Source organism: Vibrio fluminensis (genome assembly GCF_015278125.1).
In the GTDB taxonomy this organism is placed as follows: domain Bacteria; phylum Pseudomonadota; class Gammaproteobacteria; order Enterobacterales; family Vibrionaceae; genus Vibrio; species Vibrio fluminensis.
The window spans coordinates 1-47,229 of sequence record NZ_JADILO010000041.1 but is presented as its reverse complement, the minus strand read 5'-3'; the positions used below and the strand labels follow the sequence as shown (position 1 = coordinate 47,229).

43 protein-coding genes are annotated in these 47,229 nt (G+C 45.2%); 10 read left to right on the top strand and 33 right to left on the bottom strand.

Translation table 11 applies throughout. From position 1 onward, the window contains the following. Positions 1–340: 340 nt before the first annotated feature. From IRQ95_RS20160 to IRQ95_RS20110, 11 genes are all read right to left on the bottom strand, one after another. Complete coding sequence (locus IRQ95_RS20160) at positions 341–1,747, bottom strand: YfcC family protein (protein ID WP_194439308.1); 1,407 nt, start codon at positions 1,745–1,747, stop codon at positions 341–343. Between the two features lie 48 nt (positions 1,748–1,795). Then, the gene (locus IRQ95_RS20155) at positions 1,796–2,905 is read right to left on the bottom strand and encodes an NAD/NADP-dependent octopine/nopaline dehydrogenase family protein (protein WP_194439305.1); all 1,110 of its coding nucleotides are present in this window, start codon (positions 2,903–2,905) and stop codon (positions 1,796–1,798) included. Positions 2,906–3,108: 203 nt separating this feature from the next. Then, positions 3,109–4,032, bottom strand: coding sequence for a LysR family transcriptional regulator (locus tag IRQ95_RS20150; RefSeq protein WP_075647769.1), 924 nt, complete (start codon positions 4,030–4,032; stop codon positions 3,109–3,111). A gap of 122 nt (positions 4,033–4,154) precedes the next feature. Then, positions 4,155–4,469, bottom strand: a complete 315-nt coding sequence (locus IRQ95_RS20145) for a cupin domain-containing protein (protein ID WP_194439304.1) — start codon at positions 4,467–4,469, stop codon at positions 4,155–4,157. Between the two features lie 36 nt (positions 4,470–4,505). Further along, positions 4,506–5,147, bottom strand: a complete 642-nt coding sequence (locus IRQ95_RS20140; RefSeq protein WP_194439301.1) for an HAD family hydrolase — start codon at positions 5,145–5,147, stop codon at positions 4,506–4,508. A gap of 7 nt (positions 5,148–5,154) precedes the next feature. Further along, positions 5,155–5,505: a hypothetical protein gene (locus IRQ95_RS20135; RefSeq protein ID WP_194439299.1), complete on the bottom strand. Its 351-nt coding sequence runs from the start codon at positions 5,503–5,505 to the stop codon at positions 5,155–5,157. Positions 5,506–5,519: 14 nt separating this feature from the next. Continuing rightward, complete coding sequence (locus IRQ95_RS20130; RefSeq protein WP_194439297.1) at positions 5,520–5,843, bottom strand: MazG nucleotide pyrophosphohydrolase domain-containing protein; 324 nt, start codon at positions 5,841–5,843, stop codon at positions 5,520–5,522. Positions 5,844–6,037: 194 nt separating this feature from the next. Then, positions 6,038–6,844 carry an arylamine N-acetyltransferase family protein gene (locus IRQ95_RS20125; RefSeq protein ID WP_194439295.1) on the bottom strand — a complete coding sequence of 269 codons (807 nt, stop codon included), beginning with the start codon at positions 6,842–6,844 and terminating at the stop codon, positions 6,038–6,040. 37 nt (positions 6,845–6,881) lie between these two features. Further along, positions 6,882–7,400, bottom strand: coding sequence for a flavodoxin family protein (locus IRQ95_RS20120; protein ID WP_194439292.1), 519 nt, complete (start codon positions 7,398–7,400; stop codon positions 6,882–6,884). Between the two features lie 145 nt (positions 7,401–7,545). Continuing rightward, positions 7,546–8,172, bottom strand: a complete 627-nt coding sequence (locus IRQ95_RS20115) for an HAD family hydrolase (protein WP_194439289.1) — start codon at positions 8,170–8,172, stop codon at positions 7,546–7,548. A 21-nt stretch (positions 8,173–8,193) separates the two neighbouring features. Then, positions 8,194–8,814: a class I SAM-dependent methyltransferase gene (locus tag IRQ95_RS20110; protein ID WP_228481518.1), complete on the bottom strand. Its 621-nt coding sequence runs from the start codon at positions 8,812–8,814 to the stop codon at positions 8,194–8,196. Between the two features lie 202 nt (positions 8,815–9,016). Between IRQ95_RS20110 and IRQ95_RS20105 the strand changes: the two genes are divergently transcribed. After that, positions 9,017–9,724 (top strand): lipoate--protein ligase family protein, encoded by a 708-nt coding sequence (locus IRQ95_RS20105; protein WP_194439314.1) that lies wholly within the window; start codon positions 9,017–9,019, stop codon positions 9,722–9,724. A 58-nt stretch (positions 9,725–9,782) separates the two neighbouring features. Here IRQ95_RS20105 and IRQ95_RS20100 read toward each other — a convergent pair whose 3' ends face one another. The 6 genes from IRQ95_RS20100 to IRQ95_RS20075 all read right to left on the bottom strand — a co-directional run bounded on the left by IRQ95_RS20100 (position 9,783) and on the right by IRQ95_RS20075 (position 16,874). Further along, positions 9,783–11,036, bottom strand: coding sequence for a quaternary amine ABC transporter ATP-binding protein (locus tag IRQ95_RS20100; RefSeq protein ID WP_194439287.1), 1,254 nt, complete (start codon positions 11,034–11,036; stop codon positions 9,783–9,785). Next, entirely contained in the window at positions 11,029–11,928 is a 900-nt protein-coding gene (locus IRQ95_RS20095; protein WP_075648502.1) for an ABC transporter permease, read from the bottom strand. Before IRQ95_RS20095 ends, IRQ95_RS20100 begins: the two co-directional genes overlap by 8 nt. A gap of 87 nt (positions 11,929–12,015) precedes the next feature. Next, entirely contained in the window at positions 12,016–13,005 is a 990-nt protein-coding gene (locus IRQ95_RS20090) for an ABC transporter substrate-binding protein (protein WP_194439283.1), read from the bottom strand. A gap of 388 nt (positions 13,006–13,393) precedes the next feature. Next, a complete protein-coding gene (locus IRQ95_RS20085; protein ID WP_194439282.1) occupies positions 13,394–15,142 on the bottom strand; it encodes an SgrR family transcriptional regulator in 1,749 nt (582 codons plus the stop codon). A gap of 253 nt (positions 15,143–15,395) precedes the next feature. Next, positions 15,396–16,010, bottom strand: a complete 615-nt coding sequence (locus IRQ95_RS20080) for a DedA family protein (RefSeq protein WP_194439279.1) — start codon at positions 16,008–16,010, stop codon at positions 15,396–15,398. A 342-nt stretch (positions 16,011–16,352) separates the two neighbouring features. Further along, entirely contained in the window at positions 16,353–16,874 is a 522-nt protein-coding gene (locus tag IRQ95_RS20075) for an NADPH-dependent FMN reductase (protein ID WP_194439277.1), read from the bottom strand. Between the two features lie 110 nt (positions 16,875–16,984). Here IRQ95_RS20075 and IRQ95_RS20070 point away from each other — a divergent pair, with 110 nt between their 5' ends. Both IRQ95_RS20070 and IRQ95_RS20065 read left to right on the top strand, forming a co-directional pair. Beyond that, on the top strand, positions 16,985–17,887 hold the full coding sequence (locus IRQ95_RS20070; RefSeq protein WP_075648494.1) for a LysR family transcriptional regulator: 903 nt from the start codon (positions 16,985–16,987) through the stop codon (positions 17,885–17,887). 65 nt (positions 17,888–17,952) lie between these two features. Further along, positions 17,953–18,855 (top strand): LysR family transcriptional regulator, encoded by a 903-nt coding sequence (locus IRQ95_RS20065; RefSeq protein WP_194439275.1) that lies wholly within the window; start codon positions 17,953–17,955, stop codon positions 18,853–18,855. Positions 18,856–18,946: 91 nt separating this feature from the next. Here IRQ95_RS20065 and IRQ95_RS20060 read toward each other — a convergent pair whose 3' ends face one another. Then, complete coding sequence (locus tag IRQ95_RS20060; protein WP_194439273.1) at positions 18,947–20,368, bottom strand: PTS transporter subunit EIIC; 1,422 nt, start codon at positions 20,366–20,368, stop codon at positions 18,947–18,949. Between the two features lie 256 nt (positions 20,369–20,624). Between IRQ95_RS20060 and IRQ95_RS20055 the strand changes: the two genes are divergently transcribed. After that, a complete protein-coding gene (locus IRQ95_RS20055; RefSeq protein ID WP_194439271.1) occupies positions 20,625–21,824 on the top strand; it encodes an enolase C-terminal domain-like protein in 1,200 nt (399 codons plus the stop codon). A 52-nt stretch (positions 21,825–21,876) separates the two neighbouring features. On the opposite strand, the gene IRQ95_RS20050 is transcribed toward IRQ95_RS20055, so the two are convergent. The 6 genes from IRQ95_RS20050 to IRQ95_RS20025 form a co-directional block, all read right to left on the bottom strand. Then, a complete protein-coding gene (locus IRQ95_RS20050) occupies positions 21,877–22,590 on the bottom strand; it encodes a GntR family transcriptional regulator (RefSeq protein ID WP_194439269.1) in 714 nt (237 codons plus the stop codon). Between the two features lie 237 nt (positions 22,591–22,827). Next, the gene (locus IRQ95_RS20045; RefSeq protein WP_114765039.1) at positions 22,828–23,700 is read right to left on the bottom strand and encodes a B12-binding domain-containing radical SAM protein; all 873 of its coding nucleotides are present in this window, start codon (positions 23,698–23,700) and stop codon (positions 22,828–22,830) included. 269 nt (positions 23,701–23,969) lie between these two features. Then, positions 23,970–24,776, bottom strand: a complete 807-nt coding sequence (locus tag IRQ95_RS20040; protein ID WP_194439267.1) for an SDR family NAD(P)-dependent oxidoreductase — start codon at positions 24,774–24,776, stop codon at positions 23,970–23,972. Between the two features lie 32 nt (positions 24,777–24,808). Further along, positions 24,809–25,114 carry a DUF1330 domain-containing protein gene (locus IRQ95_RS20035; RefSeq protein ID WP_194439265.1) on the bottom strand — a complete coding sequence of 102 codons (306 nt, stop codon included), beginning with the start codon at positions 25,112–25,114 and terminating at the stop codon, positions 24,809–24,811. Positions 25,115–25,315: 201 nt separating this feature from the next. Continuing rightward, positions 25,316–27,235 (bottom strand): PTS fructose transporter subunit IIABC, encoded by a 1,920-nt coding sequence (locus IRQ95_RS20030; RefSeq protein ID WP_194439263.1) that lies wholly within the window; start codon positions 27,233–27,235, stop codon positions 25,316–25,318. A 373-nt stretch (positions 27,236–27,608) separates the two neighbouring features. Further along, complete coding sequence (locus tag IRQ95_RS20025; protein WP_194439261.1) at positions 27,609–28,295, bottom strand: GntR family transcriptional regulator; 687 nt, start codon at positions 28,293–28,295, stop codon at positions 27,609–27,611. Between the two features lie 262 nt (positions 28,296–28,557). Between IRQ95_RS20025 and IRQ95_RS20020 the strand changes: the two genes are divergently transcribed. Further along, on the top strand, positions 28,558–30,849 hold the full coding sequence (locus IRQ95_RS20020; protein WP_194439259.1) for a pyruvate formate lyase family protein: 2,292 nt from the start codon (positions 28,558–28,560) through the stop codon (positions 30,847–30,849). An 87-nt stretch (positions 30,850–30,936) separates the two neighbouring features. Beyond that, positions 30,937–31,890, top strand: a complete 954-nt coding sequence (locus tag IRQ95_RS20015; protein ID WP_228481517.1) for a glycyl-radical enzyme activating protein — start codon at positions 30,937–30,939, stop codon at positions 31,888–31,890. Positions 31,891–32,344: 454 nt separating this feature from the next. Here IRQ95_RS20015 and IRQ95_RS20010 read toward each other — a convergent pair whose 3' ends face one another. Further along, entirely contained in the window at positions 32,345–33,424 is a 1,080-nt protein-coding gene (locus IRQ95_RS20010; protein WP_194439257.1) for a hypothetical protein, read from the bottom strand. A gap of 696 nt (positions 33,425–34,120) precedes the next feature. Between IRQ95_RS20010 and IRQ95_RS20005 the strand changes: the two genes are divergently transcribed. Then, complete coding sequence (locus tag IRQ95_RS20005; protein ID WP_075648461.1) at positions 34,121–34,870, top strand: 5'-methylthioadenosine/adenosylhomocysteine nucleosidase; 750 nt, start codon at positions 34,121–34,123, stop codon at positions 34,868–34,870. Between the two features lie 146 nt (positions 34,871–35,016). Here the strand turns inward: IRQ95_RS20005 and IRQ95_RS20000 are convergent, their stop codons facing one another. Both IRQ95_RS20000 and gad read right to left on the bottom strand, forming a co-directional pair. After that, entirely contained in the window at positions 35,017–36,744 is a 1,728-nt protein-coding gene (locus tag IRQ95_RS20000; RefSeq protein ID WP_194439255.1) for an aspartate:alanine exchanger family transporter, read from the bottom strand. 62 nt (positions 36,745–36,806) lie between these two features. After that, entirely contained in the window at positions 36,807–38,201 is a 1,395-nt protein-coding gene (gad, locus tag IRQ95_RS19995; protein ID WP_075648456.1) for a glutamate decarboxylase, read from the bottom strand. Between the two features lie 266 nt (positions 38,202–38,467). Between gad and IRQ95_RS19990 the strand changes: the two genes are divergently transcribed. Then, positions 38,468–39,481, top strand: coding sequence for an HlyD family secretion protein (locus IRQ95_RS19990; protein WP_194439254.1), 1,014 nt, complete (start codon positions 38,468–38,470; stop codon positions 39,479–39,481). Positions 39,482–39,486: 5 nt separating this feature from the next. Next, positions 39,487–41,034: an MFS transporter gene (locus IRQ95_RS19985; RefSeq protein WP_194439252.1), complete on the top strand. Its 1,548-nt coding sequence runs from the start codon at positions 39,487–39,489 to the stop codon at positions 41,032–41,034. A 112-nt stretch (positions 41,035–41,146) separates the two neighbouring features. Here IRQ95_RS19985 and IRQ95_RS19980 read toward each other — a convergent pair whose 3' ends face one another. The 3 genes from IRQ95_RS19980 to IRQ95_RS19970 form a co-directional block, all read right to left on the bottom strand. Further along, positions 41,147–41,749: a TetR/AcrR family transcriptional regulator gene (locus IRQ95_RS19980; protein ID WP_194439250.1), complete on the bottom strand. Its 603-nt coding sequence runs from the start codon at positions 41,747–41,749 to the stop codon at positions 41,147–41,149. A 230-nt stretch (positions 41,750–41,979) separates the two neighbouring features. Then, positions 41,980–43,503, bottom strand: coding sequence for a DHA2 family efflux MFS transporter permease subunit (locus IRQ95_RS19975; protein WP_228481519.1), 1,524 nt, complete (start codon positions 43,501–43,503; stop codon positions 41,980–41,982). A 21-nt stretch (positions 43,504–43,524) separates the two neighbouring features. Continuing rightward, positions 43,525–44,580: an HlyD family secretion protein gene (locus tag IRQ95_RS19970; protein ID WP_194439245.1), complete on the bottom strand. Its 1,056-nt coding sequence runs from the start codon at positions 44,578–44,580 to the stop codon at positions 43,525–43,527. Positions 44,581–44,889: 309 nt separating this feature from the next. Between IRQ95_RS19970 and IRQ95_RS19965 the strand changes: the two genes are divergently transcribed. Continuing rightward, positions 44,890–45,429: a TetR/AcrR family transcriptional regulator gene (locus IRQ95_RS19965; RefSeq protein WP_194439243.1), complete on the top strand. Its 540-nt coding sequence runs from the start codon at positions 44,890–44,892 to the stop codon at positions 45,427–45,429. A 60-nt stretch (positions 45,430–45,489) separates the two neighbouring features. Here IRQ95_RS19965 and IRQ95_RS19960 read toward each other — a convergent pair whose 3' ends face one another. The 3 genes from IRQ95_RS19960 to IRQ95_RS19950 are packed head-to-tail and all read right to left on the bottom strand — an operon-like array spanning position 45,490 to position 46,901. Then, positions 45,490–46,062 (bottom strand): NAD(P)H-dependent oxidoreductase, encoded by a 573-nt coding sequence (locus IRQ95_RS19960; protein ID WP_194439240.1) that lies wholly within the window; start codon positions 46,060–46,062, stop codon positions 45,490–45,492. 45 nt (positions 46,063–46,107) lie between these two features. Continuing rightward, positions 46,108–46,467 carry a MerR family transcriptional regulator gene (locus tag IRQ95_RS19955; protein WP_194439239.1) on the bottom strand — a complete coding sequence of 120 codons (360 nt, stop codon included), beginning with the start codon at positions 46,465–46,467 and terminating at the stop codon, positions 46,108–46,110. Between the two features lie 2 nt (positions 46,468–46,469). Continuing rightward, on the bottom strand, positions 46,470–46,901 hold the full coding sequence (locus IRQ95_RS19950; RefSeq protein WP_194439236.1) for a GNAT family N-acetyltransferase: 432 nt from the start codon (positions 46,899–46,901) through the stop codon (positions 46,470–46,472). Positions 46,902–47,229 lie beyond the last annotated feature (328 nt).

Below are 47,229 nucleotides of genomic sequence, written 5' to 3'. Positions count from 1 at the left end.
CAGCAACCGCTTGTTGTGCTAGCGGGATACGAGCTTGGTTAGCTGCTAAAGATGCTGCGCGGAAGATTTTGTCTACTTGCTCTTGAGAGTAAGTAGCAAATTCAGCTTGAGCCGCTTTTACGCGTTCTACTAGCGCATCGAGTTCAGATAGATTACTTACGTACATAATTTTTATCCTAAATTGCCAATTATTATATTTGATTAATTCATTGAGGCTTAAAATAGCGATTTGATAAAGTGGCAGCGTAATAAGTCCCACGCCAACTAACGTGTTAAGGAACGGCAGTCATTACGCTGCGAATTGAGTATTAAGTTTGAATGCTGTCTTATTTAATATTGGTTAGCTAAACATAACGCCAACACTTAGGAACAGCATGATCATCACGGTGATGATACCAATCAGTGGACCGATAAAACGAAGCCATGAAGAGTAGGCGACACGACCAATCGCAAGACCACCCATCACTACCCCAGAGGTAGGCGTGACAAGGTTTGGCAGACCAGATGCTGACTGGAAAGCAGTCACAACTAGCTCACGGCTTACACCTGCAAAGTCGGCTAGTGGCGCTAAGATTGGCATTGATAGTACCGCCAGTCCTGATGACGACGGCACAACCACACATAGCACCGCTTCAATCCAATATATCGCGTTGACAAAGGCGATAGGGTTTAAGCCTGCCAATATATCTTCCGCATAATTGAGAATGGTGTGGGTAATATTGCCGTTATCCATTACCACCACTAGGCCTCGAGCGATGGCGATAATAAATGCCACGCCAAGTAAGTCTCGTGCACCATTAATAAAGCTATCGGTGATCTCGACTTCCGTCATGCGAGCGACAAAGCCAACGACGATACTTGCACCGAGAAACAGCGCTGACAATTCAGCCATCCACCAACCTGCACTTGATACGCCCCACATCATTAACGCAAAGGTGAAACCAAAGATCATCAAGACGATTTTGCGTGTGGTAGTCAGTTCAGGAACCGTTTGATCTTTCGCGTGTAAGAAGTGACGTAAGTTGTCTTCATATTGATGGGCGACGATAGAACGTTTTGGATCCTGCTTTACTTTTGCTGCATAGCGCATCACGTAAATGACACAGATTAACCAACCGACTACTAGAATTGCTAGGCGTAGAGCAAAGCCATCCATAAAGTTGATTTCAGCAGCGTTAGAGGCAATAACCGTTGCGAACGGGTTGATGGTTGAACCTAAACAGCCAATGCCTGCACCAATCATAATTATGGCCACACCCACGACACTGTCGTAGCCAGCGGCAATCATCACCGGGATGAGTAGCGCATAAAACGGGATAGTTTCTTCAGCCGTGCCGTAAACCGTGCCACCTAGTGCGAATAAGCCCATTAGAATTGGAATCATCCACTTTTCACGACCAGCAAGGCGCTTCATCGTACCGCCGATGCCAGCATCAATAGCGCCCGTGTCTGTCACGACTGCAAGGAAACCACCAATAACCAGAACGAATAGGGCAACATCGACCGCTCGAGCCGCATAGCTCAACGGGTCATAGAAGCCTTGGATCGGCGCCATGATAATGTCAAATAGGCCTTGAGGGTTGGTTTCAATGGTTTGATAAGAACCGACCAGAGGAACCATTTTGCCCAAAGTTTCATTCATTACCATTTGGTATTGGCCTGCAGGGATAACCCAAGTAAGACCAGCCATCACAACGGTAAGAAGCATCAAAATCGTATAAGCGGAAGGAAATTTTATTTTGTTCATTATTTCATCCTATAGCAGGCTTAATGCCTTACTAAGCAGCTACGCAAGTTATGCAACACAATCCATTATTTCTTCAATGCTTAAGTTACTAAGCCCCATTTTTTTCAGTGTTCGACCATTCTCAAAGTAGTTAGTGTCGTTGTAGGCATTATCGATATGCAGGCAGCTAGTGATCATTGGCGTTTCAACCTGCGCAAGCTTAGCCAGTTCAAAGCATGGCACCAGAAGATAGGCGGCATCTTCAGTGATATAGCGGTTGCTGGCTGAATTTGGTGCACTATTGAGCTTGCCATGTGTTTCGGAAGTACGGTTGACTTCATAAACGCTGGTGCAATCCATGTCATACAGTTCGTTCATCGCGATGAGTTCTGGCTTTAGTGCTAAACCAAAAGCAGAGCCAACCGCAATGCGCTCGTTTTCCATGACAGCCGCAGCTTTGGCGGTTGAAACTGAACAGCAGTCTTTGTAGTAATTAAATTGACCGTCAAAGTTTTCTAGTAAACCCATATTAAGAGTTGTCAGTAGAGGGTGCCCGCCAAAGTTAATGTTTTCGAGACCTGCCTCAATAACATTGCTCAGAGGTTTGAGTGGAAGTGGCATCACAGGTTGTAGGGCATCAATCGCTTGCTGAGTGCGATTAGCGGGTAGCGCCGCGACAGGTAGATGTGTTTTCATACCAAGAATCGCCAGTTGAGCAGGACCAACAATTCGCGTTGCCCAAGGAATAGAGATAGCGTCAACGAAGGTAATATCGAGATTTTCGTAGCCTTGTTCAAATTTGATGTTATTGAGCACAAGAGAGCCATAGTTACCCGGCATCAACATGATAATTTGCCCATCGCGCAAGTGCGGCAGCATGTCGAGGAATAGTTGTTCTTGGGCAAAGGCAGGCACCGGCAAAACGATAAGATCCGCATAAGCGACGGTTTCTGCGATATCACGACTTAGTTTGTCGATAGGCTGAAAACCCGCGTACTCGAGAGAAACATCGTTAAAACTTGCTAATGCTTCAATACCGCCGCGTTGTTCGATATCCGCCAATGGATGATCAAACCCTTTTGAGCCGTAAAGACACACGTCCGCGCCATGCAAAGAGAAGTGATATGCAGCCGTTAAACCAGCGTTACCTGAACCAATCACAGAAACTCGAGTAGACATAAATTTTTCCTTAATAGTGTTAAATTTCTCGAGCACAGATTAAGGTCAGTACGATCTCTACGACCAATGCCAAAGCTTTTGTCAGCTATGCAAAAAAGTTATGGTTAAACTATGTCATGAGTTTAACCATAGGATATGTAAGGAAAATAACCATTCTTATTTTTGCAGTCACTCTGTCGAAAAGTGTGATTTTCAACAAATGTCTAGTGATTTGCTTTGAGCAGTTGGCCGACTTTTAGCTCAATTCCCAGTTCATCAGCCAGCAATAAAAACTGTTCGATAAAACGTTCGGCATGACGATTTATCGGTTTAAGCGCTGGGTAAAGAATGTCGAATTCGAAGGGCAAGCTAAATGCCAAAGGACGCATGACGAGAAGAGGATTTGCACTGTCTAACACCGCAGTGAATGGATCGGTAAGCGCGATGCCGACACCTTGTTCCACCAGCGCAGAAGCAGTGCTGGCAAGTGAAACTTCAATTTGTTCATTAATACCTAAGTCATAACGCCTAAGCAGAGTATCGATACGATTTTGTGGGCTATCTTTTTCATGGCGAATGATCACTTGATTCGCAATATCGTGAATATCAATCACTGCCAGCTGTGCGAGAGGGGAAGAGGCGGGCAGAAGGCACACACACTCGCATTCAATATGTTGATAGTTAACACCGGAGAAGCCCTGACCCACGAATGAAAAACCGATATCAATCGCTTGGCTTTGCGCATGGCGTAATACATCTTCGGAGCGGTAGGTTTTTAAGCCTACTTTGAGCTTAGGGGTTTGCTGTAGGAATCTGCCGAGAACTTTGGGTAGATAGGCGTTGGAGAGGAGTGGCATTGCGGCGATGTTGATTGAGCCGAACTGATTGGTTTTTATTAGCTTGGCCGCTTGCTCTAACCCCAATAATGAATCAAAGACTTTTTCCACCTCAATGTAAAATGCTTGCCCATCACTGCTTAAAATTAGGCGGTTGCCTTGACGAGTAAATAACTTAAAACCAATTTGTTCTTCGAGATTCGATAACAGACGGCTTACGGCTGGCTGGCTTAAATGCAGTCTGTTGGCCGCGGACGTCATGGTTTGACATTCAACAATCGCTTTAAAAGCACTTAATTGGGAGAACTTCACAACATACCCTATATTTCAAATGAGACAGTGCTAACGCGCTCCTACCGAAGGAGCGTTTATTGGCCAGCATAATATATCTGTTTGATATAGTTGGGTTAGAGCTATTAATTGAATATTTGCGGTTAGGGGTAAAATACCGCGAGCCAAACGGTTGGTTCTTTTTCTGATGTAGCTTTAACGCGATGTTTTTGCTGCGCAGGAATCGTAAGGTAGTCACCTTGTTTTAGTTCGAAGGTCTCGCCATTATCATATTCAACAATACCGAAGCCAGTCAGCACCATCACCCACTCATTTTCCTTTTGGTCATACCATCCTTGTTCTGGAGAGCTTTGACCATAAGAGACGATACGCTCAATGCGAACCTGCTCCGTTTTGACAATATCACTGAACTGTTCGTGATCGAGAAATGGCGGAATATGGGAAAATAGGTTGTTCATAGCGCCTCTTATTGGTTGGTTGCTCTTGCCAGTTGTCTACTTAGCTAGCAGCTCTCGTATCTGCTGCGTATCGGTGACCTTTTGCCAAGTGAAGAACTTTTCATCGGCAAGCTCTAGCATTGGAATATCTTCATAGGTATCGCCGTAGGCGTATATTTTGTCAAATTGCTTGAGGCAAATTTGCTGGCTATCGAGGTGCTTTTTAACTAAGCGAACTTTATTGTTTAGACTACAGTCACCATCTAAGTAACTGCCTGTGTAACGTCCATTTTTCTTGAGTAAGCGACTGCAAACTACTTCAATTCCCTGCTGCTGGCACCAAATATCCAAGTAAGGGCTAAGAGAGGCTGAAACCAGCACAATTTTGTCACCTTGCTGCTTGTGCCATTCTAGCGCTTGTAAAGCTTCGCTTCTCATCACAGTTGGTAAATATTCGCTCGCAAATCGAGCGCCAAGCGCATCCACTTCTTCTACCGAGCGGTAACCAAAAGCGACTTTGGCGAGGATAGGGCGAGTAAAACGTGCAGGTAACCAGCCGAGTTTATAGAGACCAATGACGGGTGACGTGACAATCAAGCCTGCTAGGGTGCGCGTCTTTGGCGTCGCGAAAAAGAGAAACTTAGTAAAAGCATCTTGGTGGGTGATAGTGCCGTCAAAGTCGAACAGGGCTAAATTCATGGCATGATTAAGTGAGAGAGTTGGCAAGTACGCAGATTACCATTGGTAGGCAACCCGCGACAAAAAACTTGATGAACAACAGGGTGTTTTCATTTTGGCGAACATCATCAATGGCATTGGCTTGAGTACTATCCACCATGGATGACGTAACGACTTCGGCTTTGTCGTTGGATGATATGCCACTTTCTGGCGGGTAGAGATAAAGCAGTCCGCTTATTCCCCACAATATCATCGCGGTGTAAAAGGCGTAATCGGAGAGAAAGTGAATACCTAGGAATTCCGTAGTTGTCTCAAGCAGAGCAATCAAGGAAACCACTATGATATTGCTGGCGATGGTGAATTTTATTGTTTGCCACATGATGAGCCCTTTAACTAACTTTTTTGCCAACTACGTAACTTATTTTTCTCTTCTTTGGCGAGAAAAGCCTGCTCTAAATCGATCTCATAGCGGTTGGCTATTGAGCAGAGATAGATAAAGATATCGGCAAGTTCATCACCAACTTCCCCTACTTTGGAGTGAGGGTCGATGGCGATGCCTTGGGCTTTACGTATCGCTTTAAATAGCTCTCCGACCTCTTCGCCAAGTAGGAGGCATTTCTCTAGCACTGGCTGATCAGCAAAGTGGCGTTCTACTTCAAGTTGCGCGACATAATCTTGATAGTCGGACAAAGTCGGTGCAGGTTTTAGCTCAGGCATCAGGTCTCCATAATTCTTTGATTAACTTATTGAGCCAGAGTACCCAGCGCAGCGATAGATTGCCAATTAATCGAGAACTTACGTGATAGCGCTGCGAGGGTTGGTAGAAATTGATTTGCAGGAAACTAGAGCGTAGTTCCAATCAACTTTTATGGGGTCATACCAATCCCGCATCCCGCATCCCGCATCCCGCCTTATTGTGCGCGCTGTAACTGATGCTCAAATACCGCTTTTGCCTCTTGCTGGCTAAAGTTGAGTCCTAACTGTTGGCTGATGACTTGGTGCATCTGTTCAGCTGATGTGATGGTCGATGAAGTTTCATTGCCCAAATCATCATATTCAAACACTTCTAAACGTCTAACGAGTTGTCTTTTATTGGCGTGAATTTTGGAGATCACTAGGCTGTTTACAAAGTTACTCTGTGGGAACTTATGGGTATAGAAATGGCTGGCATCACAGTCATCTTCGGTTGTTTCACTCAGATCAAAGCGATACATAGTGAACACAGTGTCGTTCTCGAATTTTTCTAAACGGTAATCTTGTCCTTCAATGGCTTGCAAACGCACATGTGACTCTTGCCAGTGATACTCACGGTTCTCTAACGGTATGACCTCTTGTGGCGTACCAATACCAAAGCCTACATCGACAATATATTCTTGTCCTTGCCAAGTGAGTATGGTCAAGCGGTGCGAGCGGCGGTTGAACTCGTTACCACTTAGTAACACGCGAGCTAAAATAGGGCGTACCTGATAGCCAAGCTGTTCAAGTGCTAGCTGCATCAGCTTGTTGTGCTCAAAACAATAGCCACCTTGTTTTCGTTCGACGAGTCGTTCGACAATCGATTCGATATCCAATGGTAATTCGCGATCGAGTACGACATTCGTGCTGCTAAAGGCAAACAAACTGAGGTGTTTCTTGATCATGTAGTTGATGCGTTCAAGACCTTCTAGCTCAGTAGGGATCTCTAATTGTTCTAGATAGTATTCAATTGGTTGGTGCATGTTTGTTGTGGTTCCTAGTACGAGTCAGTTTGAATGATTAGCCAGAAAGATTGCCGGTTTTAAGCTGTGCGATGAAACGCTCTAACTCATGTTGATCGAGCTCAATACCATCTCGACAATCCGCATTGAGTTTCCCGCTATAGTGGATATCAAAGTAACGGAAGAACATCGCGAAAATTTGATCAAAAATAGGGCATATGTCACGACCAGATGAGCTGGTTAGTACCAAACCATTTTTTCCTGCCAATGCGCGCCCCTTTGGTTTGAGCGTCTCGACATCGGTTAGCTCAGTAATCCGATCCATCAGTGCTTTCATTGGGGCGGTGGGTGCGTGCCAATAGTTGGGAGAAGCAAACATCAGGTTGTCAGCGGCTAACATTCTCTCTACCAATCCATAGAAATCATCGGCTGGATATTGGTTAGGGTAGTTGTAGGGAGTGATGGTTAATTTATCGATATTGATAATCTCGAGTGTTGTCAGTGAAGCAACGCGCTCGAGCACCTTAGCCGTATTGCCTTGGTGATCGGCGCTAGAAAATAAAACCAATGTTTTCATGTGTTCATCCTTGAGGTTGATTAAACATTGGTTGCCACTGTAAAACCTCGACTTAGGTTGAGGTAAAGCGCTATTTTACAAAACCTCGCGTGAGCTTCGGGAGCACTTGAAATTAAACGCTATTTTTCTTGGCTATTCGTCTTGGCTATTCGTCTTCGTTTAGCACGCCGAGTCGTTTTAAGTCTTGTAAGCACTGCTCAGCATGCTCAAATTGCAGCGCTGACATACCGACGGCTTGTGCCCCCTCAACGTTGTATGGCATATCATCAATAAATAGACACTCTGTTGCCTCAAGCTGATATTGCTCAAGTAGAGCGTGATAGATTTCAGGGTTCGGTTTTAGGCAGCCCACATCCGCAGAGATCACGACTCCGTCAAATAGTGACCAGAAATCATATTGCTGTTTCAGATAATCAACAATCTCATGTACGTTGTCGGAAAGTGCATAGACGTTGTAACCGGCGTCTTTAACCTGTTTAACTAGTTCAACTGAACCGAACAGCACCAGCTGCGTCTGTTTAACGTAGTAGCTAAGTTTTTCCGCTTGCAGTGAAGAGAGTCCAAACTCTTTTTTCAGCGCCGTTTGCACTTCTTGCTCGCTTAACTCGCCACGATTGGCTGCTTGCCAAATTTGTGATTGGAATATTTGTTTGGTGAGTGTATTGACCCTTGGTGAGTCGCCAAAGGTAAGGCGGACAATTTCTGTCGGTGACCAGCGAACGATCACGTTGCCTAAATCGAAAATAATGTTCTTAATGCTCTTTGATGACATCCTGTTCTCCCAAAAAACAACTTAAAGTGGTTTACGCAGTATGACGCCAAGGCGTCCTTTATCTCGTTTGCCATCGGGTTTATTGACCAGTTCATAGTGAACGATTTCAAACCCAATATTTTGGCAGTGTTGCAATAGCTTTTCGATAGGAAAAGCATCATAGTAAAATGGTTGCTCAAACATAGTATCGACAAAAGCGGGAATACTTTTTTCGCTTCCGCCGCTGGAAATTATGGCAGCGCCACCCGAGTTTAAGCAGTGATAAGTTTTTTTGAGCAATGATAGATGTTGCTCACGCGGTAGGTGAAACATTGAATCCCAAATCACCACGCCATGGTAATGCTCACTAGGCTGAAACTCTTCCAATTCAGCTTGAAGCCATTGATGCTGAGGAAGAATGCTCTGCGCGTGTTTAAGTAACTTATGCGAGCGATCGACGCCAGTGATGTTAAAACCATATTCAGTGAGCAGCGTACCAATGGGTTCGCCACTGCCACATCCTAAGTCTAATAGCTTGGCTTTGCTCGGTAGCAGAGCAACAAACCGCTCAAACATAACTTGGTCAATGCTTGCTAGGTGAGTGCGGACGGCTAACCATTGCGAGGCAATCGCATCATAGTTGGCTTTGAAGCTAGCAGACAAACATGGCTCCTTGTTAACAATTACTCATCATTCAAATTACTTTTCTTTCATAAGTTTAGTGCTAAGCGATGTGGCTGTATACAAGGATTTGATAGATATTAGTAAGCAGATCTAATTTCTCTCTGATAGCATGAGGTCAACGCGGATGAGCACATAGAAAATAGGGTGCCCATTGAGTGAATTTATAAGATAGGGGGCTATGATGGCGATTAAGAATAAGATCATCCGCCATTCAGCGATAGAAGTCGACGCGCTGTTTGACAAAGAACATCAGTTAATCGAGCAAGTGAAGAGTAATCAGTTGGAGCAAGTGCTTCTGCTTTGGCAATCCAAGCAACAAACGCTGGTTTTGCCTGCTGGCAAGAAATGGCCCCAGAGTGAGGAGCTGATCGATGCGCTGGCGAGTGCAGGATGGCAGTTATCCGCACGTAAAACCGGCGGAGCTCCGGTCCCTCAATTGCCGGGAATCATTAATTTGTCACACATCTACTATCTGCCGGATGAACAGCAGTACGACATTAAAGCGGCCTATTTGCAGCTGTGCGATGTACTGATTGAGTTTTTCAAAGCATTGGGTGTGCAAGTTGACGTGCATGCCACAGCAAATTCCTACTGTGATGGTGACTATAACCTCAATATTGCGGGGCAGAAAATTGTCGGTACGGCGCAGCGCGTGCTACTGAAGAAAGGTGGCGGACGAGTAGTGCTGTCTCAGGCTTGTATTATTATCGATGCTGACGTGAATAAGATCGTCGAACCCGTGATTACCTGTAATCAAATCTGCCACAATCCAGCCCATATTGAAGCCGCGGTACATACAAGTTTGTTTGACCATATCACGGAAAGACCAAGTGTTGATGAGCTCTTTCAAGCGCTGACGGAGGCATTTTTAAGCCACTTACCAAGATAACAAGCCAATGCCTCAAGCAAGCTTGAGGCATTGATAAAAGTAAACCACACCTGCTGAATTAGCTAGCTTTATCCAACGTTGGGTCTGTTGGTTTTTTAGGTTCTTCCGAATGGTTTTCTTCGCCTTCACTGCTTGGCTCAGAGAAGATTTCTGCTACAGCGGTACGCTCAAGCTCACCTTGTAAGTTACCCTCATCATCGACAACCGGTAGTGAATAATCCGAAGAGATGGTTTCGGTAAGCACTTCCTCAATGGCAGTATCTGGCGATACAACGGGTACCGATTCATAGATTTCTTCATGCCAATCGTCACAAGTGTCGTCTTCTACCGCGTCAATTAGGCTCTCTTGTGTAACTAAGCCTTGATAGCCTTCTTCGGTAACGTGGTAACCATAGTCGTGTTTCGAGCGCTTCATTTGCTGCAGTGCTTCTTCAATGGTTGAAGCGGTAATACGCAATGCTGGTGGCTGCATCACTGTTTCGACGGTCAGTGCGCGAGCGCGGTTTACATCTTTAACGAAGGCTTCAACGTAGTCATCAGCAGGGGAAAGTAAAATTTCGTCCGGTGTACCTTGTTGTACTAATACACCATCTTTCAAAATTGCAATGCGATCACCGATGCGCAGGGCTTCATCCAGATCGTGGGTGATAAAGATAATGGTCTTGTGCAGCTTTTCTTGCAGTTCAATAAGCTGATCTTGCATCTCACTGCGGATCAATGGGTCAAGTGCTGAAAAGGCTTCATCCATTAGTAGGATCTCAGCATCGGTTGCTAATGCACGTGCCAAACCGACACGTTGCTGTTGACCACCAGAAAGTTGTGCTGGGTATTGTTTTTCATAGCCTTTCAAGCCAACAGTATCAAGCCAATTTTGTGCACGCTTATAACGCTCACCTTTTTCAATACCTTGGATTTCTAAACCATAAGCGACGTTATCCATAACGGTACGATGTGGTAACAGCCCAAAGCGTTGGAATACCATCGACATTTTATGGCGACGAAACTCTTCGAGCTCCTTACTCGAAAGCTGCATCACATCAATGCCTTCGACCATGATCTTGCCCTCAGTTGGGTCGATCAAGCGGTTAAAGTGGCGAATAAGCGTCGATTTACCGGAGCCAGATAGCCCCATGATGACAAAGATTTCACCCTGTTTGATATTGAGGTTGATGTCTTTTAACCCTACGGTGTGCCCAGTTTCCGCTAATACTTTGTCTTTACTATCACCGCGTTTGACCTTCTCCATCACTGAGTGAGGAGCCTGACCAAACACCTTGTATAGACCGGTGATCTCAATCAGTGGTTTAGTCATGTTTTAGGTCTCCTAAGTGAGCTTGAGTTCGTTTTGCGTAAGCTTGTGACGCGCGGTCAAATAGGATAGCTAGCGCAACAATAGCAAAACCGTTGAGTAGACCAAGGGTAAAGTACTGGTTAGTGATGGATTTTAGTACCGGCTGACCTAAGCCTTTCACACCGATCATCGAAGCAATCACCACCATAGAAAGTGCCATCATGATAGTTTGGTTGATTCCCGCCATAATTGTTGGCATCGCTAACGGTAATTGGACGCCAAATAAGCGTTGTTTATTGCTGGCACCAAATGCTGTTGCTGCTTCTAACACTTCTTTGTCGACTAAACGTATGCCTAAATTGGTGAGGCGGATAACAGGTGGAATCGCGTAGATAACGACGGCGATCAATCCTGGGATCTTACCAATACCCAGCAGCATGACGACAGGGATAAGGTAAACGAATGCAGGCATGGTTTGCATGATATCAAGCATTGGTGTAACCACGGATTGAACTCGGTTAGAGCGAGCCATAGCAATACCAATAGGGATACCGAGTACAATGGCGAGCATGGTACACACTGTGATGATGCTGAGTGTGCGCATGGTGTCTTCCCACATGCCAAAGTAACCAATCAGTAATAGAGATGCAGCACAACCTACGACCAGTTTCCAAGAACGGCTAGCGGCATAAACTAAGCCACAACAGGCGGCGAGCACGATGATCCACGGAGTGGAGAGCAGCAGTTTTTCAAACCACACAAGGAATGAAAGTAGAGGATCAAAGATCGATTCAATCAGATCGCCATATTCACGCGAAAAATCACGATAGGCGCCATCTAAGGTCTTGCGAATGGCTCTTAGATCGGCACGTTCCATTTCTGGAAATTCGCTGAGCCAGCTTGTATCAGACATATAAAATTCCTTATCAATACTGGAGCGGCTTTTGCCGCTCCAGAACTACAGATGTGAGTTAGTCTGCAATTGTCTTAGGTGGAAGAGTTAAAGGGCGCTAGCCACTTTGTCAGCGACGTCTTTTGGTAGCCACTGTTTCCATGTATCAGGGTAGGTTTCTAGGAAGTAGAACATCGCATCTTCACCGCTCGCTTGATTGTCTTCCATCCAAGCGAGAAGTTGGTTCATTTGCTCGTTAGTAAAGCCGCGAGTATTCAAATAGCTTTGAACAGCAGGAACGCGATTTGCAAAAGCTTCTGTAACCACAGTACTTACAGGTGATGGCGGATACATTGTCGCTTTTGGTGAGTCACAATCTTCTTGTGTAATACAGTTGAGGAATTCGTCTTTGTCGATACCAGAGCCAAAATCAACTTTTACCATCTCGTATTTACCTAAGATAGCGGTTGGTGCCCAGTAGTAGCCAAACCATGCTTCTTCACGCGCAAATGCTTTAGCAATAGAGCCTGACAAGCCAGCACTTGAACCTGGGTCGACAATAGTAAAGCCAGCTTTATTCAGATCCATTGCTTGGAAAAGGTTACCGGCACTTATCTGGCAATTCCAACCCGCAGGGCAGCTATAAAATGCACTTGTGGATGAGTCTTCTGGATGAGGGAAAAGATCAACGTGTTTTTTGACGCCTTCAATAGTCGCAAGCTCTGGATACTTATCAACCATGTATTTTGGTACCCAGAAACCTTCTTCACCACCGTTTAATAAAGCCTTGCCAGCATAGCGCAGACGCTTTTCTTCAACACCGCGGTCAAGTGCTTCTTTCATACTATTGGTCCACATCTCTGGCGCGATATCTGGCTGACCTTTTTCAATCATTGAAGTACCGGTCGGCATGGTATCACCTGGAACAATCTCTGCTTCACAGCCATAACCTTCGTTGAGAATAAATTGATCAAGGTTGGCGATTAAGCTCGCTGAATTCCAGTTCATTTCTGCAATAGTGACTTTGCCACATTCGTCTGCTGAAGCTTGAGTAGCGGCCAATCCAGCCATTACTAGCGTCGCTAGTTTGAGTTTCATTTCGATATCCTTTCTAAATAGTACTCTATAAGGTTACCTAAACATTTATTAGAGTTCAAACTATTGAGAAAGCTAACTATAGCGATATGATATAATTTGAATAAGGTAATAAGCCCTTATTTACGCTATTGTTTTGGCTTGTGAGTCTAATAAATATCGCCTATTGGTAAGTTTAGTTAGCATAAATTAATCTGTTATAAAATGTTTATGGTTAGAAGTCTAATGATTTGACGCGCATCGCAGTTCTACGAAAATTATGTGGCAATATGGTTTTATAAAATGTATTGCACATCGCGAAAAAATGGACGTGAGTAAGGTAGATGAATATGAGTAGCCTTGATGGACATGAGCCCAGAAGGGCTCATGGTAAGAGAGATGAGTTTATAAATTAATCAGCTGACCATACGTTGCGAATATCTGGCCAACCCCAGTTAGTTAATGCAACGTCTTTGAGTACGCCATGGAAGCGTAAAGTTTGTCGATGATGGAAAATTGGCAAGAGCAAATACTGATTGATCAATGATGCTGCAATGGGTTCTAAAGCATTTAAGTAGTGATGCAGCTCAGTCTCTGCGCGGACATGTTTCAGCGACTCAGACAGCCATCGTTGGGCTTTGTCGCCAATGCTTGCTTGTAATATTGGATTATGGAACAAGCTAGAAAATGCAGAAGAGTGGCGATTGTCATCAAGGTTGATATTGTTGACCACTAAGGTTTCATTCAGCTGGTGCGATTCTGACAAATGGTTTAATTCTCTGAATGAGTAGACATTGACTTTGACCTTTACGCTAAGTTTTTCCAATTGTTCAGCGACAGCATAAGCGCAATTGATTAATGAGTTGTAGTCGTAAACGGCAATGCTTAACTCTTTTGGTAGATCTGCAGTGTCTGCGATTGGGCGAACCACTTTGTGCCACTGCGGCAGCAGGTTATAAGCATGTTCAGTACCGAAGTTCCTACCTTTGTTGACTAAGGCTTGGTAAGTCGCCTCGGGCGTAATGACACTCGATAGAAAACATTGTTGGGCTTGGTTTAAAGGTGCATTGCTGCGTTGGTTAAACAGTAAAAACATACAGCCATCTTCAATACGAGTCTGTTGAATGGCTTCTGAGTTTGCATCGGCTTCGGAGGTCAAGTAGTAGTGGCAAGGATGGCTATGCTGATTCTTGGATTGATTGGTTTCAATCTGTTTTTGCTTCAAATCATGCTCATCAAGTTGCCAAATAGTCACAAGATCAGTCAACGCGCGGCACGCGTAGTAACGCTCGAATGCTTGCAAACAGAGTTTGGTACTGGAGTGTTCAATCACCTCAAACACACCGCTGCCGACGATGGCTTCTTGATGATTATCTTTGAGTTGTGATAGCGGCTGAATAGAGAATTTGATCCCTGACAGTAAACCCGCAAAGCCTTTATCGGGAGCAGAAAGCTGAAATACAACCTTGTTATCCATGGGGGCTGTGACCGTTGTGAGATGATCTAAATCGGGGTGGTAATGGTCAAGCTCAACCAGGCGATTAAACAGTTCAGCAATACTCTGTGCATTAATCGGGGCGCCATTATGAAAGGTCAGTCCCGGTCTCAGATAAAACGTCCATTGCAGTTGTTGCTCGTCGTATTGCCAGTGGTGAGCAAGTTGAGGTTGCAGCTGTCCATCAAAATCACTACTGACCAAACAACAGTAGATTTGCCGTATTAAATAGCGTTCACTAGAACGGTGCAGTTGGTGAGGGACGAGTCGCTCGAATGGGCGTTTGTAAGTGAGCTGAATGTGCAGACGTCCTTCACGGATCGACGCACCAGAAGTGGATTGAAGTAGTAAGCCAAACGCATGCTCATCATTATCTAAGATCGAGAGCGCTTTTTCGTATTTCCCTTGTTCGACCCGTTTAGTTGCAAGCTGGAGTTTTAGCTCTCTTAACTCGATATTAAGCCGCAATATAGAGCGCTGGTTTCTGCCGACTTTTGGCTCCCAACTGAGCCAGCCCAATTTGTGCATATCGCCAAGTAAGTTTCGCGCATGACGGGTGCTGGTAAACAAGGTGTTGGCAACATCCGCTAATGCAATTTTGATTTCTTGATCAAAACCCAGAGGGGTGAGGCGAGTGTAATAACGGAGTAAATTTAAGTCTGACATAGGGCGATCTCTTTAAATCAAGCAATGATTCACGATGTCAGTTCCTCATATTGCGCTAATTGCGCAGAAATTTGCTGATATTCACGCTGACTAAGCGAAATGAGGAATGGAGTTGGAAAAATTGCTCACTATTTCTTTTCCTTATAGTAAAGGACAATAGCATCATAAAGAGATCAGAGAAAGCAGTAGTGGTTAGTCGCCCGCTCCTGTACCCCCAGAACGTCTATCGACTGCTGCTTTCTCTGCTTTCTGATTATTTCTTTGACAGTTTTTGCTTGCGACGACGCAGCACGAATGTAATAACCGAAAGAAGTAGCGTACCGACTACAAGCCACACTAATAGTTGATTATTGGTATAGAAAGTGGCGAGTTGGTGTAGATGCGCAAAGGCAAAATTGGTGAGTAGGCTAAATACCGCAACCCAGATCGTCGACGCGAGCGCGTTACCGAGTAGGAATTCTCGCTTTGGCATCTTAGCGATGCCGCAGGCAAGTGGCATAAATTGTTTCATACCCTCGATAAAGCGACTGATTACCAAGCAAGCAGGACCATATTTTTGAATCGCGCCTTGCAGCTTTTTAAATTTGTCGCCAGATATATAGCCTTTTTTATCTAACCAAGTTTCAAAATAGTAGCCGAGTAAGTAGCCACAGGTGTTACCGATAAAGCACGCTAACCAAGAGGCGGCCATAACCATGGAAAGGTTCATAACGCCACGTGATGCGAGAATTGAAGCGGCAATCATCAAAGATTGACCGGGCATGGGGACGCCTACGCCTTCGAGAAAGATGCTAACGATTAATGCGAGGTAGCCATATTGGTCCAGTAATGGGGACATGGCGTCGAGTAGCTGATTGATGTGTTCCAAGTTCGGCTCCCACAACATGCAAAGCGTTTTAATACTCCTGTGGCTAAGCTTGATCAAGCCAAGGTGATGCGCTTTAGCTAATTCTGACGTTACCTTAAAAATAGTGTAGATAAATTGTACAGAATCAGTCCGCATTCGGAGTTTTTTAGGCGGAGAAATGTGAGCAAGATTGAGGTGACATAAATGCAAGAAGCCACCCTACTGTAAATTGCGCAAGAAAAATCGCTTAGAACTAGGCGCAGATTGCCGCTAACTAGTTATTCTAATTACAAAATCTGCAACAACGTTATCAGCGATTTTAATCAGCAAGAATGATCAAAGACTTATGCTGATTGGTATAAATTACAGTGTTTCGATTGCGTCTAATAGCTGGCGATTAAACTCTTCAGAAGTCACTTGACCCGCTTCCATATCGAAGTTGTCGTAAAAGCTTGGTAGCGAGATGCTGGCTTTAACGTCTGCTGCGAAGTAAGGCGCAGAGCCAGATGCTGCTGCAAGTACGCTACCTGCACCGCCAGGGCCTGGAGAAGTCGCAAGCATGATCACTGGCTTACCTTGGAATACTTTCATATCGATACGTGACGTCCAATCGAATACGTTTTTGTAAGCCGCGGTGTAAGAGCCGTTGTGCTCAGCAAATGAAATAACGATTAAGTCAGCATCACCAATCGCTTTAAAGAACTGTTTCGCTTGTTCAGGTTGACCCAGTTCTTTTTCACGTTCATCACTAAAAATTGGCATTTCTAGCTGGTGGATATCCAACATAGTGATTTCTGCGTTTGGTACTTGCTTTGCAGCATAGTGAGCCAATTGTTGGTTGATAGATTGTTTGTTGTTGCTTGCGCCAAATGCTAATACTTTCATCGTTCTTTCCTCAATTCGGTTGATGGATGTAGTTTAGTTTGATTCCATATTTTGATTAATAGGGTAAATGTGTAATTATTATTTCCATATGACTTTTAGTAAGGTTTATCATGGTCGTTTCAGCAACTAATTTACTTGATGGCATGGTGATTTTTACCACGGTCGTCGAGCAGGGCAGCTTTACTAATGCCGCCAATGCCACAGGGCACTCTACTTCTTTCATCAGTAAAGAAATTAATAAACTAGAAGAGCGACTGGGTGTTCGCTTACTACACCGTACTACGCGAACCCTAAGCTTAACCCCAGAAGGCGAGCACTATTTTCAACAAACTAAGCAGCTGATTGAGAGCGCTCAAGAGCTAGAACAAGCCATCAGCGGTAAGCAAGAAGAGCCAAAAGGCACATTAAAGATCAGTTGCCCGGTTAACTTTGGTGCCAGTCAGTTAAGCCCAGTGCTGGCGAAATACATGCAGCTTTACCCAAAAGTGAAAGTGGAAGTATTTGCCAGCGATCACCGCGTTGATCTTATTGGGGATGGTTATGATGTGGTATTGCGCTCCTCTGCCAGCGCGGAGGATTCGAGTTTGATCAGCCGCTTGGTGCAGCGCTCGTGCACTCGAACGGTTGCTTCACCACAATACCTGAAACAATTTGGCACGCCGAAACATCCTTCAGAACTGACGCGACATAAGCTGCTTTGTTATAGCAACCATAAGCAGCCATATGTTTGGAGTTATATTGATAGCGACGGCAGTTTACTTAAAGTGGATGTAACGGGCGTACTGACCACCAATAGCCCAGAAATGGAGCTCAGTCTTTGTTTGCTTGGACAAGGTATCTGCCGACTGCCAGAGGCGCTGGTGATGGATGGGATCAATAGCGGTGAGTTAGTGGAATTATTTACCGACTTGCCTGTCCATCGCATTGAGATGTGCTTGGTCTACCCAAGCCGCAAACATATGTCGACTAAAGTGCGCCGCTTTATCGATTTGGTGGTGGAAGAGCTTCGTTAAAATGTAAGAATTAACTTATGCTAAGCACAGCATATATTTGCAGTTAGGACGTAATAAGGACTGTTATGAATATTGAGCACTTGAAGTTATTTGTGCGTTTGGCTTCAACTCACAACATTAGTATGGCGGGGCAAGAGCTGGGCTTATCACCGGCGGTGGCAAGTGCCCACATTAATAAACTGGAAGAAGGCTTGGGTGTGCGTTTAGTGCATCGTACCACGCGTAAAGTCTCGCTGACTCAAGAAGGGGAAGCTTTTCTTCCACACGCTGAAGATGTGCTCGCCAGTGTCGACGCTGCAAAAGGTGCTATTGGTGTTGGTCAAGCTTCACCAAGTGGCACGTTGCGTGTGACAACGCCTGCCTCTTTTGGGCGTATGCATTTGATGCCAGCATTAAAAAACTTCCTTCAAGATTACCCTGAGTTAAGTGTTGATTTGCGTTTTTCTGATTCGGTACTGGATCTGGTTGAAGGTGGGTTTGATGTGGCGATTCGTATCTCGGAGTTGAAAGACTCAAGTTTAGTTGCGAAGAAGATTGCAGGCGACCCACGCATTGTTTGCGCATCACCAGAGTATCTCGCAAAGTATGGTACGCCACAGCACCCAAGTGAGTTAGCAGAGCATAATTGCGTACTGCTTATGGGGATGGATCACTGGTCATTTGAAACCCCGCAGGGCGTAGTCGCCATCAAAGCGAAAGGCAGTATCCGTGTTGATAATGGCGATGCGATGCGTGATGCGACCACCGATGGATTAGGCATCTCAATCAACTCTAAGTGGAGCGTCTACAGGGAGCTTGCGAGCGGCAAACTTGTGCAAATCCTACAAGACTACCCTCTGACGTCAAACGCCGCTATTTGGGCTGTTTATCCAAGCTCGCGATTAATGGCACCCAAAGTACGCGCATTTATCGACTACTTTGCCGACTTTTATGGCAACCCACCTTATTGGGAAAGCGCAGGCAAGTAAACCTAGTCGGTAAATCTAGCTCAGTGAGCCGACAAACTCTCTGAAAATAAAAAAGGCTCTCAACATGAGAGCCTTAGTTTTTAGCTTGATACTACTTTTCAGTGCGAACAAACATCATGGTTAATGTGAATGAAAGTGCGAACACACCCACAATCCCAAGTACTGCTTGGATAAAGTTCTGCGTGCCACTTGCCAAGTAAGCTGGCAAACTGAAGATTGAAGACAGAATGTAGCTGGTTAGGTGAGTATCAATCGTTACTGATACCGCGCCCATGATGCCAGCAGCTAAACTCGCCATAAACAGTGCTTTGGTGTACTTAGTCAGAATACCGAATAGTGCTGGTTCTGTGATACCAAGAATCGCCGTGATACCAGAGCCAAGCGTGACACTCGATTGCTCTTTTGACACATTGCTACGTTGCTTATACCACATCGCAATGGTCGCCCCCGCAATAGCGATGTTGCCGAGACACATGATTGGCATCAGTAAGTCCTTGCCGTACAAAGCGAAGTTGTTCAAGCTGATCGGCGTCATACTGTGGTGAATCCCCAACACAATCGTGATTGGACGAGTAAGACCAAAAATAAAGCCAGTAAGCGTCGGTGAAATTTCCAGTAGAGAGCTTACTAACCAGCCTGCACCGTTACTTAGCCACATACCTGCCGGGGCAACAAAAGAAAGTACCACAACAGAAGTGACCGTGAACGCTAATAGTGGTGTAAATACCGGTTTAGCAGAGCTAGGCACAAAGCGATCAACAAATGGCGTGATCTTAGATAGCACCCAAACCGCAAGAATAGCAGGGACGATAGCACCACCGTAGCCAAGCAGTTCAATTGGCACCACACCAAACACATTCAGCTCTGGATTTGCGCCAGCTTCTTTAAGCGCTGCGGCTTTTTGTAGCAGTGCAGGTGACAGCATGGCTGAGGCAACTGCCAGTGCGATGTACTCGTTCACCTTAAATACTTTCGCTGCCGAGAAAGAGACGAGCATCGGCAGGAAGAAGAACACGGCAGTTGAAATCGAGCGGAAGAAGAATACCGTATCCGAGGTTTCTGAAATCACGTTGGTTGCAATCAAACCAGATAGCAAACCCATTAACATACCAGCGCCGGCAATCGCTGGAACGACTGGACCAAAGATACCGGCAACAATACGCATCGCGCTTTGGAATAGCTTACCTTTCTCAGCTTCGACTTCTACAGAGTCAGACGCTTGCGCGGTACCTGATAGTGCGTTGTACCATTTCTCAACATCAACCCCAATCACTACCTGAGTTTGACCTTGTGCCAGCACTACACCTTTCACGCCTTTGATGCCTTCAAGCTTGGCTTTGTCTGCTAATGTTTCGTCGGCTAACTTGAAGCGCAAGCGAGTCATACAGTGAGTGATGTTGATGATATTTGCACGCCCACCAAGTGCTTGAACCAGTAATTCTAAGTGCGTATCTAAATTGTTCGATGCTGTTGCATGTGCAATTACATCGTTATTTTTTTCTGTTAATTCCATGAGAGAGCCTCAAGTTTCACCAAATTGTTGATTTAATCATATCGGGCAGTGATTTTTATCCAATCGAAAATAAAGAGACTTATGTCACACAAAAAAACGCTAAATATTATTTTTGGCTATTTTACTCGCATTGGTTTGTTTTCCAATTCGAAAGTAATGCAAAAACGAACCAGTTGAATTTTGACAAAATTTACCTATTGAAATGTGCCTATTTTCAGGTTTATATAAATGCAGAAACCCGTTTTGAGTTAAAATTATGACAAAAGATATCATTTCAAATATCGAATGTATTATTACGAAACCAGATAGACACAATTTAATAACAGTAATCGTCGAAACAGAATCGGGTCTGACCGGTTACGGTTGTGCTACCTTCCAACAGCGCCCATTGGCGGTCAAAACCATGGTCGATGAGTACATCAAGCCACTCATGATCGGTCGAGATGCAAGTAACATCGAAGATCTATGGCAAATGATGATGGTCAACGCCTATTGGCGCAATGGTCCGGTGATCAATAATGCCATATCCGGTGTAGATATGGCATTGTGGGACATCAAAGCGAAGCGTGCAGGCATGCCTTTGCATCAACTGTTTGGTGGTAAGTCTCGTGATGCAATTGCTGTCTATACCCATGCAACGAGCGACACAATGGAAGGGTTATATAAGCAAGTTGATGAGTATTTAAAGCAAGGGTATAAACACATTCGTTGTCAATTAGGCTTTTATGGTGGCGTGCCAGACAATTTACACGCGACTGAGCAGCCAACCGCGGGTTCTTATTATGATCAAGACCAGTATATTGAAAATACGGTTGAGATGTTTAAACAATTGAGAAATAAATATAAAAACCATTTTCATATATTGCATGATGTGCACGAGCGATTATTTCCTAATCAGGCGTTAAGGTTCGCTAAATTAGTTGAAGAATATAACCCATTCTTTATTGAAGATATTTTACCGCCAAACCAAACGGAGTGGTTGGATAATATTCGAAATCAAACCTGTGTTTCTTTGGCGTTAGGGGAATTATTTAATAACCCGGAAGAATGGAAGTCGGTAATTATTAATCGTCGTATCGATTTTATCCGTTGCCACGTGTCACAAATTGGCGGCATCACGCCAGCGCTTAAGCTTGGCCATTTGTGTCAAAGTTTTGGGGTGCGCATTGCTTGGCACTGTCCGCCGGATATGACGCCAATCGGCGCAGCGGTGAATACTCACTTGAACGTACACTTGCACAATAGCGCCATTCAAGAGCATGTTCATTACAACGAAAACACGCGCAAAGTGTTTCCAAACGCGGCTGAACCAAGAAATGGTTACCTATATGCTGCAGAAATACCAGGAATTGGTGTCGAGATGGACCGCAGTGCTGCGCTTGATTTTCCCGTGGAATATCGCCCGCATGAGTGGACGCAAAGTCGCCTGCCGGATGGCGCGATCCATACCCCATAGCAATTAGAACAAGCTAGTGCTTACAATGAGCTCATAATAAAACGACCGCTTTTTAGCGGTCGTCTTGATCTCTATGCTGCAAGCTCTCGTTATTGAACTTCGTGTGATAAGTGCATTGATAGTTAATATCGAGAATCTCACTTACCACAAACACTTCACCAGATTTTAGGAAGCCGCGATTGGTAATACTCATTGCCGGAGCCGAGCGTTTACATTCCAAAAATTGTGCATCTTCACTGGCAAGGCTGACCGCTTGATAAGTCGTCAGGTAGCTATCAATTTCAAGCCCAAGTGATAAGGCGTATTTTTGCAGTGAGTTTTCGACGTTGCTGTCGGTTATTTTTGGGAAAAGTTTGACTGGCAGGCGCGCTTGTTCAAGCTGAGTAATTTTGTTCTGCACTAGACGTAACCTTTTAATACTCCATAGATAGTCGTTCTCGCCAATAGAGAAAATCTCCATCTCGTGAGCAGTGGGTAATCGCTTACTCAGTTTGAGCTTTTTATAGGAAATTTCATCGAATTTATTTTCAGTGATTGAGTTATAAATCAGCGGCGATTCCATTATCGAGGTATTCACAAAATACCCAGAACCGACTCTCGCTTTTACCATGCCAATCGCCTCTAGCTTTGAGAGGGCTTTTCTCACTGAAAATCTAGGAATGTCGTGACGTTCGGCAAGCTCTCGCTCTGATGGGAGTTTGTTGGTGATCGTTCCCTGGCAAATCTTACTGACGATATCTTGGACGAGTTGCTGATATTTTTTCAATGCTTTTCCCTAAATGAGCAATGTCGCTGTAGGCTATTTTAAACAATATCGGCGTACAAACCTACATTAAGTGGCGTGAAATCCTAACGCGACAGTCTTAATGAGCCAGACAAAAGAGGCTTCGAAAGAAAGGTGCTGCGGTAGAGGTATGTCGCTATCGGCACCGTATGTCGATAGCGACTTTCTAAGCTGGCTGTTTTAATCTTGGCAGCTTTAACCTTGGTAGCATGAGGCTGATCACCAAGAAAAGGTCTGAATCACATTATCTTTTGCCATCGGGTTGTTTTTGATTGCCCCGTTAACATTGGCAAGGAACCAATCGCGTGAATCAAGCAAGTAGCCTTTATGTTGAATCAAGTTATTGCCATGGTCGCCCCAATAGAAGGTATCGATATTGAGGTTTTCCAGCAGGTATTTCTCTTCTTCAAGCACCTGCATTTGGCTTGGCATGATAAAGCGCCCCGCTTGAACATCGCGCTCCATTTCTGTACCAGGCTGAACGGCTAGCGCCATTGGGGCAATATGTTCAGGCTGCATAATGTTTAAGATATCGGTGGTCGCGATAATGTGTTCTTCTGAGCGATCACGCCCACCTAAGCCAAAGATGAACGACAGCAACATCTCAATGCCCGCTTCTTTTGCCATCGCCATCCCTTCAATCGCTTGTTCTGGTGACATGCGTTTTTTGATCTGTTCTAAGATCAAACGATCGCCAGATTCCAACCCTGAGTAAGCCATGTTTAAGCCGGCATCAACCAACTCTTTTAGCTCCGCAGGGGTTTTACGGCGGAAGTCATTTAAGCCACTGTAGAGCGAGATTCGCTTGTTTTCAGGGAAGGTCGAGCGCAGCTTATCGAGCACTTTGAGCAAATAATCGGTACGCGCCGCCATGACATTGCCGTCGATAAGGAAAATCGATTCTACATGGGGGTAGATTCGGCGTGCCTCTTCGATATCTTTAAATACATCTTCAATATCGCGCACTTTAAAGCGTTTATCATCGAACATACTGCAGAAGGTACAGGTGTTGATGCTGCATCCTAGCGTGACTTGAATCAAGATGCTGCGTGCTTCAATCCATGGTCGATATACTTTGCCCTCATAGTTCATGGTGTTTCTCCGCTTATGGCGCTGGATGAGAATAAAGTCATCTCAGCGAGAATTTGCTAGTTGCCAATGTTGCTTGGCTGTTTCGATGGAAGAAGTGTATCAATTGAAGTTTGTGTTGATAATTGACATTAAAATGGAATGACTTTTTAGTTTTTATTGATAATTGGCGTGTTGATAGCTGGCAATTGTGGTGGAGAGGGTGACGATCTCTTAAAACAAAAACACCCAGCCGAAGCTAGGTGTTGTGATTTTCAAGTGTTTTTAAGCGGCTAGGCTAAACGAGTAATTAAGCCTTCGATGGCACTAATCACGTCAGCGACTTTCTTGTCGTCAAGGGCTTGGCTATGTGGCTGCGAAAATGCCTCAATATCATTGTCATAGTATTTACCATGCGCATCGGCAAACTCGTCAGAGAGCGCAGCTCTCACTAAGATGTCTGCGCCAAGATGTAGATCTCCGCCAGCAATACCATAAGCATCTTTAACCATTTTGCTGCCCAAGAAGGATTTCGGGTTTACCGAAACAATCATTGGGCCGCTGCTTTGATTGGCAAAACCAAGCGCGCGAGACCACATGGTTAGGGCAAGCTTACTTTGTGCGTAAGCATCACCATCACCTAACGTTTTTTCACCGTCCAGTGCAGCAAGGTTAACAGGCGCTTGCGCCGCAGAAGATAAGTTGACCACACGACCAGTCTCACCAAGTAGAGGCAGCAACTCTTTGGTTAGGTAGTAGGGCGCGAGGCTATTGACCACAAATCGCACGTCCAAACCATCTTTGGTTACCGTGTGTGGTGTACTGTAAACACCAGCATTGTTGATAAGCACATCAATTTTACCAAAGCGTTCACAAACCTCGGCAATCATGTTGCTGACAGATTTTAGATCTGAAAGATCTGCGGCTATCGATTCAACTTGCGCATCAGCAGAGAGTGCGGAGAGCTTAGCGACGGCCTGTTCAATTTTGGCAGGATTACGACCGTGTACAATGACGTGATGACCTTGCTCGACCAGCATTGTCGCGGTAACAAAACCGATGCCGTCTGTTGCACCAGTGATCAGGATAACTTTCTGCATAATCAAATTCCTATAAAGATTAAAAACGGTCATTACGCCAGCGCGTCAACACCTTCAATTAAAGCGTGGTGGCTGATTGAGCCTGCACTACGTCCAGCAAGGTGCGGGGCATATTCAGGGTCTTGCATGAAATCAAGCGCGGCTTGGCGAGAGGGCCATTGAATGATAATGCGCAGTGCTGGATTTTCTCTATCACCCTCTAGGCTCTCGTGAACACTGGTTCGAGCGATATATTTACCACCATGCTTTTCAACCAAACGGTTTGAGTTTTCAACATAGGCTGCCCCCCAATCTTGCTTGGTTGGGGTTACTTCAAGGACCGAGTAGTAAATAGACATCGCCGTTCTCCTATAAATGGGCTGTATTTAGGATAGTCGATTGAAATGAGATGATAAGTAGCAGATTTTAGGAAAGACTTTTTAGATTTGGTTGAAGATAGAGTGTTGAGTTTGCTTTGCGCTATTCAAGAAAAAAGCCAGCGGGGGAGCTGGCTTTGATCTTTCATTCGCAGATTCTGCGTTGAGCTTAGCGGTATAGAACTAGTTAGTGGCTAGTTGAACCGCTTGCTCTTTTTTTGCCTTGTTGTAACGCACTTTTTTAAGAGCGATGGCAACCGCGGCAGTGGTTACTACACCAATTGCCATAGCAAGTAGTGCCAGTAATGGTTTGTTGAACGCACCCAGTAGAACCACGATAGGACCACCGTGCGCAACACTACAAGTTAGACCGAACATAAAACCAAGCACACATGCGACAGCAGAGCCGATCATGTTCGCAGGGATAACGGTAAATGGGTCACGCGCGGCAAATGGAATCGCACCTTCAGAGATACCGACCATGCCCATTGCCGTCGCTGCTTTAGCGTTTTCGACTTCTTCGCCTTCAAATAGCTTCATGCGGCTACCGACAAATGCAGCAAGTGCCATGCCTAGTGGTGCTACAGGGATTGCTGCGGCTTGTGCACCCATAAATTGGGTTTGACCTTCAGCAATAAGACCCACACTGAATAGGAACGCCACTTTACCAAATGGACCACCCATGTCGAAACCTTGCATCAAACCAATCACCAAACCGATAAGAATCACGTTACCCGTAGACAGGTTTGCAAGTACGTTGTTCATGGTTTCCATGATGTCAGCGATAGGTGCGCCGATAACAAAGATAAACACAGCGGCAATAAACAGTGAGCCCGCAATTGGCGCGATCATAATCGGCACTAGCGGCTGAATCATCTTCGAGTAGTTAAAGCTAACAATCCACTTAACGAAGTAGCCGACTAATAGACCCGCGATAATCGCACCAATAAAGCCAGTACCCGCATCCGCATTGTAGAAAGAGCCGTTGTTGGCAATCCAGCCGCCAATCATGCCCGGAGCAAGACCTGGGCGGTCGGCAATTGCGTAAGCGATATAACCCGCCAGAATTGGGATCATCAAGGTGAAACCAACCACACCGACATCGAGGATTTTATTCCAGAAGCTACCTTGAGGAATCGCAAGACCACCCGGTGTTGGTTCACCGCCAATCGCCAGTGATAGCGCGATCAAGATACCGCCCACGACAACGAACGGGATCATGTGTGATACACCATTCATCAAGTATTTGTAGAGATCTTTACCACTGCCACCTGGGCTGGTTGTTGCTTGCGCAGAGTTTGTCTTACCGTCACCTTCATACAAAGGCGCTTCCAGTGCTTGTTCAATTAAAGATTTCGATTCCTTAATCGCTTTTTTAACGCCGGTGATCACCACGCGTTTGCCTTTAAAGCGGTTAAGGTCGACTTGTTTGTCACACGCCACCACAATCGCATCAGCGCGTTCAATTTCTTCAGCCGTTGGTACGTTTTTCACGCCCACTGAGCCGTTGGTTTCCACTTTGCACTCATAGCCCATTTCAGCTGCGGCATTTTCAATGCCTTCAGCAGCAAGGTAGGTATGCGCTACCCCAACCGGACAGCCAGTAACACCGATAATAAAGCCTTTGCTTGCTGATGCTTGCACTGGCTCAGTTTTATCTTCTTCGGTCAGTAGTGCCAGTGCTTCTTCGTTGGTTTGTGCATTGCGTAGGTTTTCTAGAAAAGTGGGTTCAACGATTTTAGAAGAAAGCTTTGCTAATACTTCAACATGGAAATTGCTGGCTTGCTCTGGCGAAGCAATCATGAAGAAAAGATTCGATGGTTGGCCGTCTTCCGCGCCGTATTCGATGCCGTGTTTGCTGATGCCGACCGCGATGGCAGGTGACAGTACCGCTGCACTTTTCGCGTGTGGCAGCGCAATGCCATCTTCAAAACCTGTGTTACCGGTTTCTTCACGAGCCCATACATCTTTAACAAATTGCTGGTGGTCAGATACTTTTCCCGCGTCGACAAGCACTTGCGCTAGCTCATTAAATACCGATTCTTTGTCGGTAGCAGTCAAATCGAGTTTGATTAGCTGCGTATTGAGGATCTCATTCATCATAGTGTGGATCTCTTTGTGTAGGGTTTGAATTTATGTATTTACAAATTTAAGTAAATCTTAGTGATGCATTTGTTAGTTAAGATTGATCTAAATCAGTATATTGACCGAGTTAAGGCTTATTTGTAGGGAAGTGTGAAGTGGCTAACGAATGTTCAGCAGTTCGAAGTTGAGCAAGTTCACGTTTCTACTTGTACTGTCAAGTTGCAGGCAGTCGAGAGAACTGAGAGTTGAGAAGCGAGATTGGTTAGAGGGGAGAGTTGAGAAATTAGAAGAGAGAGTAGAGGGAAAGAAGAATTGAGAGGTGAGAAACGAGAGTGGGTACGTTGATAAAAAACGCAGCTATGCATCTCACATAGCTGCACTAAGGCTTTGATTATCGGATAGAAACAGTAGTTAAGTCATTGGAAACTAAGGTTTCTATTGTGTATTGCGCCAATACAGAATGGAGCAGATAAACATTGTGTTTTATCGACAAGCAGAGGTGGTTTGGCTCAACGCGAAGTAAAAATGCTTCTTGCTCGTTAAGGATTTTGCCTGAAATGGTTTTCGCGTCGTGGCTGATATTGTGGCCCGCTTGCTGTTCGATATAGGTCAGAACTGACTGCTCACAATGGCTTTCGTTAAAATCTGGGAACAAGCTTTTTGGCATCCAGGTTTCTTCTAAAATCGCCGGCTCACCGTTTATAATACGCATACGTTTAAAGTGATGCAGCTTAGCGCCAACCTCAATACGAAACTTGTCTGCCAAGGCTTGGTCTGCCTTGACGGAAGCGAACTGCAACACAATGTTTTTCAGGTCGGTGTCTTTGTTTATACGCTCAGAAATACTGGTTAAGTTGTTGTCTTGATAGAACTCAGGTGGGTTTACAAATATGCCAGAACCCTGCCTAGAATGGACAAATGACTCCTGCTTAAGTTTGTCGATCGCCTTTCTAAGAGTAGGGCGACTGACACCAAACTGACTAGATAGCGCGTGCTCGCCATCGAGCTGAGACCAAGCAGGGTATAGACCACTGACGATGTCTGTTTTTATCGCCTGATAAACTTCAACGTACTTCATAACACAACTTATCACTTTACAAATAGTCGGCTCTTGGTAGTTCAAAACAGACCTGTTAACACATATACAGGTTATGTTTTGATTGAATGAGCCATTAATGCTGAGGATGTTAGCAGAAATTAGGGCAAGAAAACAAAGCGATTACTTCGTTTTTGTTACTCATGATCGAGATCATCATTTTTAGAAATGTCATATTATTTGTATTTACATATTTAAAGTGTGGATTTATGGTTAGTGCATAAAGATAACGAGGAGCCCTACCATGTCATCCAAAATCGAGAACAACCCAAGCCAAGTTGATGTAAACAAGAAAATCCCATGTGAGAAGTCTGCCAGTGTGCAGCTAAATATCATGGAGGCGTACACTCGTGCCCATCATAATGAAAGTAACGTTTATCAGCGTGAAGTTGCCTGTTTGTCAGAGCTTTATCCTGTTCTATTTAGACAACTAGAAGCAGAAGACTGCGTGGTCGGACGTTTAGATGCTTTGCCAATCGGTTTTGGTAGCGTGACCTCGGTAGGTGGTGTGGGCCACTACTGTAATTTCGACAAGCTTGAAGCGTTTAAAAGTGAGCTCGAAGAGGTCGATTATGCCCGCGTCGATGAGCTACTTAGCTACTGGCAAGATCGTGACACTCGCTCTATCTACTTCCGTCAAACCATTACTGAAACCACGCTAGGTAAGTTTGTTGATGTTAATTACCCAGCGATTGCGACTGCACGTTTGAGCGGCATGTACCTTGATTACAATACGCTGATCGACAATGGCATCAATGGCATGCGTGCGCGCATCAAAGATCAATTAGCGGCCGCAAAACAGGCCGGTGATGAAAAGGCGATTTCACTGCATACGGCGTTCCTAGGCTGTTTTGATATTGTTGAGCGCGTGATTGATTTTCATATCAAGCTTTGCGCTCAAGAGTTAGAACGTACGAGCGATTTAACGCGCAAGCATCAGATGAATGATTTGATTGATGCGCTAAACGCCATTCGCACCGACAAGCCACAAACCTTCCTTCAAGGTATTCAGCTTTCATGGCTTTACAGCTTGTGTTCTGGGGTGGTGAACTTTGGACGTATGGATGACTACCTTGGTGATTTGCTGGTGGGCGATCTTGAAGCTGGGCGCATTACTGAACGCCAAGCAATCAACTACATTCGCTCTCACTATCGTTTAATTGAAGCGCGTAAAACCACGGTTAACGGCCGTGTTGTGGTCGGTGGTTTAGGTCGTCGTAACCCAGACAATGCCGATGTTTACTGCAAACTTGCCATTCAAGCGGTGCGTGAGAATAAAGATACCGAGCCGCAATTTACCTTACGTATCTACAAAGGCATGAATCAAGCGGTTTACCAAGATGCGCTCGATGCGATTGGTGAAGGCTTAACTTACCCAATTTTGTACAACGATGACGTTAACGTGCCTGCGGTAATGAACTCAATGCAGATCTCGCAAAGCGATGCTGAGCATTATGTACCGTTTGGCTGTGGTGAGTTTGTGCTGTCAGGCAAAAGTGTCGGCACGCCAAATACCTGCATCAATATTCTAAAGATTCTCAATATCGCCCTGACTGGCGGTACCGATTTCTGGGACGGACAGGATAAAAGCGGCGGCACAGTCCTGCTACAGCCAGAGCAAATCACTTGCTTTGATGATGTAATGCAAAACTACAAAGATTTGCTCGATTACTACATCGAACTGACCTCCAATGCGCAATCATTCTCGTATAAGGTGATGAACCAAGAAGTCGGTTTCTTATTTACTAGTATCTTGACTGATGACTGTATCGGTCGCAGCAAAGCGCTACTAGATGGCGGTGTGTATAAGCTTGGCGGCACTAATGAAACTTACGGTAACACCAATGCGTATGACTCATTGGCGGCAATCAAAAAAGTTATCTTTGAAGATAACAAATACAGCTACACCGATCTGATTCAAGCGCTTAAGGTTAACTTCGACGGCTATGACCGCATGAAGTATGACTTAATCAATGCGCCGAAGTTTGGTAACGACGATGCGTATGTGGATGACATTGCCGTCGAGATGCACGAATACATCTGTAACGGCATTAAAGATTCGGCAGCCAAAGTGGGCATGGACAGTTACCTAGTGGTGATCATCAATAACCAAGTGAACACCGAATGGGGACGTGCAACCAGTGCTTCTGCCGATGGTCGTCACCGCGGCGTTTATATGAGTAATGCCAATAACCCGCAAAGTGGTGCCGATAAGAATGGTCCAACAGCGATGCTGAACTCATTAGTGAAGCTCAGAGCGGAAGTTCACGCCGGCTCAGTGCAAAACATGAAGTTCAGCAAAAACATGTACCAAAACAAGCGCATGATTGTTGAAGCGCTGCTTGATGGCTACTTTGAGCAAGGCGGTCCACAGATCATGGTCAGTGTTGTCGGTAAAGGGGAGCTAGAAGATGCCTACCACAACCCAGAGAAATACCCGAACTTAGTCGTTCGTGTCGGTGGTTTTAGTGCCAAGTTCGTTAACCTCGATAAAGACGTGCAGCTAGAAATCTTAAACCGCACGCTTAACGACTAACTCTCTAGCAAATAACACTAGCATTAGGGTGACTAGGCTGTTTTAGGTCACCCTCTTTTTCTCGCTTTGATTTCATTGAGGCTCGCTATGCCAACCAATTCTGCTACCAATCAAACCACGGCGACCACTGCCACACAACCTATGGGTATCGTGTTTGATATTCAAAAGTTCAGTGTCAATGATGGCCCAGGCGTGCGCACCGCTGTGTTTATGAAAGGCTGTCAAATGAAGTGTTTGTGGTGTCATAACCCTGAATCACTGAGTGGTAAAAAGCAGTTGGCCTTTAATGCGCAAAAATGCATTGGTTGCCGCAGCTGTGAGCAAGTTTGCCCTAACGGTGTACACAGTTTTACCGAGCAAGGGCTGCATTTAGTCGACTTTGACGCGTGCCAAGCGTGTGGGTTGTGCGTTGATGCCTGTATGCAGGACGCGCTAAAAATCTACGGCAGAGAAATGTCGGTCGATGAAGTATTTGCCGAAGTGATCAAAGACAAAGTCTACTTCGATAAATCAGGCGGCGGCATTACGCTCTCTGGTGGCGAGGCGTTAAAGCAGTTTGATTTCTGTTTAGCGCTGGCGAAAAAGTGCAAGCAGCATGGTATTCATGTTTGCATTGAAACCAACGGTGCGTCTAAAGCAGACCATTACCGCGACATTGCCCCGTATGTGGATCTGTTTTTGTTTGACTATAAGGCGACCGGCGATACGCTACATAAACAACTTACCGGTATGACGCGCAAGCTGGTCGATGCCAACCTTAAGTTGTTAAATGAGATTGGCGCGCAGGTGATTTTACGCTGCCCGATCATCCCCGGTTATAACCTCTCCGATCAACACTTTGCCGCAATCGCACACCTTGGCGAGTCGATGGCAAATATTCAGAAGGTGGAAGTGCTGCCGTATCATAATTTTGGTAAAGGCAAAGCGACAGAGATTGGTCGTGAATACAGCGTTGAAGCTGAACTTCCTGAGGATGAGTTGGTGAATCAGTGGCTTGAGAAGATCAGAAGTTATGGGGAAGTCGAGGTGACGTTGAGTTAAGTTAAGTTAAGTTAAGTTGGAGTTTGTTTTTTAGTGTCTGCTGAACTAAAACATTGTCATCCTCGCGAAAGCGGGGATCTCGCTTTTAGCTTTAACATACTCTTGGCTAAGTTAAGCATTGCTGTATGTCCCGATTAATCGCGATGGAGTATGTCCCGCTTATTACTCATGCGCATCCCATTGGCTTACTCATAAGCGGTCCAGTTACTCTTTGTCTTGCCAAAGAGTAACCAGAAAGGCGCTTTAGTGTCTTTGATGTGGTCCGGCCGGTTTTAGGCGTTCCCGACGCCGAAAACCTAAAAATGCTGTCCTGCATTTTTGCCTAAAGTGACATTTCTCTTGGGTTCATTGATAGCTTCCTAAAGACAGGAGGTTTAAACGCAGTTCTGCCCCAAAGTGAGCTATGAGCTATTGGATGTCTTATTAGTATATCTAACTTAATATATACTAATTGCTATTTGAGCCACTTGTAGCACCATCCATCATTTATGAGTAATTTCTTGATTTCTGCTCTGTCATTAGCTTTAGCTCGCATATATATAGAGCGTATTTCTTGCTCATAAGAATCAGATTCAAAACCACGGTTAATCGCTTTTTGATACCACTCATGACCTTGGGATATATCACCACTCAACATTTTGCACGCACCAATCAAAGTGCATGGGCGGTAGTCCTTTAGAGTCAATTCATGAGCCTGAATGCCATATTCTATGGCTTGTTCTAGCATGTTTAAATCACGTTTAACACCGCCAGCCGTAGTAAGCAAAGCAGATTTCAGCTTCTTATTTCCATTCGCAAACTTGAATGGAAAGTGCTTATTCACCAAGGTTAGGGCTGTTTTTGCCTTATCTGCTTTACGATAATCAGCAAGGGCATTAACCAAGTTCCATGGCTTATTGGTCGTATTCCAAATTCGCTTGGAGTTTTCTGCGCGACGAAGGTAATACATGCTATTCACCTGATCATTCTCAAAGCCCTTCTGCTTAAGCCACAAGTAGTCAGCATCAGTGATCATACCTTTGTTGAGATTCGTGAGAATATAAGCTGCTTTAGAGTGCCTACGAATCGAATTAATATTGAGCGAGGGGAAGTCGGTGAATTGCTTATCATACTGAGCTCTAAGATCTGCAAACATCTTGTCAGACGCTATTTGTCGTTGTGCTAGTTTTTGTTCCTTTACTTTTTGTTGCTCGATTCTTTGCTCTTGAAGAGTTTTTGTCGTGTTATATTTAGCAAGTTTTGATTCGATAAGAACCACGTTCGTTGAAAACTCAGCACCTTCAACAGCCTTACGTTTTTTCACACAAACCTTCAGGCTCAAGAACTCACTAAACACATCAGGGGTATCTTCAAGCAATGAATTCAAGACAGCTACATACTCGAAACCCATTGCACTCGCTATACAATTGGCTTCTTCGAGTAATGGTTTATTGATCACACTGCCATCTATAGCTTCAGATAAAAGCTTCAACCAGGCATGGTGAAGTGGGAATTGAACTCGATCAAACAGCCTAATTACTTTAGTGACCAACATAACGATTTAATCTCCATCCTCGTTTAAAGCACTGTTCATGATAAAGGGACTATGTAAAAGCGCATCGCCAATTATAGCGGTTGAATCTTTCAAATTTTCTATACTTGAAGCTATCCATATTCTACTAATTTAGTAAAATCACTGACACATTTATGTCCAAAAACGCTTTAGTCCACATAACCACAATCATAGGTAAAAATGCAGGACAGTATTTTTAGGTTTTCGGCGTCGGGAACGCCTAAAACCGACCGGACAGCGGCAAAGATACAAAAGCGACTTTCTGATTACTCTTTGGCAAGACAAAGAGTAATTGGACCGCTTTCTGTAGAATCAAAATTAGCCGTCATCGTTTTAAGCGGTACAAACAACCCAATGACCATTCGTGTGATTAATCAAAAGGGAAGAGCATAGGTTAATTCAACCTTGATAGGCTTGTTATCTGCGATCACGGGTTTGCTCATCACTCTACTTCCTTAGTTATCGAAGTCACCTGAACGATGACTTTCTTTAAAGCGTAGATTCTTGGCTGGGATTTGAAAGTAACGAGAGAATGTACCAGGGTGAGAGATGAGCGATTTTTGCTGCGATATTCACCAATTCTCACTGGGTGATTATTTTAAAGCAAACGATTGCGCAATCGTTTGTTATTGAGCGATTTGTAAAGTATGATTCGCGCCCTATCGAGGAGATTACTTTATGTTTCGCTTTTTTGCCCTTTTTCTGACCCTTCTTTCTTTTAACGTGACAGCTGCTTCAGAGCGTACCGCTATTGTTGGCGCGATGGATGTGGAAATTGAAGGTCTACTGCCTAAACTCACCAACGTTGAACAGAAGACGATTGGTAAACACTTGTTCCATATCGGTCAACTCAACGGAAAACCAGTCGTTGTGACTAAATCAGGTGTCGGTAAGGTGAATGCCGCGCTAACGACCACCTTATTAGCCACAGAGTTTGGTGTGGATTCAATTGTTTTCACTGGTATCGCGGGGGCGAGTGCGCCAGAGCTCGATCCAATGGATGTGGTGATTTCGACAGCACTCGTGCAGCATGATGTTGACCTGACTGTGTTTGGCGCGCCAATGGGCTTATTGGATGGCTTTGATAGTCGTGAATTCTTACCGTCTGATGCATTGGTAAAGCATGCGCTTAAATCAGCGCAAACTGTGCTGGGTAAAGATCTCGTCACCACAGGTACGATTGTTTCTGGTGACCAGTTTATTGCAGACAAAGCAAAAGTGGCTTACCTGTACAAAGAATTCAATGCCAAAGCGGTTGAGATGGAAGGGGCAGCACTGGCACAAGTCGCGGATCAATTTGATATTCCTTACGTCGTGATCCGCACTATTTCTGATAAAGCTGACGGCTCTGCTGCTTTGACTTATGAAGAAATGAAAAAAGCGACAGCAGACAACTCAGTCGCGATCATTCTTGAGATGATGAAATAATCCGTTCCGCACTGAAAAAGAAAAGGCTCGTTATCCGATTTATTGTCGAATACCGAGCCTTTTTCGTTTCTCGATCTAAAGCGAGCGCTATTGGTTTATAACCACAAACCTATTACCACAAACCTATTACCACAAACCTATTACAACTAGCCGATAACCATCGCGATATAACCCAGAATCAGCACGATCACTGAGGTTAAGGCGTATGGTACGGGATAGCCGATAGCTGGCATATCGCTTTGGGTTGCGTCTTGCGCTCCCTTCATCGCTGGTGTGCTGTTTCGACCCCCGGCACAGGCGCCGGCAAGAATCGCTGGGTTCATCTTTCTAATGTACAAACCGTAGAGCCAAGCAAGCAGTGGAGGTACTAACGCTGCCGTAACGCCCAATAGCGCGATTTTGATAACAATGGTGCCTTGAAATGACTCCAAAATTTTCGGACCGACATTCGCTGCGAGCACCGCAACAAACAGGTTCAAACCGATATCTTGCAGAAAGCTTCTTGCCCCTTCGCTCATTGGTCCACCAAAGGTAGGGTTACGCGTACGAAGGAAGGAGAAGATGATCCCTGTTAGCATACAGCCAGCTGAAGTGCCGAGTGCAAAAGGGATACCCATAATGCTGACACTGAAGTGACCACAGACATAGCCAATCAATAGTGCCAGTGCGAGGTAGAACGTCTCGGTGACCGTACTTTCCACAATCGCCACACCATTGAGTTTTTTGGCGGTTTGGTCGACACACCATTTGGAACCTGCAACTCGGATAACATCGCCAACTTCTACTTGGGTTTGTGGTAATAATGGCAGTTGATGCCCTTGTCTGAATAGTGCTTTGAAGTAGACACCAAAACCCACATCAGCATGAAGCTCTGACAACGCTTTGCCCGCATGGATGGATTTACCAAGGTGAATGTCAGCCACTTCGATATCGACATTACGTGCGCGTGGCTCATCAACTTCGTTACCGATATCCGTTTCACCTTCCGCGATAAGTACTCGATATTCACCCCGAATGCCGATGATGTCACCCATTTTTAGAGTCGGATTATCGGCGGCATCAATGACTTGCTCGCCGCGTACGACTTTGAGGATGGCTGCATCTGGGAATTGTTGGAAGAGATCATTGACGGTTTGCCCTACCAATTCTTCATGAGTAACTTGATAGGCGCGAACATCGATTGGCAGTATGCCTGAATCGGAGAAGCCAAAAGTACTTGGTAGCTTTTCGTTGTCACCACCGGTCGAAAACTCAGCCTCTGCATCTTTACCTGCCTTGACTGGATCAATGCCAAACATGGCAGGTAAGTATTTGATCAAGAGGATGATAAGCACAGTAGAAAGGACATAGCTAATCGCGTAGCCAGCGGCGATATTCGCGCTGATATGATCGGCGGTCATGCCCGCTGGTATTTTAAACGCACCAGAATCAATCGCAGATTGGGCTACGCCCATTACTGCTGTGACGGTGTAACTTCCTGAGATAATGCCAGCGGCATATCCAGGCTCAAGACCGAGCATTTTTGCCCCAAGCATCACGATAGCGAAGTTACTGAATACGACGATTAAACCAATCACCACAAAATCAATCCCGCCTCGAGCAAGCCCCGAGAAGAACTGCGGTCCCACTTTCATCCCAATCGCATACATAAACATCATCAGGAAGATGTCAGAGACGAGCCCAGGCTCGGCAATTTTGAGACCATAAATTGAGTATGAGGCGAGGGCGAGTAACACCCCAACCACCAAGGTACCGGCTGTTGTGCCTAAGCTGACCCCTTTTAGACTGAGACTACCCAATGGATAGCCAATCGCTAATGAAAGGAAGAGAAACACAAACGGGTTTGCGGCTAAATAATGAAATAGAAATTCCATATTCCCACCTTATTTTGAACGGTCAGGCAGAGCATGACTCTAGCCTGACCATTGGTTAGAGATTAACCGTGATTGAAATTGCTGGATTCATCTGCATCGCTGCCGTTGATGACAGGATGTTGTTTGAAGAATTCGACGCAATGTTTGAGATCTTGGATCAGCAGATCGCCGAGATCGCGGCTAAAACCATGACGAACCAGAATCCGCATAATGACAAGATCTTCCCGATTGGCTGGCATCGCGTAAGCGGCAATTTGCCAGCCACGTGAGCGAATACGGTCGGATAAGTCATAGAGGTTAAAGCCCGGATTTTCTCCCGCTTTTAATGTCCAGCTAAGGGCGGGAATACCACCACGACCATCATAGATGATCTCAAATGGTCCCATTTGCTCAATTTCATTGGCAAGATATTGCGCCGTCTCGTAGCAGGCATTATGGATTTTGGTGTAGCCCTCACGTCCAAGACGAAGGAAGTTATAATATTGCGCGACGATTTGACCACCAGGGCGCGAGAAGTTCAGCGCGAAGGTTGGCATGTTGCCGCCTAAGTAATTGACGTTGAAAATCAGATCAGGGTGAAGCGCCTCAGCATCACGCCATACCACCCAGCCCACACCGAGCGGGGCGAGACCAAATTTGTGACCAGAAGCATTGATAGATTTTACCCGTGGTAGACGGAAATCCCATTCCAACTCTGGTTGGCAAAATGGTGCAAGAAAACCACCACTGGCACCATCGACGTGAATAGGAATGTCGAGACCTGTTTCCTCTTGTAGGCGATCGAGCGCTTCGTGTACCGCTTTTACCGGTTCATATTGACAAGTGAATGTTACCCCTAAGGTAGGAACAACACCGATGGTATTTTCATCACAGCGCTTGATGACTTCTTCAGGCGTCATGATAAGGCGTGAGCCTTCCATCGGGATTTCTCTTAGTTCGATATCCCAATAACGGGCAAACTTATGCCAGCAGACTTGCACCGGACCACAGACCAAGTTGGGTTTATCCGTTGGTTTGCCTTGCGCTTTCATTTTTTCTCGCCAAGCCCATTTTAGTGCCATCCCACCCAGCATGGCGGCTTCACTGGAACCGGTGGTAGAGCAACCCATCGGGTTCGCGGCATCAGGGGCATGCCAAAGATCAGCGAGCATATGGACACAGCGTGATTCAAGCTCAGCAGTTTGCGGATATTCATCCTTATCAATCATGTTTTTATCAATGCATTCGTTCATCAGCGTATGCACTTCATCTTCAACCCATGTTTGACAAAATGTAGCTAAGTTTTGTCTTGAGTTACCATCAAGCATCAGCTCATCGTGTACCACTTGGTAGGCGTGCGTTGCCGCTTGCTCATTATCAGGAATACGGTACTTGGGCATAACGACAGAGAGGTCTTTTGCTGAATAAACATCGTCTAGAACTGACCCTGAAAGGGTGGATTTCTTATGTAGAGGCATATCAAATCCTTACTGGTATAAAAGCCTAGGAGTTAAGCTTTACTGGATAAAATATAGTGCTGTTTGACTCATTATGCTCCCCGATCGATAAGTTTATCTCTAGCTAGATGTGAGTATTAAATTTACACCTTTGGTTATTGATCCTTTTGCATAAAGAGAGTTAGCCAACATTAAGGATCAATGAAGAGAAAAAGATCAAATTGCTCTTTACTAATACTGTACCGTACAGTACAGTTTGCGAATTCCAGTTAAGTAGGGTTTCGAACATGAACAAAAAGCTCGTTGCTTTAGCATTAATCATTGGCTCTGCGGCAGCGCTTGCTACGCAGTTTTACTCTCCGAATGTGGTTACCACAGACAACGCCTACATTCACTCAGACGTAACGGCGATTTCACCAGAAGTCGGTGGTCAGGTGAGCCAGATTTTTGTTGAAGACAACCAATGGGTAAAAAAGGGTGACGCTCTGTTTGCTATTGATGATGAAGATTTCATTGCCAATCAAGAGATCGCGAAATCGGCACTTGAAGTGGCGAATGCTGCGCTGGAAGCGAACCAAACCAAAACTGATATGCAGCTGGTTAGAATTGAGCAAGCCAAGCAGAAGATCACCAGCGCACAAGCCAATGCTCAGCATCAAAACTCAGAATATAAACGCTTGTCTAACCTAGTGGCGAAGCAGTCAGTAAGTCGTAATCAGTTTGAGGCGCAAAAGACTCGCGCGATTGAAGCCAACAGTAACTTAGAGACGGCTAAATTAGCGCTGGCTGCGGAGAAAAAGCAACTGGATGCGCTACGGACTGAGCATCAACAACTGCTGGCACAACACAAACAAGCAGAAGCCAAACTCAAGTTGGTTGATATCGCACTTGAGCGCACCGTAGTTAAAGCCCCTTTTGATGGTTTCGTTGCCGACAGACAAGTGCAAGTGGGTAAGTTTGTGCAACCGGGTATGGGCTTAATTGTCATGGTGCCAGACTATGTTTGGGTCGAAGCTAACTATAAAGAGACGCAGCTAGAGCATGTGGCGGCGGGTCAGCGCGTTGATGTGGTACTTGATATGTATCCAGATACCGTAATTAGTGGTCATGTTAGCTCTATTACCCCAGCAACGGGGGCACAATTTAGCTTGCTGCCACCACAGAACGCGACTGGTAACTTCGTCAAAGTGGTTCAGCGCGTGCCGGTAAAAATTGCTTTAGATATCCCTGCTGAGTTGAAGCAGCGCGTCTACCCAGGGTTATCTGCACAGGTGTCTATCGATACCACCCAGCAAGGTTAATCATTATGAAAGCACGTTTACCCTTGCTGTTTGTGGCAACCGTGGTTATTGCGGCTTATGGCATCAACTCAGCAATGTTCACGGAACTTTCTTCTAATATGGCGGCGTCTGTTGGGCTGTCTTTGGATGAAGTCGAGCGAGTAAAAGTCGGCTTTATGATCGCCCAAATATTGGGGTATATGTTTACTCCCATCTTGGCGCGTCGCATCGGTAGTCAATACGTTTTAAGTATCGCCTTGTCGGTTAGTCTAGCCGTCAGTGCGATCTTCTATTGGCATGGAGTAAGCGAAGGGTTGTTTGCCTTTCTATGGCTATGTAATGGCTTTGCCATGAGTGCATTGCTGGTGGTGGTGAACCTCTATCTACTTGAGCGATTTGAACACCAGCTTTTGCCGGCGATCATTGCTTTCACCTTACTGTTTTCAACCCTGCTTCCAATGGGCATCTACCCATGGTTAATGGCGCAGTTCGTCGAGTATTACCATTGGTCGCTATTTTGTGTGGTCTCTGCTTGGTTACTATTTTCGGCATTGGTTGCCACGGTATGCTTTCCGTTAGGTGAGATGACGATAGCGGAAAAATTGAAATCATCGTTCTCCGTTTATCTAGTGCTGGCGGTGACCGCGGCATTAAGCGTATTTCTGCTCATGCGTGGTTCGCATTATAACTGGCTAGATTCGCAATGGTTCGCGAATTGGGTCGTGGTGGCTTCGGCGCTGGGGTTGGCGGTGATATTTATCTTGGTGAGAACGCGCTCGCTTAATACCGCTTCGATGCAGTTACATGATGACCTTAAAACCAACGTATTTATGTACAACGCCTTTTTAGCCGGTTTTGCGGTGATGGCGAGTACGGCGTTATTCAATAATTTTCTTAAGATGGCGCTGGCGTACAACAGTCTCAATGCGGGTTATTGGCAGCTACCTTCGTTCATGACCATGTTAGTTGGCATGCTTCTGAGTGTGGTCGTGTTCTATTTCAAACGACCATTGGCTGATGCGTTTGTCCCTTTTGGCGTGTTGATGATTCTGCTCTCGGTGTACGACTTCAGTCAGCTACCAAGCTACGTCGGAACGGATGCTTTGCTGGTTCCGATGTTGCTGCGTGGCTTTGGTATCGGTTTGCTTAATGTCTCAGTGACCATTGCCGTTTTGCTGCACTTCAAACCGCAACAGCGACTTGAGGGCATCAGCAATTTCTACTTATTCAGAACCTTTGGTGGGGTCATCGGTGGTGCGTTTTTCTCGCGAGTTATCCAAAATCATAGCGCGCAAGCATCGGGCGAAATTGGTCGTACTTTTGCTAGTACGAGTAATGGCTTTGCCAATTATGAGCAAGCATTGAGTAGCGCGATTTTAACCAACGGTCATATCCCGACGTCGTCATTGGGTATGAGCCAGATGAGTATGGTCGTCAAAGAGCAAGCGACTACATTGGCACTAAACAACTCGCTAATTGTGTTTATTTTTTCAATCGTGGCCTTAGCACCGGTGCTACTGATCGGTAAAAAGATCGTCGCTAAACGTGCCAAGCAAGCCGCAGCGATGGCTTAGTAACAAAGAGCCGATAAAAACGGTAAGATTTAAAAGGGGGAGCGTAAAATACGCTCCCCCTTTGCTTATCCAGAATAGCATTGAGCGAACAACCGCTAACGCAATGAAACGTTTATTTGCTATATAAGGTCAGAAATGCGCTGACTGCTTGTCGGCAGTGCTTTTCAAGTATTGAATCATCAGGCAATCCTAGCCCAATCAATGCCATATTTTGGTAGTCCAACTTAATTAAACCTAATAGCTGATCACAAGCTAAATCCACATCGTCGCACTTAAGTTGGCTTAATACCAAGTCTGATTTGAGATACTCAATTAGATGTTGGCGAATGCTGACCGGACCATTAAACCAAAACTGATGTGGCACCGATTCATGCTTGTTAAAATCAGCGGAAATGATGCGGTACAGACCCAAAATTGGGTTTGAGCAAATACCCTTGAGGTACTCCATAGCGAACTCTTCAAGTGTTTGACGCACAGGTTGATGCTGCTTATCGGATAGCTGAAACGCGGACTCTAAGGTGGTTTTGGTATTGTGCTTTAACACCTCAACAAACAAGCCTTCTTTGTTGGTAAAGTAGCGATAAAGGGTTTGCTTAGACCCACCACAAATTGCCACGACTTGATCCAGTGCGGTGTCTTTATAGCCTTGTTCGATAAACAGTTCAGTGACAACTTCGATGATTCGAGTTCGTTTTTCTTGAGTGGAAGCTCGCATAAACCTAGACCTTAAATTTGATACTGTTCGGTACAGTACCATTTATATTTAATGACTACACAAGGTTTGGGTCAAAAGTGTGTGATACAAGAGAAACTTTTGCATTCAGGAGCGAGGGGACTCCAACGATGGCGTATAAAAATAGCCACGTTGTGTGGCTATTTAGCTATTTCTATTGGATATAGTCTATCCGGTCTGGTCGATTAAGTATGCTCTCTAAAGCACTGTTTTTAAGCATCCATTTTGGGTTTCGGTTTGAATAGCGCCAACAGAGGAATCAAACACAAATATGAGAACAGTAAGAAGCCGAAGGTATAGACAAACGCCGTTAGGGTTGATTGTTGATGCAACAAGTTTTGGATTTGCGCCAAAAAGGTTGGATCGGTAATCGTTGTGCCTTGGGCGTGTGCCGCTTGCTGTAGGGCTGGGTTAGTTGGTGAAAGTGCGCCGCCTAACTCATTCCACTCTTTCTGCTGAATGCGAGAAAAGTAAGTATTTACTATCGAAATACCGAAAGAGCCACCGATGGTTCGACATAAGTTAAATACTACCGCACCACCAATGGTGTCTTTTGGTGCCAGTGTGGCGTAAGCCAGTTGGCTGAGTGGCGCAAATACTAGACCCATGCCTGCACCTTGGACAATACTTGGCAGTAAAATCCAGTAGATATTGATGTCCATTGAGTATTGGGTCATCAAGTAGGTGCCCGCTGCATTGAGCGAAAGACCAATCACGATCAGCACGCGAGCATCGATGCGGTCCATATAACGCGCCAGCGCCAACAGAACAATTGCCGAAGTGAGCCCGCGTGGTGCCATCATAAAGCCGGTGGTTTCTACCGGATAATTGAGCAGCTGCTCCAGCATCATTGGTTGCAATTGCGTGATGCCAAACATCCCCATCGAAAATCCGGCCATCACGATACACGACATAGCTAAGTTGCGGTCGCGCAATAGCCAGATAGGGGCAATGTCGCCCTTGGTCATAATCGAGCGCCCAACAAAAAAGATGATCGCGATACCACTGATGATCGCGGCAAGTAGGATCTCATTGGATTGGAACCAAGACTCTTCGTTACCCCTATCGAGCACCATTTGCAGCAAGCCAATGCCGATGGTCATCGCAATCACCAGTGGCCAATCAATTTTACTTTCACCACGTCCATCAAGTTTGACGAAGAAATACAGCAGCGCTAAACAGATGGCACCGATCGGTAAGTTAACGTAGAAGATCCAACGCCAGTCCATGTTCTCGGTGATTATGCCGCCGAGTGTAGGACCCAGAATTGGTCCAAGTAGTACGCCAACGCTGAACAATGCCATCGCTTTACCGCGCTGATTTTTCGGGTAAATTTGCACCATAATCGATTGTGAAAGCGGAATCACCGATGCGCCAAATGCGCCTTGCATGATGCGGAAAGTCACCATCTCAGCAATGGTATCGGCTTGCCCACACAGTGCCGAGGTGATGACAAACCCGCTAACGGAGAGCAGCAGCAATCGGCGGATACCAAATTTCAGTGCAAGAAAGCTCGCCAAAGGAATAAAGATTGCTTCTGCCATTGAGTAGGAGGTGAGTACCCAAGTGACTTGATCAGATGTTACCCCCAACGCGCCCATCATGTGAGGAAGGGCGACATTGGCAATGGTCATATCAAGTAGCACCATAATGGCGGACAGCATAACCGCGAGTGTGACTAACTTCCGTGTCCCCTCACTCATGACATTGGCTTCCTCATCTCCTGAGGTCGCCATGTGTGCTATTTCCGCCATATATTATTGCTCTTGTTGGCTAGGTGACGCTGAAGCTGAGCTAGAGTGAGTCACTGTATCTACGGTTACAGTAGCACTCGCCCCAACGCGAAGCGGGAAGGCTGGGTGTTCTGACTCATCCGTTAAGTGGATCAAAATAGGGAAACGCTGTGGAATTTTAACCCAGTTACCAGTGGCATTCTCCGGTGGTAATAAAGAGAACGACGAGCCACTTGCTGGAGAGATCGCTTTCACTGTGCCGTGGTACTCAGCATTTGGGTAAAGATCTAACTCGATGCTGACTGGCATGTCAGTGGTGATTCGCTCTAATTGAGTTTCTTTAAAGTTGGCTTGTACCCAGAAGGTATTGCTTTCAACCAGTGGAACGAGCGCTTGTCCTGGAGAAACAACGCTGCCTGCGTGAGCACTGAGTTTACCTAAGTGACCGTCTCTAGGCGCGAAGATATTGGTGTATGAAAGGGAAAGACTGGCTTGGCTAAGGGCTGCGGCTGCGCGTTTAACTTCAGGCGCGGCTTCACCTTGTGCACCTTGTGCTTTAATCAACTGCGACATATTCGCGCGTGCGGCAATCACGTTTTCTTCAGCGCTGGAAAGTTTGGCTTTGGCATCATCCAGTTGTTGAGCTGGGAGCAGTTGTTTTTTTACCAGGTTATCGATGCGGCGGTATGTGGATTGCGCATCGGCAAGTAGGGCGAGTGTGCTTTTTACATTGGCACTGGCAGCAAGAATTGCATCATCAGTAGCGGCATTACTCTGGATTGCAACTTCGTATGCGGCTTGCGCTTCATCAAGCTTTGCTTGGAAAGGTGCTGGGTCAATTTGGTAGAGCAAGTCACCTTGGCTGACTTCTTGATAGTTAGAAACATTGACGTTAAGTACTTTGCCACTCACTTGGGGCGCAATATAAATCACATTGGCGTGTACGTAGGCATCATCAGTACTTGGGTAATTTTTTTGGTGCTGTACATAGAAATAGCCAGCGGTTGCTAAGATAGCCGCAATGATCACCATAATAGTAAGATTGCGGAGAAAATGGGAAGGGGCGGTATTTTCACTCATTGTTATAACCCAACTCGATTGTATGCCCATTGCTAGGACGTTTTAATTTGATGCAGAATTGCTTAGTTACATTTACTTACAAAGATAGTAGATCTAGATCACATTACGAACAACGACTTAGCGCAAAAAAGAAACGCAGCGACTGGTCAATTTACTTTACACTTGGAAAATAAGAAGGTTATCTTGTTTTACCTTAGCGTATTGTTTTGAGTTTTATTTGCTGAATACTGTTTGACAGTTTAGTGCAAAGATCATTAAACTGCGCACCACTGACCATTTGGTCAGTTTGTTTGAGAAGTGAGTGGAAACATGGACAAAAAAGATCAAATTATCGAAGTTGCACTTAAGTTGTTTGCTAAAAACGGCTTTGAAAAAACACCAGTAACGGCTATTTGTGAAGAGGCTGAAGTCTCTAAAGGTTTGGTTTTCCACCATTTTAAAAATAAAAATGAACTGCTTAGAGAAGTATTTAAGTACATCACTCAGATCATCGACGAAACGGATGATAGTTTCCTTGCGGTGGAAGATCCGAAACAGAGACTAAAAACGCTGATAGAAGCGATTTTTGCTGGAATGTCAGTGCCGGAACACAGAGCTATTTACCAGTTTAACTTCAATGTGATGGTGCAGCCTATTACGCGAGCACTACTGATTGATTTAATTGATGAACGGATGGACGCATTGCGTGCTGGAGTTGAAGAGGTGTTTAACTACCTTGGTCACCCGCAACCTGCCGTTATTAGCCGCATGTTTGTCGCTGAAATTGATGGGATCGCGCTCAATTACCTTTTAAATGATGACTTTCCCCTTGAAGCAGTAAAGCAAGAATTCATTAAGAAGTATTGCTAAATCGACACCAAACGAGCAAGTTTAAGCAAAGGGCACAATGTGCCCTTTGTTACTCCAGTGCTAGCAATTCGCCACTAATTGCTCTGTTTTTTCCAACCATTTTTGGCGAGTCTTATCATCTGAACTAATCACAGGTCCAAAGTAGGTGGCAGACTGATTCTTAATACCAGAGAAGTCTAAAATAGAACGTTTTAGCTCACGATAGATTGCGTTGCCTTTAATGTACTTATACCAAAAGGGTGGAGTATCGAGGGTAAATATCAGCTGTGAGGTGCGCCCTTCTAGGAGCTTGTTGGGGATAGCTTTACCGCTGACATATTTAAACGCAAAGCCGGGTAAAAAAGTTCTATCAATTAACCCTTTAAACTTGGCTGGTAGTGTACCCCACCAAACTGGGCTGACAATGACCACATGATTTGCCCATTCAATTCGCTGCTGAAAGTGAAGTAAGTCTGGCTCGAGCACCGTTTTGGTGTCATACCCTTGGTCGAGGCTAATCGCAAAGTCTAGCTTGTCGATGTGAATCAGCTCAACTTGATGCTGGTTGGATGCCACTAATGCATAGCGCTCGGCAAGTGCTTTACATAAACTGTCTGACTTAGGGTTGGCATTAATCACGAGAACTTTTTTCATTTTCTGCATTTCCATATCGTTGAAAAATGCAGTGTAAACTCTCACCTATGGGTAAGAGTCAACCCCTTTTAAGCACTTATCGATGGACGCTCTGCACGCTTCGATACGTCGCTGCTGTTGTTTGAGTTCGATAATCTGTTTTTCGACTTGCTGATGTTTATCAATCAAGAAGTCATGCACCAACTGCCAGTCAAAATCGTCTTGGCTGTTTTTCATCTCAACCATATCAGAGAGATGGATGCCGAGTGCTTGCGCTTCTTTGATGATCTTGATGAGGTTGAGATTGGCTTGGCTATAGATGCGGTACTTTCCTGTACGTGCAACCTCTAGCAACCCAAGAGATTCATAGAGCCGAATTGCTCTTTGAGTGGCACCAGTCAGTTGTGATGCTTGCTTGATATACATAATTATCCCTTTGGCTTGAGTGACTTTGGAGGTATATGCAGCGACATTTTGCAATAAGCGACTTCGGATTTGTAGAACTCTTCACCTTCCTGCATCAGCCCAAACTTACGGTAAAAACCGAGTGCTGATGATCGGGCGTCACACCAAAAATATTCAATCTCTGTTAGCGCTAATTGCGAGAGAATACGCTCAATCATTTGCGTGCCGATCCCTTGTCCTTGATAGTCTGGTAGAGTGGCGAATTTGCGCAATCTTGCCTTATTTCCGGTGAGGTAAATGGAAGCAACAGAGACGAGTTTGTCATCGACAAAAGCGCCGTAATGAAGGGCGGTTTCATCGCCGTCAACTTGGCAAAATGATGGTGGTTTACTTGGCCACAGAACGGCGTGTCTGATGGGAAGTGCAGACTCTAGTGGGATGTGTTTTATTTCCATCTGATTTTAAATCATTGCATGTTTTGGCTGGTGAGAGGTTACGTGCACCTTACTTTTATTCGCTTACTGGGAGTAATGATTTGCCTCTTTTTTCCGACAGTTTGCGAGTGTGTCGGCTTATTCTCGTTCGTCTATACGATTATCACATATAACATCAACGTTGTGTCAGGGTTAAAAAAACGCTGCCAAATGGCAGCGTCAGACTGCTGACAAAGGTCTAGCTTTCGAGCTAGACCTTTGATCTAATAGGGGTATCGAAATATGGATACTCCGATATGCTTCAAGAACCGACTCCGCAACAATACGAACTGGAAATGGTAACGATGGA

Bases quoted from the DNA above. Each gene is read 5' to 3' on its own strand.
- IRQ95_RS20040 (WP_194439267.1), bottom strand. From the start codon at position 24,776: ATGCAGAAAGTTATCCTGATCACTGGTGCAACAGACGGCATCGGTTTT.
- IRQ95_RS19955 (WP_194439239.1), bottom strand. From the start codon at position 46,467: ATGTATATCAAGCAAGCATCACAACTGACTGGTGCCACTCAAAGAGCA.
- IRQ95_RS20160 (WP_194439308.1), bottom strand. From the start codon at position 1,747: ATGAACAAAATAAAATTTCCTTCCGCTTATACGATTTTGATGCTTCTT.
- IRQ95_RS20060 (WP_194439273.1), bottom strand. From the start codon at position 20,368: ATGGAATTAACAGAAAAAAATAACGATGTAATTGCACATGCAACAGCA.
- IRQ95_RS20015 (WP_228481517.1), top strand. From the start codon at position 30,937: ATGCCAACCAATTCTGCTACCAATCAAACCACGGCGACCACTGCCACA.
- IRQ95_RS20115 (WP_194439289.1), bottom strand. From the start codon at position 8,172: ATGTCATCAAAGAGCATTAAGAACATTATTTTCGATTTAGGCAACGTG.
- IRQ95_RS19975 (WP_228481519.1), bottom strand. From the start codon at position 43,503: ATGGCGACCTCAGGAGATGAGGAAGCCAATGTCATGAGTGAGGGGACA.
- IRQ95_RS20090 (WP_194439283.1), bottom strand. From the start codon at position 13,005: ATGAAACTCAAACTAGCGACGCTAGTAATGGCTGGATTGGCCGCTACT.
- IRQ95_RS19985 (WP_194439252.1), top strand. From the start codon at position 39,487: ATGAAAGCACGTTTACCCTTGCTGTTTGTGGCAACCGTGGTTATTGCG.
- gad (WP_075648456.1), bottom strand. From the start codon at position 38,201: ATGCCTCTACATAAGAAATCCACCCTTTCAGGGTCAGTTCTAGACGAT.
- IRQ95_RS20145 (WP_194439304.1), bottom strand. From the start codon at position 4,469: ATGAACAACCTATTTTCCCATATTCCGCCATTTCTCGATCACGAACAG.
- IRQ95_RS20130 (WP_194439297.1), bottom strand. From the start codon at position 5,843: ATGCCTGAGCTAAAACCTGCACCGACTTTGTCCGACTATCAAGATTAT.
- IRQ95_RS20065 (WP_194439275.1), top strand. From the start codon at position 17,953: ATGAATATTGAGCACTTGAAGTTATTTGTGCGTTTGGCTTCAACTCAC.
- IRQ95_RS20155 (WP_194439305.1), bottom strand. From the start codon at position 2,905: ATGTCTACTCGAGTTTCTGTGATTGGTTCAGGTAACGCTGGTTTAACG.
- IRQ95_RS19990 (WP_194439254.1), top strand. From the start codon at position 38,468: ATGAACAAAAAGCTCGTTGCTTTAGCATTAATCATTGGCTCTGCGGCA.
- IRQ95_RS20005 (WP_075648461.1), top strand. From the start codon at position 34,121: ATGTTTCGCTTTTTTGCCCTTTTTCTGACCCTTCTTTCTTTTAACGTG.
- IRQ95_RS19950 (WP_194439236.1), bottom strand. From the start codon at position 46,901: ATGGAAATAAAACACATCCCACTAGAGTCTGCACTTCCCATCAGACAC.
- IRQ95_RS20100 (WP_194439287.1), bottom strand. From the start codon at position 11,036: ATGACTAAACCACTGATTGAGATCACCGGTCTATACAAGGTGTTTGGT.
- IRQ95_RS20025 (WP_194439261.1), bottom strand. From the start codon at position 28,295: ATGAAGTACGTTGAAGTTTATCAGGCGATAAAAACAGACATCGTCAGT.
- IRQ95_RS20140 (WP_194439301.1), bottom strand. From the start codon at position 5,147: ATGAATTTAGCCCTGTTCGACTTTGACGGCACTATCACCCACCAAGAT.
- IRQ95_RS20020 (WP_194439259.1), top strand. From the start codon at position 28,558: ATGTCATCCAAAATCGAGAACAACCCAAGCCAAGTTGATGTAAACAAG.
- IRQ95_RS19980 (WP_194439250.1), bottom strand. From the start codon at position 41,749: ATGCGAGCTTCCACTCAAGAAAAACGAACTCGAATCATCGAAGTTGTC.
- IRQ95_RS19965 (WP_194439243.1), top strand. From the start codon at position 44,890: ATGGACAAAAAAGATCAAATTATCGAAGTTGCACTTAAGTTGTTTGCT.
- IRQ95_RS20135 (WP_194439299.1), bottom strand. From the start codon at position 5,505: ATGTGGCAAACAATAAAATTCACCATCGCCAGCAATATCATAGTGGTT.
- IRQ95_RS19960 (WP_194439240.1), bottom strand. From the start codon at position 46,062: ATGAAAAAAGTTCTCGTGATTAATGCCAACCCTAAGTCAGACAGTTTA.
- IRQ95_RS20125 (WP_194439295.1), bottom strand. From the start codon at position 6,844: ATGCACCAACCAATTGAATACTATCTAGAACAATTAGAGATCCCTACT.
- IRQ95_RS20120 (WP_194439292.1), bottom strand. From the start codon at position 7,400: ATGAAAACATTGGTTTTATTTTCTAGCGCCGATCACCAAGGCAATACG.
- IRQ95_RS20010 (WP_194439257.1), bottom strand. From the start codon at position 33,424: ATGTTGGTCACTAAAGTAATTAGGCTGTTTGATCGAGTTCAATTCCCA.
- IRQ95_RS20000 (WP_194439255.1), bottom strand. From the start codon at position 36,744: ATGGAATTTCTATTTCATTATTTAGCCGCAAACCCGTTTGTGTTTCTC.
- IRQ95_RS20095 (WP_075648502.1), bottom strand. From the start codon at position 11,928: ATGTCTGATACAAGCTGGCTCAGCGAATTTCCAGAAATGGAACGTGCC.
- IRQ95_RS20085 (WP_194439282.1), bottom strand. From the start codon at position 15,142: ATGTCAGACTTAAATTTACTCCGTTATTACACTCGCCTCACCCCTCTG.
- IRQ95_RS20075 (WP_194439277.1), bottom strand. From the start codon at position 16,874: ATGAAAGTATTAGCATTTGGCGCAAGCAACAACAAACAATCTATCAAC.
- IRQ95_RS19970 (WP_194439245.1), bottom strand. From the start codon at position 44,580: ATGAGTGAAAATACCGCCCCTTCCCATTTTCTCCGCAATCTTACTATT.
- IRQ95_RS20035 (WP_194439265.1), bottom strand. From the start codon at position 25,114: ATGTCTATTTACTACTCGGTCCTTGAAGTAACCCCAACCAAGCAAGAT.
- IRQ95_RS20045 (WP_114765039.1), bottom strand. From the start codon at position 23,700: ATGAACTATGAGGGCAAAGTATATCGACCATGGATTGAAGCACGCAGC.
- IRQ95_RS20030 (WP_194439263.1), bottom strand. From the start codon at position 27,235: ATGATGAATGAGATCCTCAATACGCAGCTAATCAAACTCGATTTGACT.
- IRQ95_RS20055 (WP_194439271.1), top strand. From the start codon at position 20,625: ATGACAAAAGATATCATTTCAAATATCGAATGTATTATTACGAAACCA.
- IRQ95_RS20070 (WP_075648494.1), top strand. From the start codon at position 16,985: ATGGTCGTTTCAGCAACTAATTTACTTGATGGCATGGTGATTTTTACC.
- IRQ95_RS20105 (WP_194439314.1), top strand. From the start codon at position 9,017: ATGGCGATTAAGAATAAGATCATCCGCCATTCAGCGATAGAAGTCGAC.